This window comes from Sessilibacter corallicola (genome assembly GCF_021290925.1).
Lineage (GTDB): Bacteria > Pseudomonadota > Gammaproteobacteria > Pseudomonadales > Cellvibrionaceae > Sessilibacter > Sessilibacter corallicola.
Genome location: NZ_JAJSLX010000002.1, coordinates 1486100 through 1543770, shown reverse-complemented (window position 1 = coordinate 1543770; position 57671 = coordinate 1486100). Strand labels below are relative to the sequence as shown.

General features: G+C 42.1%; 46 protein-coding genes (2 of these 46 running past the window's edge). 18 read left to right on the top strand and 28 right to left on the bottom strand.

Annotated features, from left to right (window positions below):
* From LU361_RS13955 to LU361_RS13940, 4 genes are all read right to left on the bottom strand, one after another.
* Positions 1–392, bottom strand: the 5' portion of a protein-coding gene (locus LU361_RS13955) for an alpha-amylase family glycosyl hydrolase (RefSeq protein WP_233089446.1). The gene continues 1240 nt to the left of window position 1, outside the view; only the first 392 of its 1632 coding nucleotides appear in the window; it begins with the start codon at positions 390–392; its stop codon lies beyond the left edge, outside the window.
* A 331-nt stretch (positions 393–723) separates the two neighbouring features.
* Positions 724–1827: a Gfo/Idh/MocA family protein gene (locus LU361_RS20365; protein WP_233089445.1), complete on the bottom strand. Its 1104-nt coding sequence runs from the start codon at positions 1825–1827 to the stop codon at positions 724–726.
* Positions 1828–1832: 5 nt separating this feature from the next.
* Positions 1833–2825, bottom strand: a complete 993-nt coding sequence (locus LU361_RS13945) for a zinc-dependent alcohol dehydrogenase (protein ID WP_233089444.1) — start codon at positions 2823–2825, stop codon at positions 1833–1835.
* A gap of 326 nt (positions 2826–3151) precedes the next feature.
* Positions 3152–4018 (bottom strand): LysR family transcriptional regulator, encoded by an 867-nt coding sequence (locus tag LU361_RS13940; protein ID WP_233089443.1) that lies wholly within the window; start codon positions 4016–4018, stop codon positions 3152–3154.
* A gap of 146 nt (positions 4019–4164) precedes the next feature.
* Here LU361_RS13940 and LU361_RS13935 point away from each other — a divergent pair, with 146 nt between their 5' ends.
* On the top strand, positions 4165–5256 hold the full coding sequence (locus tag LU361_RS13935) for an alcohol dehydrogenase family protein (protein ID WP_233089442.1): 1092 nt from the start codon (positions 4165–4167) through the stop codon (positions 5254–5256).
* Positions 5257–5258: 2 nt separating this feature from the next.
* Here LU361_RS13935 and LU361_RS13930 read toward each other — a convergent pair whose 3' ends face one another.
* Positions 5259–6659 (bottom strand): aminotransferase-like domain-containing protein, encoded by a 1401-nt coding sequence (locus LU361_RS13930; RefSeq protein ID WP_233089441.1) that lies wholly within the window; start codon positions 6657–6659, stop codon positions 5259–5261.
* A 347-nt stretch (positions 6660–7006) separates the two neighbouring features.
* On the opposite strand from LU361_RS13930, the gene LU361_RS13925 reads away from it, so the two are divergent.
* The 9 genes from LU361_RS13925 (at position 7007) to scpA (ending at position 16040) form a co-directional block, all read left to right on the top strand.
* Complete coding sequence (locus LU361_RS13925; protein WP_233089440.1) at positions 7007–7489, top strand: MSMEG_0572/Sll0783 family nitrogen starvation response protein; 483 nt, start codon at positions 7007–7009, stop codon at positions 7487–7489.
* 13 nt (positions 7490–7502) lie between these two features.
* Positions 7503–8519, top strand: coding sequence for a Nit6803 family nitrilase (locus LU361_RS13920; RefSeq protein WP_233089439.1), 1017 nt, complete (start codon positions 7503–7505; stop codon positions 8517–8519).
* A complete protein-coding gene (locus LU361_RS13915; protein ID WP_233089438.1) occupies positions 8479–9621 on the top strand; it encodes an MSMEG_0568 family radical SAM protein in 1143 nt (380 codons plus the stop codon). The genes LU361_RS13920 and LU361_RS13915 overlap by 41 nt, the downstream gene beginning before the upstream one ends.
* A 66-nt stretch (positions 9622–9687) precedes the next feature.
* Entirely contained in the window at positions 9688–10293 is a 606-nt protein-coding gene (locus tag LU361_RS13910; protein WP_233089437.1) for an MSMEG_0567/Sll0786 family nitrogen starvation N-acetyltransferase, read from the top strand.
* Positions 10293–11309, top strand: coding sequence for a sll0787 family AIR synthase-like protein (locus LU361_RS13905; protein ID WP_233089436.1), 1017 nt, complete (start codon positions 10293–10295; stop codon positions 11307–11309). The genes LU361_RS13910 and LU361_RS13905 overlap by 1 nt, the downstream gene beginning before the upstream one ends.
* A 27-nt stretch (positions 11310–11336) precedes the next feature.
* Positions 11337–11627: an MSMEG_0570 family nitrogen starvation response protein gene (locus tag LU361_RS13900; protein WP_233089435.1), complete on the top strand. Its 291-nt coding sequence runs from the start codon at positions 11337–11339 to the stop codon at positions 11625–11627.
* A gap of 40 nt (positions 11628–11667) precedes the next feature.
* Positions 11668–12978 carry an MSMEG_0569 family flavin-dependent oxidoreductase gene (locus LU361_RS13895; protein ID WP_233089434.1) on the top strand — a complete coding sequence of 437 codons (1311 nt, stop codon included), beginning with the start codon at positions 11668–11670 and terminating at the stop codon, positions 12976–12978.
* 43 nt (positions 12979–13021) lie between these two features.
* On the top strand, positions 13022–13933 hold the full coding sequence (locus LU361_RS13890; RefSeq protein ID WP_233089433.1) for a Pnap_2097 family protein: 912 nt from the start codon (positions 13022–13024) through the stop codon (positions 13931–13933).
* Positions 13905–16040: a methylmalonyl-CoA mutase gene (gene scpA, locus LU361_RS13885; protein WP_233089432.1), complete on the top strand. Its 2136-nt coding sequence runs from the start codon at positions 13905–13907 to the stop codon at positions 16038–16040. Before LU361_RS13890 ends, scpA begins: the two co-directional genes overlap by 29 nt.
* 135 nt (positions 16041–16175) lie before the next feature.
* Here the strand turns inward: scpA and LU361_RS13880 are convergent, their stop codons facing one another.
* The 5 genes from LU361_RS13880 to LU361_RS13860 all read right to left on the bottom strand — a co-directional run bounded on the left by LU361_RS13880 (position 16176) and on the right by LU361_RS13860 (position 25638).
* Complete coding sequence (locus LU361_RS13880; RefSeq protein WP_233089431.1) at positions 16176–16814, bottom strand: LysE family translocator; 639 nt, start codon at positions 16812–16814, stop codon at positions 16176–16178.
* An 821-nt stretch (positions 16815–17635) separates the two neighbouring features.
* Entirely contained in the window at positions 17636–17851 is a 216-nt protein-coding gene (locus LU361_RS13875) for a hypothetical protein (protein WP_233089430.1), read from the bottom strand.
* A gap of 679 nt (positions 17852–18530) precedes the next feature.
* Complete coding sequence (locus LU361_RS13870) at positions 18531–21443, bottom strand: DEAD/DEAH box helicase (protein WP_233089429.1); 2913 nt, start codon at positions 21441–21443, stop codon at positions 18531–18533.
* Between the two features lie 455 nt (positions 21444–21898).
* Positions 21899–23959: a P-loop ATPase, Sll1717 family gene (locus LU361_RS13865; protein WP_434064670.1), complete on the bottom strand. Its 2061-nt coding sequence runs from the start codon at positions 23957–23959 to the stop codon at positions 21899–21901.
* Positions 23960–24699: 740 nt separating this feature from the next.
* Positions 24700–25638: a DUF4124 domain-containing protein gene (locus tag LU361_RS13860; protein WP_233089427.1), complete on the bottom strand. Its 939-nt coding sequence runs from the start codon at positions 25636–25638 to the stop codon at positions 24700–24702.
* A gap of 559 nt (positions 25639–26197) precedes the next feature.
* On the opposite strand from LU361_RS13860, the gene LU361_RS13855 reads away from it, so the two are divergent.
* Positions 26198–29002: a bifunctional aconitate hydratase 2/2-methylisocitrate dehydratase gene (locus tag LU361_RS13855; protein WP_233089426.1), complete on the top strand. Its 2805-nt coding sequence runs from the start codon at positions 26198–26200 to the stop codon at positions 29000–29002.
* A 619-nt stretch (positions 29003–29621) separates the two neighbouring features.
* On the top strand, positions 29622–31055 hold the full coding sequence (locus tag LU361_RS13850; RefSeq protein WP_233089425.1) for a hypothetical protein: 1434 nt from the start codon (positions 29622–29624) through the stop codon (positions 31053–31055).
* Between the two features lie 82 nt (positions 31056–31137).
* Here LU361_RS13850 and LU361_RS13845 read toward each other — a convergent pair whose 3' ends face one another.
* Both LU361_RS13845 and LU361_RS13840 read right to left on the bottom strand, forming a co-directional pair.
* The gene (locus tag LU361_RS13845; RefSeq protein ID WP_233089424.1) at positions 31138–31530 is read right to left on the bottom strand and encodes a hypothetical protein; all 393 of its coding nucleotides are present in this window, start codon (positions 31528–31530) and stop codon (positions 31138–31140) included.
* Positions 31531–31612: 82 nt separating this feature from the next.
* Entirely contained in the window at positions 31613–32107 is a 495-nt protein-coding gene (locus tag LU361_RS13840) for a GNAT family N-acetyltransferase (RefSeq protein WP_233089423.1), read from the bottom strand.
* Between the two features lie 174 nt (positions 32108–32281).
* Between LU361_RS13840 and LU361_RS13835 the strand changes: the two genes are divergently transcribed.
* Both LU361_RS13835 and LU361_RS13830 read left to right on the top strand, forming a co-directional pair.
* On the top strand, positions 32282–33205 hold the full coding sequence (locus tag LU361_RS13835; protein ID WP_233089422.1) for a LysR family transcriptional regulator: 924 nt from the start codon (positions 32282–32284) through the stop codon (positions 33203–33205).
* A gap of 453 nt (positions 33206–33658) precedes the next feature.
* Positions 33659–34060 carry a nuclear transport factor 2 family protein gene (locus LU361_RS13830; RefSeq protein ID WP_233089421.1) on the top strand — a complete coding sequence of 134 codons (402 nt, stop codon included), beginning with the start codon at positions 33659–33661 and terminating at the stop codon, positions 34058–34060.
* An 87-nt stretch (positions 34061–34147) separates the two neighbouring features.
* Here LU361_RS13830 and LU361_RS13825 read toward each other — a convergent pair whose 3' ends face one another.
* From LU361_RS13825 to gyrA, 14 genes are all read right to left on the bottom strand, one after another.
* Positions 34148–36538 carry a zinc-dependent metalloprotease gene (locus LU361_RS13825; RefSeq protein WP_233089420.1) on the bottom strand — a complete coding sequence of 797 codons (2391 nt, stop codon included), beginning with the start codon at positions 36536–36538 and terminating at the stop codon, positions 34148–34150.
* Positions 36539–37070: 532 nt separating this feature from the next.
* The gene (locus LU361_RS13820; RefSeq protein ID WP_233089419.1) at positions 37071–37547 is read right to left on the bottom strand and encodes a four-helix bundle copper-binding protein; all 477 of its coding nucleotides are present in this window, start codon (positions 37545–37547) and stop codon (positions 37071–37073) included.
* 180 nt (positions 37548–37727) lie between these two features.
* A complete protein-coding gene (locus tag LU361_RS13815; RefSeq protein WP_233089418.1) occupies positions 37728–38384 on the bottom strand; it encodes a suppressor of fused domain protein in 657 nt (218 codons plus the stop codon).
* A 394-nt stretch (positions 38385–38778) separates the two neighbouring features.
* The gene (locus tag LU361_RS13810) at positions 38779–38991 is read right to left on the bottom strand and encodes a cold-shock protein (protein ID WP_233089417.1); all 213 of its coding nucleotides are present in this window, start codon (positions 38989–38991) and stop codon (positions 38779–38781) included.
* Between the two features lie 279 nt (positions 38992–39270).
* Complete coding sequence (locus tag LU361_RS13805) at positions 39271–39666, bottom strand: hypothetical protein (protein ID WP_233089416.1); 396 nt, start codon at positions 39664–39666, stop codon at positions 39271–39273.
* Positions 39667–39914: 248 nt separating this feature from the next.
* A complete protein-coding gene (locus LU361_RS13800) occupies positions 39915–40163 on the bottom strand; it encodes a DUF2164 domain-containing protein (protein ID WP_233089415.1) in 249 nt (82 codons plus the stop codon).
* 100 nt (positions 40164–40263) lie between these two features.
* Positions 40264–40899 carry a hypothetical protein gene (locus LU361_RS13795; protein ID WP_233089414.1) on the bottom strand — a complete coding sequence of 212 codons (636 nt, stop codon included), beginning with the start codon at positions 40897–40899 and terminating at the stop codon, positions 40264–40266.
* 178 nt (positions 40900–41077) lie between these two features.
* Positions 41078–41389, bottom strand: a complete 312-nt coding sequence (locus LU361_RS13790) for a hypothetical protein (protein ID WP_233089413.1) — start codon at positions 41387–41389, stop codon at positions 41078–41080.
* Positions 41390–41654: 265 nt separating this feature from the next.
* On the bottom strand, positions 41655–43079 hold the full coding sequence (gene cysN / locus LU361_RS13785) for a sulfate adenylyltransferase subunit CysN (RefSeq protein WP_233089412.1): 1425 nt from the start codon (positions 43077–43079) through the stop codon (positions 41655–41657).
* Positions 43079–43990 (bottom strand): sulfate adenylyltransferase subunit CysD, encoded by a 912-nt coding sequence (gene cysD / locus LU361_RS13780; RefSeq protein WP_233089411.1) that lies wholly within the window; start codon positions 43988–43990, stop codon positions 43079–43081. The genes cysN and cysD overlap by 1 nt, the downstream gene beginning before the upstream one ends.
* A 95-nt stretch (positions 43991–44085) precedes the next feature.
* Entirely contained in the window at positions 44086–46353 is a 2268-nt protein-coding gene (locus tag LU361_RS13775) for a bifunctional prephenate dehydrogenase/3-phosphoshikimate 1-carboxyvinyltransferase (RefSeq protein ID WP_233089410.1), read from the bottom strand.
* 62 nt (positions 46354–46415) lie between these two features.
* On the bottom strand, positions 46416–47018 hold the full coding sequence (gene cysC, locus LU361_RS13770) for an adenylyl-sulfate kinase (protein WP_233089409.1): 603 nt from the start codon (positions 47016–47018) through the stop codon (positions 46416–46418).
* A 20-nt stretch (positions 47019–47038) separates the two neighbouring features.
* Entirely contained in the window at positions 47039–48181 is a 1143-nt protein-coding gene (gene pheA, locus LU361_RS13765; RefSeq protein WP_434064669.1) for a prephenate dehydratase, read from the bottom strand.
* Between the two features lie 143 nt (positions 48182–48324).
* Positions 48325–50922, bottom strand: a complete 2598-nt coding sequence (gene gyrA / locus LU361_RS13760) for a DNA gyrase subunit A (RefSeq protein ID WP_233089408.1) — start codon at positions 50920–50922, stop codon at positions 48325–48327.
* 425 nt (positions 50923–51347) lie between these two features.
* On the opposite strand from gyrA, the gene LU361_RS13755 reads away from it, so the two are divergent.
* The 4 genes from LU361_RS13755 to LU361_RS13740 all read left to right on the top strand — a co-directional run bounded on the left by LU361_RS13755 (position 51348) and on the right by LU361_RS13740 (position 54956).
* Positions 51348–52712: a TRZ/ATZ family hydrolase gene (locus tag LU361_RS13755; protein WP_233089407.1), complete on the top strand. Its 1365-nt coding sequence runs from the start codon at positions 51348–51350 to the stop codon at positions 52710–52712.
* 69 nt (positions 52713–52781) lie between these two features.
* Positions 52782–53483 (top strand): bifunctional 2-polyprenyl-6-hydroxyphenol methylase/3-demethylubiquinol 3-O-methyltransferase UbiG, encoded by a 702-nt coding sequence (gene ubiG, locus LU361_RS13750; protein WP_233089406.1) that lies wholly within the window; start codon positions 52782–52784, stop codon positions 53481–53483.
* A 4-nt stretch (positions 53484–53487) separates the two neighbouring features.
* Positions 53488–54168, top strand: coding sequence for an HAD family hydrolase (locus LU361_RS13745; RefSeq protein WP_233089405.1), 681 nt, complete (start codon positions 53488–53490; stop codon positions 54166–54168).
* Between the two features lie 29 nt (positions 54169–54197).
* Entirely contained in the window at positions 54198–54956 is a 759-nt protein-coding gene (locus tag LU361_RS13740) for a YciK family oxidoreductase (protein ID WP_233089404.1), read from the top strand.
* 112 nt (positions 54957–55068) lie between these two features.
* Here LU361_RS13740 and LU361_RS13735 read toward each other — a convergent pair whose 3' ends face one another.
* Together LU361_RS13735 and der are read right to left on the bottom strand one after the other, a co-directional pair.
* Positions 55069–55980, bottom strand: a complete 912-nt coding sequence (locus tag LU361_RS13735) for a DUF2167 domain-containing protein (protein WP_233089403.1) — start codon at positions 55978–55980, stop codon at positions 55069–55071.
* Positions 55981–56326: 346 nt separating this feature from the next.
* On the bottom strand, positions 56327–57671 hold the 3' portion of the coding sequence (gene der, locus LU361_RS13730) for a ribosome biogenesis GTPase Der (RefSeq protein ID WP_233089402.1). It continues 53 nt past the right edge of the window; the window shows 1345 of its 1398 coding nt (coding positions 54–1398); the start codon falls outside the window, past its right edge — the gene reads right to left on this strand; it ends in the stop codon at positions 56327–56329.

The window sequence follows — 57671 nt, the reverse complement described above, 5'->3', positions numbered from 1 at the left end:
TCGGCTTTAGGGTTTGTACGATCTTGTCGGCTTTCCGTAAACCAAGCGTGCTGATCAGAAGTGTGGCTGTATACCTGATCAATAATCACTTTTAAATTCAACGCATGAGCGGTATTTAATAATGCTCGAAAATCTTCGAGAGAACCGAAGGTAGGATCAACATCACGATAATTAGAAATATCGTAACCAAAATCTTTCATGGGTGAGGTAAAAAAGGGAGAAATCCATATTGCATCAACACCTAAACTGGCAATGTAACCAAGCTTAGAGGTAATGCCAGCCAAATCACCCATGCCATCTTGATTGGCATCGCAGTAGCTGCGTGGATAAATTTGATAAATGGTTGCACCTTTCCACCAAAGAGAATTTTGGTCTTTCGTAATAATGTCCACTGTCATACCTTCATATTTTTCGGCACGAAAATTAGAAACTGTTCGTTACAGTAATAATGTAATAACTTTCTTTTTCGCGTTAATAGCCGGAGATTTTTATAAGTTCTTAATGCATTAAGATACCGAACTTCAATTTCTTCTAGCAAGCCGAAATCTTCTTAATTTCCACTTAATTTTTAAGAAAAATCACTAATCCAGAAACTAACCAAAAGAAGTTAACAAGAATAAACCAGCAAAAAGAAACTAAAAAAACCGCTACTCTCCCGATGCATATTTTTGAATGTTTGAATAATGACTTAAGCATTTTATTAAGCCATGTGTTTATACTTTATTATTTTTTGTAACTCACAGATACAGGTTGGCGAGTATCAATGGAATATTCAATTGCCTCAACCAACGCAATCGCTTTCACAGCCGTATTGGGGCTTGCGCCCGGTTTTTTCTTATTTTTTACCGCCGTGAGAAAATCAAGAATATCCAAAGCCACATGTGCTTCGTCAATAGCGTCACTCACATCACCCAGGCCAGAGCCAAAACTGAATCGTTCTACCTCGCTTGAGTGATTATGATTTATAACGAGTTCATAGCGTGACCCAAATCCGGGAACTCGCCGAATATCCATAGCACCCATAGAACCAACAATGCTTATGTGTCCCCATTCAACCAATGCCGGCATCGAACAAAAACCAGTGACAACTTGGGCTAAAGTGCCATTGTTAAATTTGAGATTAATGCCGTAATTGTCCGGCGTATTTACTGGTATTTTAGATTCACCCCAGGTTTTCTCGGCAACAGGTGTATTTGCGTAAGCAAAAACTTCTTCAACATCACCTAACAAACTGATTAACGTGTGGAGTGCGTAAATACCCATATCGCGCAGTGGTCCACCACCGGGCTGATAGTACCAATTTGGGTTCAACGCAGAATTAGACGTATCTTGACGGCTCGGCTCATACTCGTGCCCAGGCGCCCAATTGACAGAAATTGCACTGTAGATGGTTCCTAGGTAATCGTTACAAATTAATTCCGCTGCTTTTTTCATAACAGGCAATAGAATTTGCCCAGGAGAGGCCGCGAGCGTTAGGTTTTTATTCTGAGCAATATCGATTAATTCATACGCTTGTTGACTGGTTTCGGTAAACGTTTTTTGCACGTATACGTGCTTTCCTGCCGTTAATGCCGCATGAGCCTGCTGATAATGCAATGTAATTGGCGAGGCAATAATAAGCGCATTAATATTGGAATCATCAAGTAATTTTTGATAATCCGTGTAGCGTTTTGGCACGTGGTATTGATCGGCCAAGAGTTCAACACGGGGCAAAGCAATATCGCAAAGCGCTTCCACAGCAACGCCATGCAACGCTAGGTGTGGAAGTATACCTATTTCGGTAATACTCCCACAGCCAACTATGCCGATCGATAAATTACCGTCCACGACGATTATTCGAACTCAATAAGAATTTTACGAATATTTTCTTCACCTTTTTGAATCATATGGAAAGCTTCTTCGATTTGTTCCAATTTAATTCGGTGCGTTACCATATCGTCGATATTCACGACCCCTGCTTCAATCATTTCTACCGCTTTTTCTTGAACGTATTCGGTGTAACCACGCTTGTAACCCGCCGTTACGATAGTTGCCCAATTCATGTGTAAATCGTACATATTTACGGTCGTTGGATGCGGACAAACACCGAATAATCCAATTTTTCCACCACGGCGAACACAGCTGTTCATCACCGCGAGAGATTCCGCATAACCCGAAAATTCCATCACAACATCAACCATTTTACCGTTGGTGTATTCACGAACTTTTGCGGCAACGTCTTCAGAATTCGGGTCAATTACATAATGGGCACCGTTGGCCTTGGCGTATTCTCTTTTACCTTCATGAGGTTCAACAACAATAATTTTGGTGGCACCGCCGGCTTTAACGAGTTTTAATCCCAATGAACCCGCAGCTCCCGCCCCCATCAAAACCACACTTTCGCCAATGGTAAACACTTGGTCGACGATTAAATAAACGCACGAAAGCATCTCAACCAAAGCGGCTTGTTCCGCAGGCATAGAATTGCTGACTTTAATGTAGCCGCCTGACGCCATGGTATATTCTGCGAACGAACCGGATTCAAACCAACCACACAAGGCAACACGATCACCGACATCAACATTGGTAACCGCACTGCCCTTTTTAACCACAATACCCGAGCTTTCGTGCCCTTGGGTACACGGAAGCGGCATATCCCAACCACTTGGACCGTTGGGCTCGTGCGCCCCTTCATAAATATGAGTATCGGTCATATTACAAATGATGGCGGCATCATTTTTAATTAAAATGCTGTTTTCGTTTTTCAACTCGGGAACTGGTACGTCAAAAATACCCACCTGATTTTTTCCTACAAATTGGAATGCCTTCATCTTTTCTGGGATCATTTTCAGTTCTCCTTAATAGCGCTTTATTGATCAATATTAGATCTTTGTTATATGACTAAATACTCAACGAATGAATACATGCAGTAATTCTTAATGCATTAAGTTAACGCCTAAATTTATTCATGAACAACACTTTTTTATCTTAATTTCTACTTAATTTTTTATTACTTTTAAGAGTAGAAAACAAATCGCAAATAGCTTTTCCTCATATATAAAATTGAGGCAAAGAAATGAGTAAAAAACGAGAAATAAAAAGATAGAAAAATGAAAGCAGACAAGAAATATTAAATTATTGAGTTAAAAAGCAGCAATTGAAACTCACACCATCAAACACTTAAGCTCCCGACATAAGAACGCCTAATAAGACCCGCGATGTTTTCAACGGTAGATTTGTTGATATTTTTTGAGCCGATTAATGCTATTTTTATTTCCTCGTAATTATTAAATAATTTATCAGAAAGCGGACACATAGTTTTTTCGTTCACTAAAGATTCTGGTAACAACGACACCGCAAACCCCAGACTTACCGCTGAAACAAGATTTTCCATCACAGAACTGGTTAAAACCACCTTGTAATTAGCTTTGCTTTTTTTCAGCACTCTCAAACTGATGTCTCTAAGAATGCAATTCTCGTCAAATAACGCAATCGGCAATACCCCGTTATTGTCTATTCGATGATGTTTTGGCCCACACCAAATTAACCGCTCGGAACCTATTAAGCTACTCGCGCCGAAATCTTTTTCTGACGCAATAATGGCTATCTCTAATTTATTGGTACGAATTAATTCCGATAAATTCCGGCTGCGATTACAAATAATAGTCGGATCTAAATTGGGCATTTCTTGCCGAAATAACGGCATTAATTTATGGAGAAAACTTTGCACATAATCCGTGGGAATACCAATCGTCATTTTCCCGCTAATTCCCTTGGCGTTAAGCGCTTCTAACGCAGAAGAGCTCATTTGTAACAACTGCTCACCGTAACTGAGAAGTGTCTCTCCTTCATCGGTCAATCGTATTCCGCGGTTATTCCGTATCATCAAACAATGACCAACTTGCTCTTCTAAGCGTTTAACTTTCACACTGATCGCACCTTGTGATCGACACAGAATATCCGCCGCTTTCTTAAATTCTCCAGATCGCGCAACTACAACAAAAGCGCGAAGAAGCTCCAGATCAATAACTGGCTCCATAATTTAGAATCTCTAATTTACTGATTTATAAGAATTCGATTGTCTAAATTACGTAAATAAATTAATTTCAAATGCAAGTGAATCAATCTGAATACGATAAATACACAGTGACGCTTATCAAAATACCTCACTGTTTGGAGAAAAGCGTGTCGAAAGCCAGCTCTACGGGAAAAATGTTTGCCGTCTTATTAACCAAACACGGAGGGATAGACGCCCTCGAATACAGAACCGACCTAGAAATCCCCACCCCAAACGCAAATGAAGTGCTCATCCGCGTGAGAGCCGCTGGTGTTAACAACACCGATATTAATACTCGAATTGGCTGGTATTCAAAAAGTGTTACCAAGCCAACCAACGAGTTGGAAAACCAAACACTAAATATTACCCGTGACGACGCCAGTTGGTCTGGTAAACCGATAACCTTTCCGAGAATACAAGGTGCAGATTGCTGTGGTGAAATTGTTGAAGTGGGCAAAAATATTAACCGTTCACGTATAGGAGAACGCGTTTTAGTTCGGCCGATTCAAGATGTTCAGGACGACGACGGATTTCAATGCCTGACATTTGGATCAGAGTGTAATGGCGCTTTTTCGCAATACACCACTTGCCCAAGTACAGAAGCCTATTCAATACAATCGAACATGACTGATGCCGAACTTGCCTCTTTTCCTTGCGCTTACTCGACCGCAGAAAACATGATCGATCGTGCCCAAATATCAGAGAATCAAACCGTATTGATTACCGGCGCTTCCGGGGGAGTTGGCAGCGCCGCTATTCAGTTGGCAAAACGTAGAAATGCAAAAGCAATCACGATTTGCAGTGAAAGTAAGCAAGCTCTGGTTAAATCACTTGGCGCAGACCAAGTGATTGGTAAAGGCAGTTCATTAATTAAAACCCTGGGCAAAAATTGCGTAGACACCGTTTTAGATTTAGTGGCAGGAAATCAATTTACAGAATTACCAGAAATATTACGTGTTGGCGGCCGCTACATTGTTGCAGGCGCGATTGCTGGACCCATTGTCAATTTTGATATACGTACACTCTATCTGAAAGATTTAACATTTATCGGTTGTACTTATCAGCCAAGGTTCGTTTTTGAAAATATCATTAAATACATAGAATCCCATGAAATTAAACCCATGGTCTCTAAAACTTACCCACTGCACGAAATCCAGCAAGCACAAAAAGATTTTATGGCTAAAAAATTCACCGGCAAGCTGGTATTAATTAATCATTAAAATTAATGCATTCCCGTTGCTAAATACGCAGGCTGTTCAACCGCTTCGCTTACCCGTGTTAAAGACTCGGCCCATTGTTCACGAGTAATGGGGCCGCCAAAACACAAACGAACTGCTGCCGGCGGATTATTGTCGGTAGAAAAAGCAGCACTCGATACAGCACTCACGCCCATTTCTCGTAAATGCACCGCTAATTCTGACGGATTCCACTCGGAGCTTTTCGGTAATTTTAACCAAAGATGAAAAGCGCCTTGCGCACCACAAACTGCTGTCGTTCCTAATTGCTGTTCGGCAATTTTAAGTCGCGCAATGGCTTCTCTTCGAATGGCGGACAACATGGAATCTGCGGTGCCATCAAGTATCCATTGGCTCACCATTGCGTCGGTTAATGGGCTCGACATAACATTCATTGCACGCATGGCGCCGGCAATTCTTTGGCTGTGACGTCGACCGGGCGTGTACAAAAACGCTGACCGAACTCCTGGACCAAAACATTTTGAGGTGCCGGTAATGTACCAAGTTAATTCCGGCGCGAGTTCGGCAAAAGCCGGAGGTGCTGTTTCGGCAAGCATCGAATAAGCGTCGTCTTCAATAATAGGAATGCTGTAGCGCAGGGCGACATCGGCTAAAGCTTCGCGACGCGAAAGCGGAATTGTGGTTGTGGTTGGATTATGAATGGTGGGATTAATATACAACGCCCCCACATTTCCCGCCTTACACAAATCTTCAAACGGTCGAACTAAAGGCCCGGAAGAATCGCGTTCTATCGAACTTAAACCAATTCCCATTTGCGCAGCGATGGCTTTTATTCCCGGATACACCAAACTGTCTACGCACAGTTCCTGGCCTTTATTAAATAACGACGTCATCAATCCTACCAACGCCGAATGAATACCCGGACAAATTAATACTTGATCCATGCTGGCTTTTGGAATGCTGCGATCCAACCATATTAAAGCTGCTTCTTTATTTTCCGGCGTGCCGCCAAAACTCTGGTAGCGCAATAACGAATAAATGTCTTTTTGTGCAAGTACACTGATTGCGCTGTCTTTGATTTGCTCTATTAATGTCGGAATGGAAGGCTCGACCACCAAATTCATGGTCATCTCGTAACTGCCAAGACTTGGCTGCACCGATACGGTTCGGCCTTTAACAAAGGTTCCAGAACCCGGATGCGAATCAATAAGACCGCGCTTTTTCGCTTCGGTGTACGCTCGCGCAGCGGTGGTGTAATTAATGCCGGTGGCGTTTGCTAATTCTCTTAATGTCGGCAGCCGCTCTCTGGCTTGTAAGCGCCCGGTGTCAATGCCCTCGGCAATTAGGTCTGCAATCAAACGATACGTAGGCTGGCCCTTAGCGTCTTTTAACCGACGCACCCAGCGCCGCAGTTCGGTGTTATCCATAGATTCTTATACCAATCAATTATTAGATTGATTGTACCCTTTATCGCATGGCGTGCACTACTGTAAGCAAATACCGATAAAAATTAGAAATATTATTGTGCACACAACGGGTTATTGCACAACTTGAGTGCGTATTATCAAAAAATATTGATTGCATGATGATTGCTTTTTCAACAATAAATAAAAAATTTTCTTTCTGAAAATTTCCCCGACATCTATTTGATTGCATATTGATTGCAATCTGGATAATTCCATTTGGTCTCGTAATTGCTCTAGTGTGATTGCATAAATTGATTGCATATCAATGCTTTCAATTAATCCATACCTATAACAAGGAGCAATATCAGATGCCAGCTATTACTCAACCTTTGCACAAAGACGGCGACTTTTTTGTCGATTACGAAGAGAAAGTCTTTGAAGATGTAAAAGCAGAAGAAGGCGAAAAAGCGTTAGTGACATTCCACACCGTTGCTTTCGAAGGTTCCATTGGCTTAGTCAATATGCTGCAAGCCACGCGTCTTTTGCGTAAAGGTTACGAAACCTCAATTTTATTGTATGGCCCAGGGGTTACTCTTGGTATTCAACGCGGTTTCCCAACTCTAGGTGACGAAGCGTTCGCCGGTCATCAAAACTACGCCAATCAACTTAAGAAATTTATGTCTGAAGGCGGCAAAGTGTACGCGTGCCGATTTGCCCTTCAAGCGCTGTACGGACACGGCGAACCTTCTTTAATTGAAGGCATTATTCCAATTAATCCGCTTGATGTTTTGGATTTAAAACTGCTGCACATTCGTGACAATGCAGTTGTTGTTGATACCTGGACTCTATAAGGATTGTGCGGTCATGACCAATAAAATGGTTAGGGCCGCGGCCGTTCAAATTGCACCGGATTTAGAAAGTGCGAACGGTACGCTGGCCAAAGTGTTATCTGCGATGGAAGAAGCGCACGCACGCGGTGTGGAATTAATTGTTTTTCCAGAAACGTTTGTGCCCTATTACCCTTATTTTTCGTTTGTTTACCCAGCCGTTGCCTGCGGTGCAGAACATCTTCGTTTGTATGAACAAGCGGTGGTTGTACCAGGACCAATCACTCAAGCCGTGAGCGAATGCGCGCGTCAGTACGGCATGGTCGTTGTGTTGGGAGTCAACGAACGCGATCACGGCAGTATTTATAACACGCAATTAATTTTCGATGCCGATGGCGAATTAGTATTGAAGCGTCGAAAAATTACGCCTACGTATCACGAAAGAATGATTTGGGGCCAAGGCGATGCCGCCGGATTAAAAGTCGCAGAAACTCAAATTGGTCGCGTTGGTGCTCTGGCTTGTTGGGAGCATTACAATCCCCTCGCCCGCTACGCATTAATGACGCAACACGAACAAATTCATTGCAGTCAATTTCCGGGATCTTTGGTAGGCCCTGTATTTGCCGATCAAATCGAAGCAACCATACGCCACCACGCGTTGGAATCGGGTTGTTTTGTTGTTAACTCCACCGGATGGCTCACCGATACCCAAATCGAATCCGTCACCAAAGACGAAAAATTACAACAAGCCTTAAGAGGTGGCTGTAATACCGCCATTATTTCTCCAGAAGGTAAACACCTCGCCGAGCCGTTGACATCGGGTGAAGGTTTGGTTGTTGCTGATTTGGATTTTGCTCTGATTACCAAACGTAAACGCATGATGGATTCCGTCGGTCATTACGCACGACCAGAATTACTGAGTTTATTAATTAACGACAAGCCCGCTCGTTACGCACACTCAATGCAAGCTGACAGTGATTATTCTGAATTCTCGGAAAAAGAAGGAAATAACCATGAGCCAGAAAAAAACCTCTCATCAGCAATTAATTACTGAGTTACAGACGCACGGTTTGCGTCTAACCAGTGCCGATCAACGTCACGTCAGTCGACGTGGCGGTGCGGGCCCTTCTGATCACCAAGCGGTGACGGTAAACGACACTACCATTATGGTGCCGATTTACAGCGAGTCCACATGGACTTCGCCGTTTTCCATGGAATCAACCGGTAATGGCGATCAAATTATTTATGAAAAAGACGATAATTTAATTCCATTAACCGATGTTTCATTTGCCAGTGAACCGAATTTTTATCAATTAAAAACTGCTGACGGTATTCCCTACTCGCACTTAGCAACACTGCACAGTAAAGACGTATTAGCGACGACCATATTGCAAACGTGCATTCGTTACGAAAGCCGCAAAAAAGCCTGTAAATTTTGCTCAATTGGCCAATCACTAAGAGCCGGTCGAACCATCGCTCACAAAACCCCGCAACAATTGGCCGAAGTGGCAAAAGCGGCGGTTGAGCTTGATGGTGTTAGTCACATGGTGTTAACCACGGGAACTCCAGCAACATCGGATCGCGGCGCACAGGTTTTATGCGAAAGTGCCGAGGCCATTAAAGCGGCGGTGAATTTACCCGTACAAGGCCAATGTGAACCGCCCGCCGATGCTGTTTGGTATCAACGCATGAAAGACGCCGGTATTGATTCTCTGGGAATGCACTTAGAAGTCATTACCCCGGAATTGCGCAAAGAAATTATGCCCGGCAAAGCAGAAATTACTCTTGAACAATACATGTCGGCGTTTGCTGATGCGGTTAAAGTTTTTGGCCGCGGACAAGTCAGCACCTATATTTTGGCAGGCTTGGGCGACAGCGTAGAGACTTTAATTAATACCGGATACGAATTAATCGACATTGGTGTGTATCCGTTTGTTGTGCCCTTTGTGCCAATTCGCGGTACACCATTAGAAGATCACACACCGCCAACGGCTGAATTTATGAAATCCGTATTAGCACCATTGGGTAAGCGTTTATCCGAAACGGGTTTACTGGCTGAAAACATAAAAGCCGGTTGTGGCAAGTGCGGAGCTTGCTCAACGTTATCGAGCTACGAAAACGAAGGCTCTAATAACGAAAGCTCTAACGTTGCCTAAATCGATATTTACGTACTAATACACGAGTAACGCTCATCTTATTTTTAATTATTTGGAATTAATAATATGGCAATAGCAACAGAATACTCAGATTACACCATTAAATGGGCCACGTTGCCGTGGGAAATTAATCAAGCGTTTGCGTTACGAAAAAAAGTATTCTGTGATGAGCAAAAACTGTTTAAAGGCAGTGATAAAGACGCCATTGATGACCAAGCCAAAATATTAGTAGCACTGGGCAATAACGGTGGTTGGCATCAACAGGTTGTTGGCACCGTGCGCATTCACGAAGAAGAACCCGGTCTTTGGTACGGCTCACGCTTAGCGGTAGATTCTGCATTTCGAAAGCAAGGGCAATTGGGTGCAACCTTAATTCGGTTAGCAGTATCCAGTGCTCACGCCTTAAATTGCACTCAGTTTAAGGCAACGGTGCAAAAACAAAATGAAACACTGTTTAAGCGCTTAAATTGGTCGACAACAGAATACAAAGTTATTTTTGGTCAAATTCACGCAGTTATGGAAGCGGATTTATCTGCTTACCCGCCCTGTCACCAACCTAACAGTGGATTTGTAATCAAAGCCCGAAAAAGAAAACGAATAAACGACAACTCAAGCCCGTCACCGTGGCTGCAATTACCGGTTGAGTTACCACCGTTAGCGGAGGCCATTTAATGGGGACTATGGCTCACAACTTAGATCAACGGAGTTTGGTTAGCGAAGACGATAATCTCAAATCATTGCTTGAATTTATTCGTCAATACAGCGGATTAAACAGCAAAAAAGACATCGCCCAAGTAAGCCAATTATTGCCCTCGCTACCGACAAATTGGCAACCGAATGGCGACGATACTGCGGCCATTCCCACTGATAACGGATACCAATTATTCGCCATTGAAGGCATGCAACCCAAACTCGTTGCCGAACAACCGTGGTTTGCAGGTTGGTGTTCAGTCATGGTTAATTGCAGTGATATCGCCGCTATGGGTGGGCGACCCACAGCGTTGGTGAATGCCGTTTGGAATACCAACGACAACGCCCATTTAACCGAGTTAATGCGCGGCATAACCGATGCGGCCAAACAATTAAACGTGACCATGGTTGGCGGTCATACCAGTTTAAATTCCGAAAGCCCTTATTTAGCGGTATCGATTTTAGGCCATGCCAATACCTTATTGAGCAGCTTTGCCGCTAAACCTGGCGATGTTTTGATCGCCGCCATTGATTTACGCGGTCAATTCCAAGACAACAGTTTAAATTGGAACGCGGCCACCACGGCACCCGAAGGACGGCTTCGAGACGACCTGGAAATATTGCCAACTATCGCGGAAAAAGAATTCGCCCACGCCGCCAAAGACATCAGCCAAGCCGGATTACTCGGCACTACGGTGATGATGTTAGAAAGTTCTAACGTTGGCGCAACCATAAATTTAGAACAAATACCTAAACCAGAACAGGTGGCACTGAAAGATTGGCTACGTGCTTTCCCGAGCTTTGGCTATTTACTCGCAACCTGTAAAAACAAAGTGCCTGATTTATTGCAGCAATTTCATCAACGAGAAATCAGCGCTGCAGTGATTGGCGAATTTAATTCATCTAAAAAGTTAGAAGTAACAATTGATAATCAATCCGAAATGTTTTACGACCTCAATAATGAGGCGTTAACAGGCTTTAAAGATTCAAGAAATTAGCGTTTAAAAATTAACAGGAGTAGAACAATGCCGGCTGTAAATTTTACCGTGCGATGGCCAGATGGAATCGAAGATCAGTGTTATTCACCATCAACCGTGTTGTACGAACACTTTAAATCTGGGCAAGAAATGACGTTGGCCGATTTTGTCAAAAAAGCGGATAAAGCATTAAACCTAGCCAGCGAACGTGTTGCCGCTAAATACGGTTACCACTGTTCCAGCGCCAGCGATCAGCTTTACACCATTAAAAAGAAAGCCAACTTTTTTGAAGACAAAACCCAAATGATCACGATCACATCCATCGTGCAACAAAGTTAATCCAAATCCGTTAAGAGCAAGTTTCTGAGAGAGTAACATCATGACAAATCACGAATCCTCAATTAATCATTACGATGTTATCGTCGTTGGCGGTGGTCAATCCGGCGTTACTATGAGTTACTATTTACAACAAGCCGGACTTAGCCATTTAGTCCTCGAAAAAAACACCCTCTTCCACGGTTGGAAAAACGAACGCTGGGACTCATTCACATTGGTTACACCTAACTGGCAATGTGATTTGCCAGGATTACCCTACGACGGCAACGACCCCAAAGGGTTTATGACCGGCAAACAAACCGTCGAATGGTTAGACCGCTTTGGTAAAAGTGTGGATGCACCGGTTAAAGAAGGCGTCACGGTTCAACACGTTTTTAAAACCCAAGACGATATTTACAAAGTAGAAACCAGCCAAGGGCTTTTTTCGGCCAATCAAATCGTGGTGGCTTCGGGAGGTTATCACCTACCGATTATTCCAAGAATGGCCGAAAAGATTCCTAAAAGTGTTCATCAAATTCATTCTGCCAATTACAAAAATTCAAAACAATTACCCGAAGGTAATGTATTGGTTGTAGGTTCTGGGCAATCTGGCGCACAAATCGCAGAAGACCTTCACCTAGACGGGCGAAAAGTATTTTTAGCCACCGGTAACGCACCTCGGGTTGCGCGTTTCTATCGCGGTAAAGACGTCGTGGAATGGCTCGAAGACATGGGTTATTACCAAATGTCGGTAAAAGAGCACTCACTGGGTGAGAACGTTCGTCAGAACACCAACCATTACGTTACCGGTCGTGACGGCGGCAGAGACATCGATTTAAGAAAATTCGCAACCGAAGGTATGGAGTTGTTCGGTTTAATGACGGATTACAACAATGGCAAATTGGAATTCGAATTAGATCTCAACGAAAATCTCAACAAAGCCGACGATACCTACAACAACATTAACGCTCGAATCGACGCTTGGATTGAACAGCAAGGTATTCAGGTTGACGAAGAGCCATCGCGCTACTCTCCAGTTTGGCAACCAGAAGCCGAGCGCGGTGCGTTAAATCTAGAAGAATCTGGCATTACCAGCATTATTTGGTGCATTGGTTTTAAACCAGGATTTGAATGGCTAAATGCTCCAGTTTTTAACGGTCAAGGCCATCCGCAACACGATCGTGGAATCACCTCAGAACCGGGATTGTACTTTATTGGTTTACCGTGGTTATACACCTGGGGATCGGGTCGATTCTCTGGCGTTAAAAACGACGCGCAATACCTAATTGAATTTATTGCTGATTATCAAAAACGTAAAAATTTAAAAAATATCGATCAAACACAAAAAGTAACAGAAAGCGCAGTGGTTGCGTAAACGGTTTATTATGGTTAGCAAGAAAGCAACATATCTAGCATCAATGACTAATCTTTCACTGTGTGGTTTAAGTGAAAACTGGCTGCTAAAGGAATGCGGCCATCAGCACTGGATGGCACTTGCTAACCATTTTAACCTCAACCTACCCAGTTTTTCGGGTGAATTATTTCAATCTGAAAACAACGCAACGGTTTATGCAGCGTTTATCAGTGCGACAATTTCAAACGCTAAATTACAGTGCATACAAGAAAACGACACGTTTGAAATTTCCACCGAGTTGGTAAAAGCAGGACGATCAAAATTTTACAGTGTTCAAAAAATTAAAAAAGATAACGCTCTAATTGCAGAAGTAGAGTTAATATCAACACTGGTTTCCAGAAAGGAATCTGGCAACAATCAAAGCGTTTACCGAGTTAATACGAGCGACAATAACCAAGCCATTTCAGAATCCAACCCAGCTCTAAATAATCGCATTCATGAATTACTGCAATTATCAAAGTCACTAAAAGTCAATTCGTTAACGTCTTGGTGCGAGTTATCATTTAACTCTACATCTGAAAAAAACAAAGACACGCCCTATCCTTATCGACATCAACCTTATCAACGTCAATCTTATCGTTACCAGCCTTGTCCACATTCAGACTTCAATGGGGCGGATTTTTTGTATTTTGCAAACTTTCAGAGAATTGCCGATCAAGCGGAATGGTATTACCTAAATTTACAGAATAAGCATGAAAGAAACCAACTTTGGCTCACGCACAACAGGCAAGTTTCTTATTACAAAAATATCAACCTGGGTGACACATTAACCTACGCGTTGGTAGAAGGTTTTGAAAATAGCGGAACAAAAACCACAAAAATGTCTGTTTACCGCGAATCCGACGGCGACCGTATAGCAGATATTTTAACGCAAAAACAGCAAGTGGATGCGCACCACTACCGTTGGACAAATTAAGTCTGAATTCATGAAAGATCAATACCGAAACCAACAGTCGCTTTTTACTCAATCCGATTTATCGGGACTTGAAAATTTAGACTCCAAACCCGGTGTCGCTCCTTATCTGCGCGGTGCTTATGAATCTATGTATACAGGAAAACCGTGGACGATACGGCAATACACCGGGTTTGGTAGCGCAGAAGAAACCAATCGCGCGTTTAAAAAATCCTTATCTGAAGGCGCCAGCGGTTTATCCGTCGCGTTTGATTTGCCCACGCACTTAGGGTTTGACTCAACCGACAGTCGAGCCATCGCAGAAGTGGGCAAAACAGGCGTCGCCATCGACAGCGTCGACGACATGAAGCGACTGTTTGAGGGAATCAACCTGAACGACGTTTCAGTCTCTATGACCATGAACGGCGCTATTTTACCCGTGCTTGCCGCATTTTTGGTGGCTGCACAGGAAAACGGTTTTAATATTGGTGATTTAAAAGGCACGATACAAAATGATATTTTAAAAGAATTCATGGTTCGCAATACCTGGATTCACGCCCCGACACCGTCTTTAAAAATCTCTACCGATATCATCGAATACCTGTCCCATAACGCGCCCTCATTTAATAGCCAATCTATCTCGGGCTATCATTTTCAAGAAGCAGGCGCGGAACCCTCATTAGAATTGGCGTTAACACTGGCCAACGCAAAAATTTATTTAGACAACGCACAAGCGCGTAACCTAGATTTAAATACCTTCTGCCACCGGCTCAGTTTCTTTTTTGGCGTGGGCATGAATTTCTTTGATGAAATCGCAAAACTGCGCGCAGCCAGAGTGTTATGGAGTAATGAAGTGATTCAACGTGGCGGCAACGCAAAAGCCGCGCGAATGAAAATTCATTGCCAAACCTCGGGTTGGTCACTGGCTGAGCAAGAGCCGCACAACAATTTAATTCGCACAACCATAGAAGCAATGTCCGCTATTTTTGGCGGTACTCAATCCTTGCACACCAATGCCTTCGACGAAGCGCTGTCTATTCCCACCGAAGAATCCGCGAGGCTTGCCCTCAACACGCAATTAATTCTTCAAGAAGAAACCGGCATCACCAATATAGTCGATCCGTGGGGCGGTTCTTATTTTATGGAGTCGAGAACTCAACAAATTATCAATCAAACCCAACAATGGTTAACACTGATTGAAGATAACGGCGGCGTTATTAAGGCATTAGAGTCCGGTTGGATTCATCAAATTATTCATCAACAAGCCTTGCAAACACAAGCCGACATAGACGCCAACCGCAAGCCGTTTATTGGGGTAAACCGCTATCAGTCTGATTACAAACCAACAAACATCAGAAAAATCGATAACAAAGCAATTATCCAAAATCAGCAAAAGAGCATTGAAGCACTAAAGCTAAAACGTAGTGATAAACAGGTAACGTTTGCGCTGAATGAATTAACCCAAGCTGCCCAAAGAGGAACTCGCAATTTACTTGCATTAACCATGGAAGCCATTAGAGCGCGAGCGACCATTGGTGAATGCACCAATGCATTATTGAAAGTTTGGCCAAGATACAACCCAACAGTTTCGTTCAGTGCTAATCAATACGGTGATTTCAGAAGTAACGAAAGCGAATGGCACAGAGTAAAGAAAAAAGTATCAGCCGTTAGAAAACACCACAGTAAAAAACCAAAAATACTGCTGTGCAAACTCGGCCTTGACGGGCACGACAGAGGTATAAAAACCGTCGCCGCTGGACTTTCTGATATTGGCTTTGAGGTTACCCTAACCCCGTTATTTTTAACGCCTGAAGATATCGTAGCGCTATTTTTAAAAGACAACTACTGCGCCTTAGGTATTTCTATGCTATCTGGCTCTCACGTAGAGCTTGTTAGCAACGTTGCGAACAAGCTCGTTACGAACGCAAGCTTTACCCAAGACAACCTGCCCCTATTCGTCGGAGGCATTATTCCTCACGAAGACGATCAACTACTTAAAGATGCGGGAGTTAAAAGCATTTTTCGCCCAGGGACAGTTATTGAGATAATTGCTGATAACATAATCAGTGATGTTGCGAGTTTATCTTCGTTAAGAGAGTTCCGACCCTATTCACGCTATGAAACGAACTAACGTAATTTTTACAGGCCAGTCTAGTAACAGATTAAACTACAACCTTTCGATAAAAAATCGTGCTGTGTTTCTTCATAGCTGTTTAACGGCTATAGTTTTCAATCTTTGGTGAATTCTGCACCTTATTGACCTATTTTATTTACTTTCTAAAAGCGCCAATTTAGCTCCAAACCCAATAAATACCACACCAGTAACACTGTTTAGCCACTTTTTAAAACGCGCCGTATTAGAAATACTTTTTACTTTTGAAAGCATCACAATCATCAACGAGAACCAAACTACATTTACCAGCGCATGTGACGCAACCAATAAATAAGCACTTACTGGACTTTGATCCGCAGAGATAAATTGCGGGAAAGCGGCCAAATAAAACATAGATACTTTCGGATTCAAAACATTCGTCAGGAATCCTTCAATAAACGCTCCATAAATGGATACCGTTTTCTTGCGATCATGCACGGTACAGGGTTGATTAACAGGCTCAGATTTAAAATTATTGATCAGTGTTTTAACACCAACCCAAATTAAGTACGCGGCACCGACCAACTTAAAGATAAAAAACGCTTGCGCCGATTGGACCAATAGTAAAGAGATACCAAAAATAGACAGTGTGCCGTGAACATAAAAAGCTGCGACAAACCCAGCAATATTGGCAAAGCCGGCTTTTCGGCCCAGGATAGGAACAGTTTTGGTGATGAGAAGCCCGTTTGGCCCAGGGGAAATTACGAGAAGAGTTGCTACTGCGATAAAAGCTAAAATGTTATCGATATCCAATATTGACCTCCAGTGATTAATGAGCGGAATACGCCGTTACCGCCACTGCAATTCAACAAACATCGCAGGAGACGATACGGATCAGTGTCTCTCCTTTAACATCAGTATTGTTATTATGAGAATATAATGCTCTAAGAATCCAGCGCATTATATTCTCAATTGCCACCACTTGTCCACCAAGTTTACTCTGATTACTTATCAAATCTTATGAGCTATCAAGCTATTCACACCAAGACCTGAAAACAAAAAACCAAAAACATATTAATTTACGATAAAAAAACATGAATCATTACAACCTTATATTCACGACACAATTATTTGCTAAGCAGTTTTAATTTTATATCGGTATATTATCCAAAAAGCAGTATTACATATTAACAGAGTGATTATTGAGGGCAATATCGCGGCATTACCTATACTGCCACCAAAATATATACTCCAAACCACCTTAAGCAAAGTGCCAATATTTAAAACGACAGCCCCGTAAAGTAGACTACGTTTCCAAAACGAAAGCGCCAGCAGAAAAAGAAATAATATTACTAAAAACAACAGCAATATCTTTTGCCATAATATGCCTTGAGTGAGAAATTCACGCTCCCAAGATAAATACTCAAGCACCTTCTGAGAAGGTTCTTCTGGTGCTGGAAACCAGAATAACGTCGTTGGGAAAATTATCAGCACTAGCAATAGATAGTTTAACTTTCGTTTATACGCAAAATAACAAAAGGGAAAAATAAATAACGGCCGGACATACCAACTCAAGATATTATGATGTCTATCCCAAACCCATTCTAAAAATATTTCCATGATAATTTAAGCTTTTATTTGGAACTCAAGAAGCTCTTTAGAAAATCAATTGATGTACAAATCTCAAACACAGTCATAAGAGTAAATTCAATAGAGTTTTCGGTGTATGAAATATCTCTTCCTGCCGTATTACTAGAACCAAAACCTACACTCTCGCCGGTGAACAAAGCTTGAACTGCCAGATAACCAAAAAATATTCCTAAGACCAACCAAAGATACCTATTACTCATACACTCTCTTATAAAACGTTACGAGATCAAAAACACACTGACCACTAACAACCCTTCACCAAGAGTTCAAATATTAATAGAAGCAAAGTCAATATCCAGCTAAACGGTCAAGATGAAATTGATTTTTTAACTTAAATATAGAAGAACATTTTAAAACGAGAAGCTAGGCATGCTTGGATTGGACAGCTTTTTAAAGTAAATAGGCCATTGCTCTACTCTTACCTTCTCCCACTTTACTTCCACACTTTTCATTAGCTTTAGCACATTTAACAATTGGGATTCAATTCAATAGATTTGCTAAAATCGAAGACAGATACAGCTTATCTTTTGGTCTTAAGTTATATCGGCTCACATCCGACCAATCAGACACTGTCCGAACCAATCGGCATTAGACATCGAATTTCCAAATTCAGCATCTCAATCTTATTTCAGTGACTCAGGGATAAACTCCTTCGGAGCGCTACTTACCCTTGACTCTCTGAAAGAAAAACGAAGTAAGTTAGTTAAGAATTTGATGCCAAAATTTATCCACTGCTTCAGACTTGATAGGACGTTTACTGTGAAATTAAGTCTAGGCTAATTCAATTTCAATTAAGTAGTCCGTACGCTCGTACCATATAAACTATTACAATAGAACAAACATTTAAAGAGTGCGAAACTCGTGTAACACGAACTGTATTTAATTACTATAATCCCTATATGGGATATCATCAGTTAATGCCTGACCGGGTGTAGTTAACCATTGCCACAGCTGCTCTTGCGTTAAAATTCCCACTCCTACACGAAGCAGCGCTTCACCTAAATCATGGCTTTCTACAACACTTAGTCGTTCACACGCTATTATTATCGGTGGCACGCTGGGGTCTACACCGGGATGACATAAGGTTGAGCAAAAGGATTGTCCGTAACCATGAATTTCCGATGCAGCCAACACTTCTGTAGAACTATTATAATCAACCAGTTTACCTCCTTGTTTTGACTTTAACTCCATAACAATCTCGGGAGAATTAAGCAGTTTCAAAAGATAGTCGGGCGCACCAGTCTTAGTTTTGTCGTCCAGTTTTTCAAACTGAATACCAAGAGTTGTTAACAACTCTTCGAACGCAACCTCAAACTCATCCCCCTTTTTGTCATAATAATTATGAAATAGTTGATTTAATGAATACCTGCTCGCTCTTTCAATTTGTCTTTCGGATGCCTTTTGTCTTTGACTTACCTTCCAATTACGACACGCATCTCGCAACCAATTTGCCTTATTATGTGGAATTGGCTTTACTTTTTGAAATGCCGTCAAACGAACTTGATCGGCTTCTGGCGTTCCAAGCATTAATTGCTCAGGCGAATGATAACCAAGGTTTCGTAAGGCAAGTATTTCTATACGACTTAATCTAAAATTTTGTACATTTTCAATTTTAGATAAAGATGTCATCCAAAGAATGTCGTCAGGCAGCCCTTCGCCAATTCTGTAACTTAATCGGCGAATTGCCCTTGGTAATTGACGTAGTTGTTTTAAAAGTTGTTCGTCATTCCTAAGTGCTAGCGGTCTGTTAAGAACGGGTACTCTAGAATCTGTTGCTGACATTATGATTGATGAAAGCCCTTGCATAGCCCAGACTAAATTCCTAAACATTTCGTTTAGCATTCCGGCGGTTAAACTAGGCAAACTGCCTTCTAAGGCTCTCAATTCTGTACCAGAAATCCAGTCTAGTGTTAACTTGGCACCATTTGTTGGAGACACATCGGCCTGCCAAATACTCTCATATAAATCATCAACATGAGCAGAAGGATCAATGATGGCTTGAGTTTCCAAAGGCCACGGTAAAAACCGAGTAGGCTGCTGACCATTAAAAGCCTTAAATTCCGGGCTGGCAAAACAAGAAGATACAATCAAAAACGTAAATTTATTCTCATCCCTACTTTGCTCATCATTAGATAAGCAAGTAGTGAGAACTTGAACTTTTTGAATGCAATAGTTTAATAAATTAATACCAGTGTCAGGCAATAAACCACTGAATGCTATTGCTTTTCCAAGAGGGGTCGCAATTACATTGCCGCCAGATGTTTCAAGCAAAAGTCCTTTTTGGCACAACGAACTAACCGCAACTTGCAGAGTTCCAGGCCAAGTAGAAAAGTTTGCGTTATTGTTATCTTGCTCCCTTAATCCGCTTAACGTAGAGCAGATTAAGTGGATTAAACTATCTCTAGAGGTGCAAAGCCCAGAAGCAATTAATTGTAATGATAATTGCTCAAATCTTGATGGTGTAATTCTGCTTTCTAAAGAAGGTAGCCCCCCTAAATTCAAATACTGTCTAGCGGCAAAAGTATCCCCTGGGCTTCGGGAAAAAAATATCACTCGACCCATATCATGCTCAAACCCCATCCTACCAACACGGCCAGACATATTGTGAAACTCTGCTTGGTCTATAGGAACATATTGGCGCATATTAGCGTTCCACCGTTTCCAGTCCGAAAAAACAGCTGCACCGAGAGGAAAATTAACACCTGCTGCTAATGTTGACGTAGCAAAAACAACATCTAACTTATTTTCTATTAAGCGACGTTCTACAACTTCTCTCTCTTCATCAGTTAAATCAGCACTGTGAGAGCCCACGCGGTGTTCGATAACTTGTGAAAGAAATTGGCTTGCAGATGTTTCAGGAAAGTCTTCAAATGCTAATGAAAGTTGTCCTTGAGGTGGACTCAAGTAATTATCCACAAATGACTTCGCTAAATCATATGTATCCTGTTTTTTCATACAAAAAACTATTATGGGGACAGGCGGGGAAGGTTCTTTGAGTAACGTAGCAACCGTCGATAGTGGTGATAAATCAGCCCCTACCGGTAGCGGAATGTTCTCAATTATTTCATCCGGGTTGGCTGTATTACAGACCCCTATTCCATTGGAGTCCCAACATTCGTAACTTAGGTGTTTTTCTCTTGTATGTGACACTACTAGAGATACATCTAACCAGTTGGCTAACATAGCAGAGTCTTTTTCTTCCAAAACAGCAGATAAGCCTACAAATTGCTTCCATCCCGCGTTTTTAAGTAGCGTGAGCAATACCTCAACGTTTTGTCCCCTGTGTAAGTCGCCTAATAATTGAATTTCATCGCAAACAACTACAGTGTTTGTCATATCTGTTGGAATACCAGATGCAGAAAGTAAAGCTAGATATTTTTCGTAAGTTGCAACTAATACTCGTGAACTTAAGGGGTCTCTAGGCAGGTTTCCTTCGGCATCCTCCACATAGTCCCCTGTGGCTATAACAAGTGACGATTTATCACCTTTCAGTAAAGTAGGTAGCAAGAGAGACTTAAAATCTTCAAACTTTTGTTTTGCCAGAGCCCTATGAGTTACCAAATATACAGTAAAGCACCCCGTTTCAACCCCATTAGCCAACCCCCAAAGCGCAATTTGCGTCTTTCCGGTTGATGTTGGCGATACTGTTAAAACACTTTCTCCACGCCCTACACCTGCTTCTAATGCTGCAAATTGCGCATCACTGAGTGAATGCTGTTCATCTTCTTTAAAAACCAAGTGTTCTAACGCAAGATCTGATAAACCATGCTCTTCAGGCAGTTCAAACTTCATTTTTATATTCTCTTTGTTATCTTGTACTGAAATTCAAAGAGGCGTTTTAAGGAAGTATCTAGGGTCTTTGTAAACTTTTATATAATTTACGAACTTCCGTTTAATGCACATTACCATCTTTGAATAATTAATTAAATTATACCCATTGAGTCAACAAAAAGTACTCGGATGGCGTGGTATACAAGCCTGTAGAAAAACGCAGTCCTGGAAATTAATTTATTAAACGCCTCACTTTTTTGTCTTCAACCACACGCAAGCATAACAACTTAATTATTTCATCGATTATGCAAAATCGAGCTTTTGAATGTATTTATATACACCCATCATGCTCAACATTCGTATAACTGGCTAACTTCTCAAAAATTTGAACTGAAAAAAATAATTTTTACTATCTATATACTTTTTCTTATGATGAGAATAAATTTAATCTCTGATTGCTAAAGTTTTATTAGATTCTATCTAGACTTATTTGGAAAATATCTTCTTACATATGTATCCAGAAGAGAGTTTAGCTCTTTATCCAGAGCATTGTGTTTTCGGGGATTTCTTAGCTTTTTAAGATGCTTCTCAAGGAATTTATAAGATAGGATAACTACAATTTTTTTATGTTCAGAATAGAGCTCTCTCGCCCAATTTAGCTCTCTACCCTTCTCCAAATTATTGTTAATCGCACGAGTAACTATAAAGGCAAACGCTCCATAATCATTGCATAAATACGAATTTATCTGCCGGTACTCGGCGGCGCTTAAGTCCTTATAATTTTTAATTTCAAATATTACTTGACGCGTCTTGTAGTCCTTAATAACTCTTTTCCAGAATTTACTCTCTTCGAGATTCGTTGCTACGACGTCACGTTGTTGGAGAGAGTTCTTGTTAGGATGTGCTTCAACATTACAAAGCGTTCCGGCAAATATTATTTTGATTGCATTTACACACCATGATTCGAAATCATATGCCCCGTCCTTTCCTTCTTTGATTTCGCCTAACTCTTGGATTAAAGTCTCTATTCTTTTATTTCGGATTCCTTTCGACTCAGATGTAACTTCAATCTCATATTCGTCATGAATTTCTTCAGCTTCTTCCAAACTAATTCCAGACTTACCAATCGCCAACGCTAACCAATAACATGGGTGAACCAATATTCTGGTTTCATTGGTAAATTCCTTATCAGGATCTTTTCCATCGTGACAAAAAACGAATGAAGCTGACTGCTCGTTATGTACGCCAATAAAACCAACACTATACAACCTCTGTAAAACTTGCCGAAAGTCACCAAAAAGAAATATATCTTGCTGCTTCTCTTTTTCAAATCGGTCTTGTTCAAGAATCAAACCTATAAGTGGCTCAACCTCGCTTACTGCCATTTCAGACTTCTGGCCATAAAACGACTTTGTAAACTCTTCAATAGAAGGGAATATATACTCATATTCTTTGTGGAGGTCATTTAATCTATTCATTGATATAGTTTTAGCAGTATATTCTATGTCCTCTAATACTATCTGCCGTCTATTATTCGAATTTGCTTTAAGAAATGCTTCATTCAGCAAAACCAATATGTCTCTAGGTCTATATAATGTAAGCTTCAATGCCAATCTAAAGCCTTCTTTACCCTTTAATTCTTTTGCAGCATACTGATTCCAAATTCTAATACTATTTTCATGCTCACACTTAAAAGCTGATTTCAGTCTAAAACAGACTAAGTTAAATAAATTATATTCATCCCAGTGTAGACGTAACGTTTGCCCTTCAATATTTCGAGTAAAATCTGGATCTAGTTTTGATATAGCTCGATATATATTGTCTCGAACGAAAGCAAAAGCGACTATTTTTTCATACATTTTAGATTTTATATCGATCGAAGCTTGAATAAATCCATCGATTATTCCGACCCCTAGATTATCGGGGCTGTAACCTTCATCCAAACGATCTGCAAAAACAACGAACTGAACATCTGATTTATCTAATGCCTCTAGAAGGACTTCTTCTAGAAGATCAAGCTCTAGATTATCAGAGAGATCTGCTATTCTCGACTGAGGGGAATCCGACTCATTTAAAACAGACTTTAACTTTTTTCGAATTTTCGTTGATATAGACTGCCGCCTACTCCCCCACGACGTGTAATGATCACGGACTTGGCTAAGATCCAGGTTGCTCTTAAATTTATAGTGATTTCCAAGCTCAACCAGAATTTCCATGTAAATTGCGTAACGCCAAGCCATTTTAGTACCTGCTTTAATGTGCAGGTACTTTTCTCCAAACTGATCAAAAATGTCTCGAAGCCCTATAACTTGCTCTTCTTCTGGAGAAATGGATAGCACAAGAGTCTTTGGCTTGGAATCCCAGTGCTTTGACAGTCTATATGCGAGGGCGCTTTTACCCGTACCTCTTCTTCCTACAATAATGGGACGATCGTAAGACTCCAACAGCGACTTATAGTCTGCCGACTCCCAGAATGCGGTGTCAAGCATACTTTTATCTTGTTCAGCTCGGATATCCCCAAGAACATTCCCTCTCAATGTAACTAACCTCTCTTATAAAGTAATGGATCCTTGAAAAAATAACAGTTTAATACGCACCTTAGAAACGTTTTTTCTCGTATGTACCGTCATATTAACGTATATCTCAGTTAAATTTTCCTCCAAGCTATCTTGAAATTCTTAATACGTCAACGCCTCTAGAAATCTGGCACGCAAATCATTTTTAGCTTGTACTGCTACGACAATCAGCCCCAGAAAAACTCTTTTTAGAGTTTTTTATTGTCGGCTTTTTGCAGCGGATACATACAGAAATTATTCCTTATAAATTAAGCAATAAACACCTAAATCTGCGCGTTTTAAAAACCGCAAATACCATCCCTACTAAGAGTTGGTATTTACGGTTTTTATGAGAGATCATTAAATGGATTCTCGTATTTTAAGAGCGATAAATCCGGCCTCATCGAACTGGCAGTCTTTATGCTGTATCAAATGGACGGGTAGAGTGTTGTGAAAGCGGCCGTGGGTTGGAAAGTTACCGTATAGGTAACGTTAGCTGTTTCTGGGTGTTGATAGCATTTAGATGCAGCGACTGTTTAATACTAACACTTTTATTTTTAGTTTTTAACATGAAGCAATTACAATAAAAGCTGCTCTATTTGATTTTAAAACAAGCACTCACTTTTTCTAAAAAAGCTCATCAAAATGTTACGAGCAAAAATCTTTAATAATTCTCACTCGCTCTTTGATAAGATCAACAATAAAACTTAAAAATCTTAAAGTTAAAATTGAATCAGTGGCTTATTCTGATCTTTTAAAAAATTCAGCCAATTGCGTTTAAGTGTTTCAATTCCACCAATGTAGTTATCGTCAACCAAATAATAAGAGAGTGTTCGATTACCGCGCTCAAATTCGTGCAGTATTCTTACAATAAAGCTGCGGCTTGGTGAGGTCGACAGTAAAAAATAAACCAGTTGCCCGGCGTGAACTTGCATTGGATAGTTACGAGCATTTAATTCTTTGCGCCATTGATCGGTGGGAAGTTTTAAGAAGGTTTCTATATCCATGAGTTTGTTGTCTTTATACGCTTTGTCAACGTAATAACGATTTCCTACATGAGCTTTTACATACAAGCCTTCTTCTGATTTTTCGATGGTTTCCATTTGCTCGGCCAAACCTTCGTTGAGCCAAATGGGCGTGTATGGTGTGATGGTATCAACAATGGCGTGACTTACTTCGTGTTTGATGGTTTTAAAAGTTTTTTCCCGATCTTCACGCATATACACCACGATTTGATTATCGTATGGAAAATACACACCTAAAGATGCGTGACGTTGTTTGCCTGTTCGTTTGCTAAGAAAGCTGTTGTACATGGCTTTGTCTTTAAGCACCAATATTTTTACGGGTACGGTTTTGTAGATGTCGAAATACATTACCCGATCATAAAACTCGTAAACGTAGTTAACACCGTCAACAATATCGTTGTGTTCTTTTTCTGTTAACACTACACCTCGCGCCTCTACTTGAATATCAAAACGCTGCCATTCACTCGGCGCAATATCCAACTCTACGGTTTGCTGGTTTACAGAATTCAGTTTGCGGTCACCAAAATGCACTTTGCCGTTTTCGTCGACCCATTTATAAATTTCGGAAGCCGAAGAAAAAAATGATGCAAATAATAACAATGTACTAACGATGATTAAGGATACGGGTGTTTTCATTATTGTGTGAATTCCGAGTTACAGAAAGCCAAATATCAAGTGTTGATTTACCATCAAAATTTTAATACGCACCGATTAAAGCTAAGTACGTAATTAAGTAAGTAAGCCATTCGGTAAGCAATTTTAATGTTGTTATTCATTGAACGACGTTAATAGTTTTAATGCGAAAGCACTCATCTTTCTATTTATTTATGACTTAGTGAGCGTAGTTATACGATTAACTCATACTTGCCAAAATTTATACAAAAATGGCTATTTTTACGAAATTGCGCCCTATTTCTGTAAATGGCCTAAACTGATTCAGGCTCCCATTGCTATTGAATTAACACGCATTTAATAAGCACCTATATGAATAAGAATTGTTATCGTTAAAAGTGATACATAAACCTGTCACTTAATCGTCAATTTGTCGAAAATTGATCAAATTAGAATGAATTTAAGGTGAAACACCAGTTAAAAAAACGTTGATTTAGTCGAATGAATACTAAATTGGCACAAAATCGAGTAAAATAGACTGAGTTTATTAACTATTGCCTGTAATTTGCCCTGAGAGATTTGTATGAGTTTGTATACAGAATACATGGATGAAATCCAGACCCGTAAAGAAGATCTAGGATTAAACCCAAAGCCAATCGATAGCGCCGAGTTGCTGTCAGAAATCATCGCCCAAATCAAAGATACCGGCCATGAGTATCGCGCTGATTCTCTAAAATTCTTTATTTACAATACCCTTCCTGGAACCACCAGCGCAGCTGGCGTTAAGGCAAAATTCCTCAAAGAAATTATTCTCGGAGAAGAATCAGTAGAGGAAATTACCCCTGAGTTCGCCTTTGAATTGCTGTCTCACATGAAAGGTGGCCCATCTGTTGAGGTTCTTCTTGACCTTGCATTGAGCGATGACGAATCTGTTGCAAAACCTGCAGCTGAAGTCCTAAAAACACAAGTATTCTTGTATGAAGCGGACACCGATCGCCTTGAAGCTGCTTACAAAGCGGGCAATGCAATCGTTAAAGATATCCTAGAAAGCTACGCGAACGCTGAGTTCTTCACTAAGCTTCCAGACATCCAAGAAAAAATTGACGTTGTTACCTACATTGCAGCGGAAGGCGATATCTCTACCGACCTTCTTTCTCCAGGTAATCAATCTCACTCCCGTGCTGACCGTGAACTCCACGGCCTTTGCATGATCACACCTGAAGCTCAACAAGAAATCGTTGAACTGGGTAAAAAGCACCCTAACGCTAAAGTGATGCTGATCGCTGAGAAAGGCACCATGGGTGTGGGTTCTTCTCGTATGTCTGGTGTGAACAACGTTGCACTATGGGCCGGTGAAGAGTCATCTCCATACATTCCATTCGTTAACAACAAGCCAGTTGTTGCGGGCACCAACGGTATTGCACCGATCTTCTTGACCACCGTAGGCGTAACCGGCGGTATCGGTCTTGACCTTAAAAACTGGGTTAAGAAAACCGACGAAAACGGTGAAATCGTCCGTGATGAAAACGGCGATCCTGTACTAGAAGAAGCTTACTCTGTAGCTACTGGTACTGTGTTGACCATCGATACTAAAGCCAAGAAGCTCTACAACGGCGACCAAGAGTTGGTTGACGTAGCCGATTCTTTCACACCACAGAAAGTGGAATTCATGAAAGCGGGCGGTTCTTACGCGGTTGTATTCGGTAAGAAGCTACAGACATTCGCGGCTGAAACTCTAGGCGTTGAAGCACCGGTTGTTTACGCACCATCTAAAGAAATCTCTAACGACGGCCAAGGTTTGACTGCTGTTGAGAAAATCTTTAACCGCAACGCGGTTGGTGTAACCTCTAAAACCCCACTACACGCAGGTTCTGACGTTCGCGTTAAAGTGAACATCGTAGGTTCTCAGGACACCACTGGTCCTATGACTTGTCAGGAACTTGAAGCTATGGCGGCTTCTACCATTTCTACCAGTGTTGACGGTGCGTTCCAGTCTGGTTGCCACACTGCATCGGTATGGGACAACAAAGCCAAAGCAAATACTCCTAAATTGATGGCGTTCATGAACGCGTTCGGCGTAATCACTGCTCGTGACCCGAAAGGCGTTTACCACTCAATGACGGACGTAATCCACAAGGTATTGAACGACATTACTGTTGATGATCGTGCAATCATTATCGGTGGTGACTCTCACACCCGTATGTCTAAAGGTGTTGCGTTCGGTGCAGACTCCGGTACCGTTGGTCTTGCGTTGGCCACTGGTGAAGCAACTATGCCAGTGCCTGAGTCTGTTAAAGTGACCTTCAAAGGCAACATGAAGAGCCACATGGACTTCCGCGACGTGGTTCACGCAACTCAAGCGCAAATGTTGAAACAATTCAGCGGCGAGAACGTGTTCCAAGGCCGTGTGATTGAAGTACACATCGGTACTTTGCTTGCAGACCAAGCCTTTACCTTCACCGACTGGACTGCAGAGATGAAAGCGAAAGCGTCTATCTGTATTTCTAACGATGAAACCCTTGTTAAGTCGATCGAACTTGCGAAGAGCCGCATCCAGATCATGATTGACAAAGGTATGGAAAACGAAGCGAAAACTCTTGCTGGCCTAATTGCCTTGGCTGATGAGCGTATCGCAGGCATCAAGTCTGGCGAGCAACCAGCGCTAGCGCCAGACAACACTGCTAAGTACTACGCAGAAGTTGTTGTTGATCTTGACGAAATCGATCAGCCAATGATTGCTGACCCAGACGTGAACAACGAAGACGTTTCTAAGCGTTACACCCACGACGTTATCCGTCCGGTTTCATACTACAACGATAAGCCAGTAGATCTCGGTTTCGTTGGTTCTTGTATGGTTCACAAAGGCGACATGCAAATCATTGCGCAAATGTTGCGTAACATGGAAGCTCAAAACGGTACCATTGAGTTCAAAGCACCGTTGGTTGTTGCTCCACCAACTTACAACATTGTTGATGAGCTTAAAGCCGAAGGCGATTGGGACATTTTGGCGAAATACGCTGGCTTCCAATTCGACGACGACAATCCAAAAGAAGCAGCACGTACCAAGTACGAAAACATTCTGTACCTAGAACGCCCAGGATGTAACTTGTGTATGGGTAACCAAGAAAAAGCTGAGCCAGGTGACACCGTAATTGCTACCTCTACTCGTCTTTTCCAAGGCCGCGTAGTTGCTGACTCTGATGAGAAGAAAGGCGAATCTCTACTAGGTTCTACACCACTTGTTGTGCTTTCTACCGTTCTTGGTCGTTTCCCAACGATCGAAGAGTACAAAGCCTCTGTTGAAGGTATTAACCTAACTGACTTCGCTCCTCCAACTGAAGAGCTAACCACTGAAGCAGTACCTTTGAAGATTGTTGATCCAAGCTAAGCATTGCTTAGATCTTCAACTTAAAAAGCAGGCACCTTAGGGTGCCTGTTTTTGTTTCTGGTGTTGTATTTTGTTAGTGTTACTTTATAGCTCTCTGCTTTAGCCCTCTGCTGACTAATCGTCTGTTTTTCCGTTTGCATTTGAGCTTTTTCTGTAATCGTCTTTTTCTATCAATTTTATTTGGTATCAATTATTTTCACTAACACACCCCGCCCCATCAACTTCTTTTTCTATCAACCTCTTTTTCCATTAGATTTTTATTTGGGAACTCTCGATTTACAAGCTTATATTTTTCATCGTTTATTTTTGAAATAAAAATTAGATTCTGAAATTTGTTTATGGAAATATACGGATATTCATTAAAACAATACAAAATTTAAATTCATAAAATAGCCATTTGTAAATTAACCCTTCATAACGATCAAATGAGAATTAAATCAATTTTGTTAAGCTGAGCCTTTTGTACGCTTCCTATGTGGTCATGGAAAAATAAAATTCGTGTTTTTCTGATATTTCTAACACGTATAAATCCTCTACAAATGTATTACCACAATGGAGTTTTACCAATAATTTTCATTTAACTCGCCCGCTTATTGTCACAATAAGCAAAGGAATCACCATGAAATTTATAAAAAGCTTAACTACCTATCTTATTCTTTGCTGTATTGCATTGTTCTCGGCATCTAGCTACGCAGTCAAAGTTATCGATATCGACGCAAGCGATACTGGCAAACAAATTCCCTCTAGCATGTTTGGCGCTAACTTTGTATTTACCTGGAATAACTTCGATCAATTGGAAAATACCCTGCCGCATTTAAGACAACACCTGATTCGGTATCCCGGTGGCTCTATTACGGAAAATCAATTTGACCCCACCAATCCCAACGTTTATTTAGATGGCAGTCGCGTCTCGCAAAACCGCAGCATCAGCCGTTACATCGAATTGGTGAATCAACACAACTGGCGCGCAGTTTTTGTTCTTCCAAGCATTCGCTACAAAAACAACATTAATCGCGGTAGAAACGAAATCAGAAGCTTTGTTAATGCATTACTGCAAGGTAATTATGGCACGATTGAATCTGGGAGAACGGTTCATTTTGAAATTGGCAATGAGCAGTACGCCAATGATATTACTCCCAGTGAATATGGTGATGTTGCCAATGCGCTGGTGACGGCCATTCATCAGGGAGTCGATGACTCAACTCGCGGTGGAAATTACACGATTGAAGTCTCGGTACAATCAGGGCAAACCGTCTCTCAAGCACGCACCATTGCCTCAAAATTAAGATCGCACAGAAACCGAATAAATCACCTAACATTCCACTGGTATCCCGGCGTAACCGAAATACAATTAGGGTTTCGTCGATTTGACGGCACCACTGAAAAATTCAGCCGTCGATTGCAAAATATTACCAACACTTGGCAGCAGCGCGCAGGCTATTCAAAGCCGTTTTTCTTATCGGAATTTAATATCCGCAACCGAAACAACAACACGTTTGATCTTGGTTTAAGAAACCCGATGGGATTAATGTCGATTTTTGCCGAAGGTGTGCGTGGTAACACCAAACTTGCAACGGTTTGGCCGCTTATGTCTCGCGATAATTTAAGAACACGGCTTTTTACCAGCTTAAACGGTCGCGATGTTACTCCTACCACCAACGGAATTTTTTATCGATGGCTTGAGGGTGATTTAAAAAATTCACGTTTAATAGAAGGCATTAATAATCAGTCTTACAGCAATGAAAGTAATTTTCGGCAAGGCGTGTACACTGAAGCATTCCGCAAAGGTAACGATACATTAATCGTGTACGCCTTTGGAACCGCATTTAACCAAGATCAAGTTCGCCTATCGTTCAGTAACTTTACGATTAACAGCGTTTCTGCTCAGCGCCTGTACACTGCCGCTGGTGAAGAAAGCAATCCCAACGTGGTCGCACAAACAGCAAATCTAAAACCCAGAATTTGGGGAAATGACAGAAGAGCAACATTTACCATCAATCGATTCAGCCAATATGAAGTAGTAAGACTTGTATTTAAAGGAAACTTTCAATAAGCAGTATTTACGTTATGAAAAACGTTAAATCAATAGATTCGATATTACCCACCTTCTTAGCCCGCAGTGATGCGGGCTTTTTTTAGAACAACACAAATCTAAACTGAGTAGAACCGAAGCTTTTAGAGTATTCTTTGCAACTAATAACAAAGTTAATGGATTCATATTCTTGAGTATTATTAAAAACAGAGGTGTAACGCTCATCGTATTTTTTTAAATAACGTTTTCGCTCACCAACTACCATAAAACGCTCAACTAACAGTACTTTATCAATCGGGCATAAAATTACTTCATTTATCTTCAAAAATACAACACTCTGCTCGTCACCTATATTTCTACTTACTTCAATACCATACTTATCTGCCTCATTAAAAAGAACAGTTTTTGGTGAAACAATGGAAGTTGCCAATCCGCAATTAGACAGTACCAATAATAGAAAAGAAATTATATATCTCATAAAGTTTTTAAAATACATAGAAGACAAAAATCCAAAATGACATACATTTATTATTGATAACTTCCAAAATTAGGTTATCACGGTATTCATTTAAAAAAGGTCATCCTGAAAACTTCAGCACATATTGAAAAGCATGCAGGGATTGGCCATCGTGATAACAATAATTGGGTAAACACAAATTCAAAACAAAGTCGGATTTAGTTAAGACCCGCTCAGAGGCTTTGTTGTTATCTAATACGTACGCCAATAAGCTTTTAATATCGATATTTTTGCTTTTTTCAATCAAAAATTTGACGCACAGTGAACCAACACCCTTACCTATCGTATTTTGTGCAACTCGATAGCCAATCTCAGCACTGCCATTTTTGTGTATATTTTTTAAATTGGCTCGCGCGATAATCTGACTGTTATCCATTAATACAAAGGGTAAGTTTGAGTCTTCGTTGGTTAGCTGCTGGATATGATCTTCTACACCCGCCTTCGTGTAGAAAGCGTTTTCACGTGGAGCGATAAAACTCTCAAAGTAGTCTTTATTCTTAATTTCAAAATCAAGAAGCTTATTTGTATGTGATAACGTTAACGGCTCGAATTTCATACCTTTTGCAATAATTCTCGGCAAAACGTTGATTTTACAACGAGGATTATTATCCGCTCAATAGACGCCAAGTTAGATAATCCGGTTTTCCAGGTCGGAATTTTTCGTCCATAATATAAGAATTCAACTAATTAAAATGCATAGAAGCTCCACACGTTCGAGAGAGTACAATCCTTGAAACACCTTTTAGCGAACAATGTCCGTATTTTCTTATCCATTGTCGAATCTGGCTCTATTACGGCTGCCGCTAATCATTTGTCTATGGGCAAATCAGGGGTAAGTGATGCACTCAAGCAGTTAGAATCTTCGTTGGGTGTGCAGCTTTTGATTCGAACTACACGCAGACAGAGCTTAACAACAGTTGGTAAACAATTTTATCGTCAGTGCCGTGCGTTAAATGACATTTCTACGATGGCGCTAGAGGAAATTAGCGGTCACCTTACAGAACCCGTTGGCGCACTTCGTATCACTGCACCCAATGCCACCATTGAAGATTGCGTTGCTCCGGCGCTTGCTAAGCTGATCAGTCAATATCCGCGCATTGAACCCGAGTTAATCATCGACGACAAAAGAATCGACCTGATTGAACACAATATTGATTTGGCGTTAACGGTGGGTGAGCTGCCAGACAGCGAATTTAGGGCCCAACGTGTTGGTGTATTAAAAGATGTATTGTGTGCATCGCCCGCTTTTCTGAAAGCTCACAAGCTTAAGCCGAAAACTGAAATTTCGTTAGACGACATACAAAAGCTGCCCTACGTTGCCAATCACTGGCAAGGCGCGAAAAGCACATATACTCTGGCAACTAACAGCAAGAAAAACAGTAAGAACACAACCACTCTTCACTTCAAACGCGTCGCTACTGTGAATTCGGTTAACGCTATTGTGGCCCTAATAAAACAAGGCGTTGGAATAAGCGCTCTGCCACACTTTTTAGTTCAGAAGAGCCTTGATTCTGGGGAGCTAATAGAGCTCTTACCGCACCACTCGCCTTGCTCTACCAATATTTATGCTATCCACCCATACAGCAGCACGCCACCCTTGGGAGTAAGGGCAATGATCGAGGAAATCAGGCAGCAATTAGACGCTGGTTTATAGGAGCCTCTGATTGACCTCAAAATTACTCAGCGTGATCTCAAGCGTGCAGTTGCAAGGCGCCGTTTGTAATTAATGGCCTTAGTCCTTAATAAAAACGGCAACGCCGCAAATGTGCGCTTGAGATCGCGCCTTTCAGGGCCTGCCAGTTTTTTCCTGCTTCGCGTTGTGCTTTTTCGATTTAACCCGTTAGACCTTCAAAAGCACGCCTTAATCAGAAAAAAACTCCTTGGCCTGAGTGATCTTGAGGTCAATCAGAGACTCCTATAGTTTTTATTGTACGATTTTTTCGTACCCACTTTTCTATTTTTGGCTGTTTTTAAGAACAATAGGATGTTGTACTTTAACGTCACTGGCAACTGAATCCATGTAACCTTTTTCACTGAACTCTCGGGTTACGTTGAGCCAGAGCTGAATAACATTCAAATTTAAACATAAGTAAGAAAGGTTACGACTATGACAGACGCACATGCACGGGCAAAAAAAGAATGCGCGTTAAGTACCGCAGTTGCAAAATCAAGCTTGGCATGGCGGCAAGCGTTTAATGCCGGTAATGCCGATGCAGCCGCCGCCTTGTACGAAGAAAACGCGGTAATGGTGGCGAAGCCTTTTGGTACATTTAACGGGCGAGAAGCGATTCGAGCATTTTGGGCGGATCTTATCAAAAAAGGATTTAATGACATTGTTTATTACAATACGCAAACAAGAGTTTTTAGCGATACTTTAACCTCGGCAAGTGTCTCTGCACATTGGAAAATGAATAACGCTAAAGGCATCATCACAAACGAGTTGTGGGTTCTACAAGCAGATGGCACCGCTTTATTACGTGAAGATCATTTTGAAGTAACGGGCGAATAAAAAACATTTAGTTATTCGCCCGGTAGAACCACAGTAAATCTGTATGATTGCAAAATACCGACTAAAGGTACTGATTAAAGGTACCGATTAAATAGGTGAGCCCGGCGGTAACGGTTTTACCTCAAAATGAAAGGGCCAATTACCGGTCTTAAGATAGACCTCCAATTGCGAAGTAAGTACAGCTGCATTCGAATTTCTTTTTTGTTTAGCCGCCCAGGATTTTAACGCGATAATTTCATGCTGAATTGCTTGTTTTACTTCGGGCGCTAATTCCTGGCTGGTAACAGTACTCATTAACGCATTAATTACCAAAGCATCAACACGAGGCTTAATAAGCGAACTGTTATCGTTTGTTTTTGCTTTAACGGTTTTATTGAGCAATTGCTTTATAAGGTCAGTAACGCTGGGTTTACTGTTATCCAACACGCTCTGCTGCGATACTCGATTGAGGCGCTCAGGCGTTAACATTAACGATAATGTAAAACCGGCTGAAGCTTCCGCTGCGCTGATTGGATCAAAAGTATAACCGGTTCTGCCTTTAAAACTTTCTCGGTTTCTTGAGTAGCCAATGGGCTTGGGTGTAATTAACGCATTTAAAGACTCAGGAATTCGCAAAAAACCTTCCGACAGAGTGTCCAGCATCAAATCGAAAGCGTTCAGTTGAGTTTCTGCATTCACCGAGACAACGCCTTTGGGCGATGAGTAATCACCTTTGGATTCGTATTCGTAACTCACCCCACCGATTAACTTAGCGGCCGCTTCAATTTGGTAGCGATGGAATAAATAAATCGGAACAAACGCCTCTTCCAACGACGATAACACTTCGCCGTGGGCAATTGAGTTAATTCCAAAATTGGCAATGGCTAATTTTCTAACATTAATCACTCGCGCTAATTCATCAATCGCATTTTCGCCATTGTCCCACAAGTGCCCAGCTTCACTGGCGGCATGCCCTGGTCTGGCATCGGCGTCTGAAATGTATTTAAGCCCTGCGCTACGGCCTTGCTTAATTAATTTTACCAGACCCGCTTTTTCGTCAGATTCTGAACTGTAATCTTGATAACCGTACGCAATGACGTGGGAATCCCATTCACCGATACCAACATCGTAAGCGTTCTCAAGAGAGATTTTACCGTGCTGAATCGTGACATAAGGATGCGGATAATCCATCACCGACGCTCGATTGTTTTCACTGGCGGCAAAATTATGCGCAATGCCCAAAGTGTGGCCTACCTCGTGCGCCGATAACTGCCGAATACGCGCCAAGGCCATTTGTTTTTGATAGTCCGTAGACACCTGCTCACCATCAAACGGGCTGGTTAAGCCCAAAGCGATTAAATAATCCTGTCGAACCCTTAAAGAACCCAGGGTTACATGGCCTTTGATGATTTCTCCGGTGCGAGGATCAATCACGGAAGCACCGTAAGACCAACCTCGAGTTGCCCGATGCACCCATTGAATGACGTTGTATCTCACGTCCATTGGATCAGCATCTATAGGCATTTCCTTCACTTGAAACGCATTGATGTAACCAATGGCTTCAAATGCATCGTTCCACCACTTTGCGCCCTCTATCAATGCACTTTTGACGGGCTCGGGTGTGCCTGGATCAAGATAATAAACAATAGGTTCTACGGGCTCACTGCGTTGCGCGGTTGGATTTTTTTTCTTTAACCGATGACGCGGAATAAAACGCTGAGTCAGCCCTTGCTCAATTGGAACGGCGTAGTCTTGATAACCCACACTCCAGAACCCAGAGTACGGATGAAATCTGCGCGGCTGATAATCGTCATCTGGGAGTCGAATGAACGAATGATGCAAATGCACACTGATACTGATGGGATCAGGCGTTACCTGACGGACAAACTCACCGGGCTTCGATCCGGCAAACGTAACCAGCGATTCAAGCTCTGTATTATCGACAAAAGATTTAGAACGAGGAAGGTAAACGCCGCTGCGTTTTTTATCGGCTTTATAACTGCCTTGCTTACGTTGGCTTAATCGCGCACTGATCCGGTGAATATCGGACAATAAAAAATCCGTGTAATCGACCAAAACACGGCCGTTTTCCTCAGCAACGATCGTAAGCCCGGCAATGACAGAATCGGCAAATGCTTCATCAATACTGCGAACCTCTGCGGGATTTTGAGAATTGGCTCGATATTGAGTATTGAGCTGATTTAACAACACTTGTTTGCCGAATCGCTCAAACTGCACCAATCGCGTCGCGCCTAGCTGGCCTCGATCTAAACCAATGTCATTCGAACCAACGCCTTGCGGCAAGCTGCTTTGAAACAAAAAAGGCTCGTTAAACGCAGAAACTTCTAAATAGAGTTTTCCGTCGGATTCGTTGTAATAGAAATCATAAAATCCTGACTTTTTTTCCATATTCTGAGTAAATGCCAGAATAGTTTCCGCCTGAACAACCAGGGTTCCCGTAAAAAACAATACAATTGCGATAAGCAGTCGAGGTAGCATATTTATAACACTTCTTCGTTAAAATTCCGGTTAAAGCGCGCTGCAAAAACCTGTTAAACATCCAGAGTAAAAACCGCTGAATAACTAAAACAGGCAAAAGCAATACCTACTGCGCCTGCGTTAAACGTTATCAATATACTGACGCGCTAACCGCAGCAACCTTCAAAGATTACCTAACACTTACCTCGCTCGATGTACGTTTTTCAGAACAAGCTTATATCGATTAAAAAGTCATCAGCTCAACGCAAACACAACATGAGAACGATTTAAGGGCCCTGACTTCAAGTGCAAACTGCGACAAAGTCTGGTCCAGGTTAATGAACACTTTTCGATACGCAAACTAAATTCGATATTAGAGTTCAAAACTTATTGGGAAGACAATGGATTGGCTATTTCCGATGGATTATAGAAAAAGAGAAATTATTGTATTCGGAAAATTTACACCTGAAAAAGCCCTGAACTGAATGATATCCAGGACTTTATCGAGCAAAAAAGAGATCGTTTAATTTGACAATAAAATACGAGTTTTGAATTAAGCCATGTATTTTTCGATCGCATCAATGCAACGCGAGCAAGATTCCATACAATCTTTACAAGCTTGATGCTTGTCTTTGTGTCGTCGACATTCTTTTTCACAATCCTGACAAACCGCCAAACTGACTTTTGCGAACGCCATAAGGTGATCGGAATTGGAAGAGCTTAGTTGCGTTAATGTGTTACACATGGCAATGGTATCGTTAGATATATCCAAACATTCCGTAAGCGTAGTATCGCCAGTTTTCAGTAATTCAATGCAGTGATCTCGACAAACAATGGTATTTTTAACGCAATCAATAGCGGCATCAACCAATTGCGCTTTGTCATCAGAAACATGGTGATGATGGTGGTGATCATCTTTAGACTTGGCAAACGCCGAGCTAACACTGGTGGCTAAACCCAATGCAAGCGCTCCCACTAAGAAATTTCGTTTTGATTCCGATTCGATGGTCATATTTTTAGAGGTTTTCATAATTTTAATCTTCTCGGCGGTTTTACGTATGCTAGCGCTTTAGCGCTAAATTCTGAGGATCTCAGCCAATATGATAGTTTAATCTTATTAAAGTGAAGGTGATTTTAATCAGTTTTTCGCCAATTTTCGCCTCAGCGTATTTCATCTCAGAAAAATACACCGTCTCTTTAAAACACTGCGTTATTCACTCTTTCTAGAAAGATCAGTCACAAAATAGGGATTGGTTTTACGATGACTTTCAACAACCTCTTTACAAGTTCTTTTGCTATTCATAATGTCATCCAGCTCGACTTGCGTAATACCAAACATCTGAAGAAATTCAACTTTTCCGTGAGGTGAGGCAACCGTTTTTAGCTCTGGGTCCTTAACAAAGACAAGCCCGACAATATCAGTGTCGTAATCCGCTCGAATAGGTCCGTTGGCAGGAATCCAATGATATTCTTCGAACCATTTCCCAGACTCAAACACGTATCGGGCTAGATTCTGTAAGAGGCTACACACCCAAATAGGTTCTTCAGCCGGCGGCAAAGCCGATGCTAGACGAAACGTCAGCTCAAACCCAAACCGACTGAACTCCCCTCCTACGGCTTCTTCATCGTAATAAAGCGACGTAAATCCGTAGCTGCAAAAATGCAGATGCGCAGCGCCTCCGGACTCACTTTCATAGGCACTGATGCCATCAAGCGGATCAGGGCCGCCAAGCTGATAGCCAATCACCGTTCCCCAATGTTTCGGTTTTTGCTCTTGATACAAAAGCCCAAGTTGAGAATCAATAACGTCCCAGCCGGGCGTAGAATCGTCTTTATTGTAACGCTGCTTATATTCTGACAAGTTCATGAGGTTGTCCCGATCTAAACGTCGAGTAAGTGAATGTCTATCAGCACGGTAACATAGGTTGGTGCATTGGAAGAAGCTGAGAGATTTACTGGAGCCGTTGTCGTAGAGATCCCCGAATGCTACGCCATGGGTATTGGCTTAGAAGAGAACAACCGTTCTACTCTTTTCTCCAATACAGGACATAAGGAGAAATATAAAAGGTATGGATACTAAGGCTTCGCTACTTGCTCAAGCTGAAACCCTTTCTGACGAGCAAGTTACACTGCATTGAACTTGAACTAAGGATCAACGGGAGAATGAATGATTTCTTACAATATTAGAGATGGAGAAGAAGATGGTATAACCGGGAGCGCCGCTAGGCCTGACAAGTACAAACCTAGCGCTTTGGAAAAGATTACAGCGGTTTTACGTTATTTGCGCAAGGACCTTTTTGACCTTGGCCTACCACGTAACTAATCTTTTGGCCTTCATCGAGTGATTTATAGCCACTCATTTGAATTTCTGAATGGTGAACGAATAAATCTTTACCACCGTCGTCTGGAGTAACAAAGCCAAAGCCCTTATCTGCGTTAAACCATTTAACTGTTCCAGTCATTTCATTAGACATAGCGTTTTTCCTGCGTATAAATTAAAAGTTAGCCCTATTAGGGCATCGATAGCGTCAAAAGGAATCAAAATATTAAGAAACTACACGACGAGGAACAACAAGGAACACAACGAAATGAAGATTTTAAAATAGGCCACTTTCTGCTGTTCGGCATACTATACAAGTAGCACACCCTCGTCAACAGGAATTCACCGCTCAATTAATAAATGCTGCTACACATAATTGCCCTAACTACGACGGACGTAGCGAGTATGCCCAAAGGGTAGCTATTTTTAAGTTTTAAGTCCTGGAAACAAAGTACGCAGCAGCTGACTTATTACAAAAAAGATACCAACAAATAATACCGGTAATAATTAAGTTATAAATAATGGCATTTGGTTGATCGTAGAATAAATACGGAACTGACAAACTCGAAAAGAGCATAGAAATATAAATATGTCTAGAATACTTTGTTTTGTTCAAAATATGCCACGCAGCAAACGGCATAAATAAACCCATTATAAATGCACTGAAACCAGCACCACTAAACCACCACTCAGAATAAGTAATAGATTGGCCATTAACAGAAAAATTATCATGAGGCACCACAGAACCCACCAGAAACATAAAACAAGCAACTGCATGAATTGTGATACATTTTAAAATTATTGGCATTGAGATAAAATTTTCTTTCATTCATTAAAACCTATAACCAATTAAGCTGATGAATTAAAGCATGACCAATCTCAGCGTGACGGCAGTATGAGTTAAGTATTTTTTATATATGTATTTAATAGATGCTACAAGCCCAAAGCATGGATTCCAATTCTTTAACAACTACTCGAGTATTTATCGTAGCGCCAGCAACAGAAATGAAAGAGCATACACTTCTGTTGCCACGGAATGGCCCGGTTCGACAGGGATGACGTTTATTTTTACTGAAATTATCTAGCAGTAGACTTTTCTAACTCTTGAATTGAATAACTAATTTCATCCGCTTTTTCAGAAAACAGCGTATGAGCATCAGATAGCCCCTGGTTGTAAAAATATGGACCTATTTCTTTAGCAAAAAAATCAATCAAAAATTCAGCCTCGAAAGCCCCAATCTCTTGATCAAGTTCAGAGTTAAAATATTTTTTTATCTTATCTACTATTAGATCGGTTTCTTGTTTGGGAAATCTTATCTCATTCATAATTTCACTTTAACCTTACACATGTAACACCCCCGTAGAGAAAGAAAAACCACCGTGGATTTATAACGCCACCCCTACAATTTTGTATATTCAATATATTTTAATCTCTATGTTTGAAGTATTGTTTTTCTGAAAAATACCAACCCAAAGCTCCAAACACTCCCCCTGCAGCCACCCACAATACCGCTTGCCATAAAAGTGAAAAGCCTATTGGCTCCGAACTACGGAGAGCTGGCAAAATAGCCATGACAATAAACATTGTAGAGCCCCAGCCCATTACACCAATTTTAAGTATATATTTAAATTTCCCTTGCTCTCTTACTTTAGACCACTGCTTTAGCTTATCTTGTTTAGCTTCACGATGATTTTCTGCAGCGCCATCTTTCAACCAATGACTAGGCACATCAGAACTGAGAAAAACAGCAAAAACTTTTTCAAAGCTCCACCCGAAAATAATCAAAGCCAATAACGCATTTAGTAGCCAACCAAAAACATAGCCAAGCAACATAAGCACGACCATTGCGGACAATAATAAACTCAACCAAAGCCAACCATGTTCGGCATCTTTAACTGGCACACCTTCTTGTATTCCGAAGGACTCTCCTAAATATTCAGCAACTAACCACGTGGGGAAAAAAGAAAGAAACATAAACCCAATAGGAAATATAGCTAAAAAAATTGAATACTTAGCCTTGAGTAAAGTATTGATTTGAACATTAAATGCAATATTATTCATGTATAACTAATGCCTCAATCGCTGCTTTTAGCGTGTAACTTCCCTCTGGCAAACTGAAATTCCGTATTTTCAAACGTGATATTACTGGTATCCAACCAGAGACCTGTAATTGAGAAATGGGTGTAACTTCAATCTACTGCAGAATTCATTAATATAGATTGCAGACTCAAATACCCCCTTAAGATTCCTCAGGGTTTTTAGGTTTGCCAATATCGCACACGATTTTTTTCTCGCCTAAATAATAAATATTATTCACGGCTACATAGGCTCCTGAAACAATTCCTGTCGTTAGCACAGTAATAGGAGTTAAAAGATAGCTCTCAATCGTATAATAACTGTTGGTTTCGTCGGCGAGATCAACAATTCTGAGCGTTTTTCGATCACTGGATATTTCACATCGCTCTCGCGACGTAGAGACAGGTTCTGGAACTACTATGCAACCCGATAAAAGAACGCTAAATACTAGCGCAATAAAACCCGAAGTTTTCATAAATTATTCTCTAAAAATAAACTTGACGATGAATGACTGACAAACCCCATCATTTAAGATACTTAAATCGCATTGCATTCACAACAATAACGCTGGAATGATAAGTTTTCATATTCATCACTGGGCTTAATTGATTTTCATCACATACTTTAGTGCCAATTTCTACCTTAAGGATAAACTCTTCAATTTAAATGATTCAGGCATAAAAAAAGGCTTTGAATAACTCAAAGCCTTTTTAATACTTGGTTTATCTTACTTAAAATTTTTATTTTTTAAGTTGTGATAAATCCAACGCTTTCCAATGCGGGAAGTGTTTGCGAACCAATGCATTTAGTTCAAGTTCGAATTCTGAGAAGTCGTTTTTCACCAATGCGGATTCATCTTCAGATAACGCTTCTGCCACCATGCCAGCACCAACGGTAATGTTACTGATACGATCGATGATAATAAAAGCACCGGAGGCACGATTAATATTATAAGGATCGATGGCAACGTCTGAATTTAACGATACTTCAGCAAGTGCGATGTCGTTTAATTCGAGTTGGTCTGCTTGGGTTTGCTCTTGCGTGTTTACATCAATTAAATGTTTGACGTCATTAACTTGGCCAAGAACGGCGTTGCTGGCGAATTTAAATTCGTATTGCTTGTTGGCGGTCAATGCATTTTCTGACATCCAAACAATGTGCGCGGTTAAATGATTGGTATTAGCAACGTTATCGTCAGCTAACACAATCATATCGCCACGACTGATGTCGATCTCATCATCTAGAGTGATGGTAACGGCTTGGCCAACAAATGCGTGTTCTAGTTCGCCTTCGAACGTGACAATGCTTTTTACTGTGCTGGTTTTTCCAGACGGTAAGGTTTTGATTTTATCACCAACCTTTACTACGCCAGAAGCAACAGTTCCGCAGAAACCACGAAAATCAAGATTTGGGCGGTTAACGTACTGTACTGGGAAGCGGAAATCTTTGGTGTTTTTGTCGGCTGCAATTTCTACTGTTTCAAGAATTTGCATTAAGGTTTGGCCTTTGTACCAAGGGGTATGCTCACTTGGATTAACGACGTTATCACCTTCTAAAGCCGACATTGGCACGCAATGGATATCTTCGAGGCCGAGCTCTTGAGCAAACGGCAGGTATTCAGCTTGAATTTCGTTGAAGCGATCTTCGCTAAATTCCACGAGATCCATTTTGTTGATGGCAACAACAATGTGCTTAATACCTAACAATGACGCGATGTAACTGTGACGACGAGTTTGTGTCATTACACCGTGACGCGCATCAATCAAGATGATTGCAAGGTCACAAGTAGAAGCGCCCGTTGCCATGTTGCGGGTGTATTGTTCATGCCCTGGAGTATCGGCGATGATGAACTTACGTTTTTCAGTGGAGAAATAACGATAAGCAACATCAATAGTAATACCCTGTTCGCGTTCGGCTGCAAGGCCGTCAACTAACAACGCTAAATCAATTTTGCCACCTGTGGTGCCGTGCTTTTGTGTATCAGATTGCACCGCAGCTAGCTGATCTTCATAAATCATTTTAGAGTCATGAAGCAAACGACCAATTAAGGTACTTTTACCGTCATCAACACTGCCGCAAGTTAAGAAACGAAGCAGTTCTTTGCGCTCGTGTTGCTCTAAATACGCGTTGATATCGGTTGCGATTAAATCGGACTGATGTGACATTAGAAATACCCCTCTTGCTTTTTCTTCTCCATCGACGCAGAGCTATCGTGATCGATAACACGACCTTGACGCTCAGAGGTGGTGGTAAGGAGCATTTCTTGAATGATTTCTGGCAAAGTCGTGGCTTCTGATTCCACGGCACCCGTTAATGGGTAACAACCTAAGGTACGGAAGCGCACCATTTTTTCTTGAATTTCGCTTTTGTCTTCGATTGGCATACGGTCGTCGTCAACCATAATCAAGGTGCCATCGCGCTCAACGACTGGACGTTTTGCTGCAAAATAAAGAGGCACAATAGGAATACTCTCTAAATGGATGTACTGCCAGATATCGAGTTCAGTCCAGTTAGACAGTGGGAAAACACGAATGCTTTCACCTTTGTTAACGCGGCCATTGTAGATGTTCCAAAGCTCTGGACGTTGATTTTTAGGGTCCCAACGATGATTTTTGTCACGGAACGAGTAAACACGCTCTTTTGCGCGAGATTTTTCTTCATCGCGGCGCGCACCACCAAAGGCTGCATCAAAACCGTATTTATCGAGCGCTTGTTTTAACGCTGCGGTTTTCATAACGTCGGTATGCTTTGCACTGCCGTGAGTGAAAGGACCGATGCCCATATCAAGGCCTTCTTGGTTGGTGTGTACGATCAGATCCCAACCGAGTTTTTCTGCCATTTGATCACGAAATTGGATCATTTCTTTGAATTTCCACGTGGTGTCTACGTGCATCAAAGGGAATGGTGGCTTGCCTGGGTGGAAAGCTTTTTGCGCTAAGTGCAGCATTACCGCAGAATCTTTACCAACGGAGTAAAGCATTACTGGGTTGTCGAATTCAGCCGCAACTTCGCGAATGATGTGAATACTCTCAGCTTCCAACTGTTTAAGATGGGTGAGGTTAAAATCTATGGTCATCGGTTAAAGCGCCCTAGTCTATCTCTATTGGCTATCTTGAATGGATTTTTATCGTAAAAACGGCGGCATTATAATCATTTATTACTGATACGTGCCTAACTTTGTACTTCTAACGATATTCCTACGAGTTTGGCGAGATCAGCAAACCCAGGAAATGAGGTCGCGACCGTCGCACAATCGTGAATTCGAATCTCTTCGGTTGCGATGAGTGAGGCAACGGCAAAGGACATGGCGATGCGGTGATCGTGATGTGTTTGAATATCGCCACCTTTTAACGGTGTACCACCATTGATTACCATGCCATCTGGCGTGGGAGTAGCATCAGCGCCAATGGCATTTAGGCCATCAGCCATCACTTGAATACGATCACTTTCTTTTACACGAAGCTCTTCAGCGCCTGTCAAAACGGTTGTGCCTTCGGCAGCCGCTGCGGCAACAAACAGCACCGGGAATTCATCAATCGCCAGAGGCACTTGATCTTCTGGAATGTGAATACCTTTCAATGGGCTGTATTGGATACGAACGTCGGCGACGGGCTCGCCCCCAACTTCGGCTTCGTTGCCAAGCTGAATATTGGCGCCCATTTCACGAAGGATATTAATAATACCCACGCGAGTTGGGTTCATTCCTACGTGTTTGATAGTTAAATCAGAATTTGGAGTAATGGCTGCAGCAACCATAAAGAACGCTGACGATGAAATATCAGAAGGCACGTCAATATTGGTTGCAGTTAATTTACCACCACCTTGAAGTGTGACTTTGCTACCTTCGGTTTTCACGTCATAACCAAAACCGCGCAACATACGCTCGGTGTGATCACGCGTAGGTGCCGGCTCTACAACACTGGTAGTGCCCTCAGCGTATAAACCCGCCAACAATACACAAGATTTAACTTGGGCACTAGCCATTGGCATTTCGTAATCAAGTGCTTGCGGTTGGGTAGAACCAAGAATTTTCAGCGGCGGACGACCGCCTTCTTCGGTTTCAATGGTAACGCCCATTTCTGCAAGTGGTTTGGCGATACGACCCATGGGGCGCTTAGACAAAGATACATCACCAACGAGCGTGGCATCAAAATTTTGCCCGGCAAGTAAACCAGACATCAAACGCATGGCGGTACCAGAGTTGCCCATATCAAGGGGCTTTTCAGGCTTTTGTAAACCGTTCAAACCAACACCGTGAATGGTGACTTTACCGTCGACTGGGCCTTCAATATTAACGCCCATATCGCGAAACGCTTGTAACGTTGCTAAGGCGTCTTCGCCTTCTAGAAATCCGGTTACTTCAGTAATACCTTCTGCCAATGAGCCCAACATGATTGAGCGGTGCGAGATGGACTTATCTCCAGGAACTCGAATCGTGCCATTAACCGTGCCACCAGGGCTTAATACATAGTTGATCAGATTACTACTCATGGAAGGTATTTGCTCTTTTGTGTTTTGACTGGCTGTTTGAAGCTTTAAAAAATCATCGCGGGCGTATTTTGCCCGAGTAAATAAGTCGAGTATTGTATCACCATCGTTCGCTTGAATTGCATTTCTAAGAAATTTTAAATTCTCAGAGAACAAATCCAGAGACCGAACCACCGCATCTTTATTAGCGCACATAATGTCGTGCCACATGGTGGGATTGCTGGAGGCAATTCGGGTGAAATCACGAAAACCGCCGGCGGCATAGGTGAAAATATCTTCGTGGTCGGGATCGTGAGCCAAGGTATCAACCAGTGAAAATGCCAAGGCATGTGGTAAGTGACTGGTAGCTGCGAGCACCTGATCATGGGCAACAACATCCATAATGGAAATTTTCGCACCTATCGCTTCCCACAGTCGAGTCACTTTGGACAAGTGTAATTCGGCGGTGTGTTCAGAAGGTGTAAGAACCACACGGTGATTTTCAAAAAGGTTATTGCGCCCAGCGTTAATACCACTTTGCTCAGAACCCGCAATGGGATGACCGAGTACCAGTTGCTGCGGTATCTCGCCGTAAATTTTCTCGGCGGCAGTAAGGATCGAACCTTTAACACTGGCGCCGTCGGTAATGGTTACCTCAGCAGGTAGACAATTTGCGCATTGTTTAAGTACGCTGGGTACAGAAAGCGTAGGAACGGCAATAAAAACCAGGTCGTCAGCACACAGTTCGTGTGAAATGTCGCGAATTGAGGCAGCAACTCGATCGATATAATCTAATTGTTGTGCGGCAGATTGAAGGCTTTCGTTAGCCTCGATACCAATAATTTCTTCACAAACTTGCGCACGCTTAACCGATGCCGCAAAACTACCGCCAATAAGTCCAACCCCAATAACAACCAGTTTATTAACGATAACGGTATCCATGATTATTATTAGGTTTTCCTTGCTGGACATTCTCGGTGAAACCCCAACGTTAAGGGAAATTTCACCGATAATATTGGTTTAAGAACTGTGAATTAAATTTTGGGGATATACCCATTCGCTTCTAAGTATTCGATAACAATTCCACCGGCTTCCTCTATCGAATACAAAGAGGTATCAACAACAATTTCTGGGTTTTCTGGCTCCTGATAAGGAGAATCGATCCCAGTAAAGTGTTTAATTTCACCTTTGCGGGCTTTTTTGTAGAGCCCTTTAGGGTCACGATCTTCGCAAACAGACAGAGGCGTTGATACGAACACTTCAATAAAATCGCCGTCTTCAACCAGTTTGCGAACCATATTTCGGTCTTCGCGAAACGGAGAAATAAAAGCACTCAGAACAATTAAGCCCGCATCTAAAAATAATTTTGATGCTTCGCCAATGCGTCGAATATTCTCGATTCTATCTTCGTCGGTAAAGCCGAGATCTTTGTTCAAACCGTGGCGGACGTTATCACCGTCAAGAACGTAGGTATGCTGTCCGCGTCGATAGAGTTCGTAATCAACAGTATTAGCCAAAGTCGATTTACCGGCACCGCTTAAGCCGGTAAACCACAAAATACAGGGCTTTTGTTGTTTCAGTTCTACGCGTTGAGCGTGACTAACTTTATGGTCAAACCACCGAATATTAGAACTCATCGGACTCCTAAAAACCTACATCAAAGAACAGCTCGCGGATAAGAACCCAGCACTTTCACGTCTGCAGCGTGAAGGTCGATAACTTTCAATGCTTCTTTTACTGAGTAGTCAGAGATATGACCATTGAAATCAATAAAGAACACATAATTCCAAGCGCCAGTTTTGGATGGGCGCGTCTCGATTCTGGTTAAATCGATATTGTGCTGGTGGAATGGTTGCAACAAGCTATGAAGAGCACCTGGCTGATTTTTCATCGCGACCATAATTGACGTTTTGTCGTCGCCCGAAATAGGAACCGGCTCGCTGCCAATAATTAAGAAACGCGTCGAATTATCGGGCTGGTCTTCAATCTTTTCATTCAGAATGTGCAATCCATACTGATGGGCTGCCAACTCTCCAGCAATCGCCGCTGAATTCCATTCACCTTTGATTCGTCTTGCCGCCTCGGAATTACTGTTCACAGCAACACGCTCTACGTGCGGATAGTACGCGTCTAACCATTTACGGCACTGGGCCAACGATTGGGCATGGGAATATACACGGGTGATGGAATCAATTTTAGTGACATCGGATACCATCAAATTTTGGTGAATTCTAAGCTCAACTTCACCGCAAATTTTCAATCCCGAAGTCATGAAATTATCGAGGGTATGATTGATAACACCTTCGGTGGAATTCTCAACAGGAACCACACCGTAATTAACGCTGCCAGATTCAACTTCACGGAAGACATCGTCAATCGCGGGCATGCTTGAGGTTCTTGCAGAATGACCAAAGTGTTTTAAAGCAGCTTGCTGAGTAAAGGTCCCTTCTGGGCCGAGATAAGCAACAGAAACTGGACGCTCCAGCGCCAAACAAGCGGACATAATTTCACGGAATAAACGCGCCATTTCTTCATCGTTAAGCGGGCCTTCGTTTAAATCCATAATTTTGCGCAATACTTGAGCTTCGCGTTCAGGGCGATAAAAAACAACAGGCTCATCATCTGATTTAAATTGATGTTTAACCGCAGCGACTTCTTGCGCAAGTTGTGCTCGATTATTTATCAACAGCGCGATTTTTTTGTCGATATCATCGATACCGTCGCGCAACACTGTAAGTTTTGCCTCTTCTTCACTCGACATACCACTAACAGTGCTATTTTTTGAGTTATCAGATGTCATTGCTCGTAAACCTTAATTAAAAATCCATTCCGTTCGGTATGTACAACTACACATTCATAATTTTCTGAAAATCCGCCGGCCAGGCAAGTGAATCTATGAACGCCCTTCGCTCTGACCAGTGGACATTAAATGGAAACAGAAATTTATGAATTTTCCTCTTCATTCGTCGATGAATCTGAACTTTCTTGCTCGTCTTCACTGTCAGAATCGCTGGAAGATTCTTCAATGCGCTGTACACCTACCAAGTGCTCAGCTTCTTTAAGCTTAATTAATCGTACACCTTGAGTGTTACGACCTGACAAAGATACTTCATCTGCGCGAGTGCGCACCAGTGTACCTTGGTCACTGATTAACATCAGCTCATCGCCTGAGAAGACCTGGACACCGCCAACGACTGAGCCATTACGCTCAGAATCCGCCATCGCGATTACACCTTGAGCGCCACGTCCTTTCGTTGGGAATTCAGAAGTCAGTGTGCGTTTGCCGTAGCCATTTTCACTGACGGTAAGCACCATTCCGTCTTCTTTTGGAATTACCATAGAAATGACGCGCTGGTTTTCATGCAGCTTAATGCCTCGCACACCGCGAGAACTTCTGCCCATGGGTCGTACATCAGACTCTTTAAAACGAGCCGCCTTACCGGCAGAGCTCAACAAAAGAACATCGCAATCGCCGTCAGTCAATGCGGTCTCAACTAGGTGATCACCTTCGTCAAGCACGATAGCAATCAAACCAACACTTCTTGGGCGGGAGAATTGAGAAAGCGGAGTTTTCTTAACGGTGCCGTTTTCGGTCGCCATAAAGATAAAGTGATCTTCATCGTATTCGCGAACCGGAAGAATAGAAGTGATGCGTTCATCTTCTTCAAGCGGCAACAAGTTCACCATTGGGCGGCCGCGAGACTGACGGCCTGCCACAGGAATTTGGTACACCTTTAACCAGTACACTTTACCAGCACTGGTAAAGCAAAGAAGTGTGTCGTGAGTGCTGGCGACTAACAAGTGCTCAACGAAATCTTCGTCTTTCACTGCCGTTGCCGCTTTACCCATTCCACCCCGACGCTGCGCTTGATAAGCGTCGAGCGGTTGAGTTTTCGCATAGCCACCGTGGGAGATGGTAACCACTCGATCTTCTTCGCTGATAAGATCTTCAACGTTGAGGTCGGATTGAGAGTTTTGGATTTCAGTTCGACGCTCGTCACCAAAGTTCTCTTTGATTTCGGTTAATTCTTCACGAATAACGGCCATCAAACGCATTGGATCGTTGAGAATTTCGAGAAACTCACTGATTTGTTTCAGCTTTTCTTCGTATTCGGCAAGCAGCTTATCGTGCTCCATGCCGGTCAAACGATGCAAACGCAATTCTAAAATAGCATTGGCTTGTTCTGGCGAAAGGAAATACTCGCCGTTTACAACGCCGTACTGAGCTGGCAAACCTTCTGGACGACAGGCATCGGCACCAGCACGTTCTAAGAATTGGGAAACGTTGCCGATAGGCCAACCACGAGCCATCAATCCGGCTTTAGCATCGGCAGGCGTCGCAGAACTTTTGATCAGCTCAATAAGAGGATCAATATTCGCAATCGCAATTGCTTGACCTTCAAGAATGTGGCCTCGGTCGCGAGCCTTACGCAGCAAGTAAACGGTGCGTCGGGTAACGACAGTGCGACGATGTAGAATGAAGTGATCGAGTAATTCACGCAGGCTTAATATTTTTGGTTGACCATCAACCAGCGCGACAATATTGATACCAAACACAGTTTGCATTTGGGTTTGGGCGAATAAATTATTGAGAACAACTTCACCGGATTCGCCGCGTTTCAATTCGATAACAACGCGTAATCCGTCTTTATCGGACTCGTCTCGTAATTCAGAAATACCCTCTAATTTTTTATCTTTTACCAGTTCTGCGATCTTCTCAATAAGACGCGCTTTATTGAGCTGGTAAGGAATTTCCGTGACGATAATGGTTTCTTTGTTGGTCTTTTCATCGCGCTCGATTTCAGTTTTAGCACGAACATAAATACGACCACGACCGGTGCGGTAAGCCTGCACAATTCCCGCGCGACCGTTAATGATGGCGCCGGTAGGGAAATCAGGGCCGGGAATAATTTCCATCAAACGATCGATTTCAATAGAGGAATCGTCAATAACCGCCAAGCAGGCGTTGATCACTTCTCTGATATTGTGTGGTGGAATGTTTGTCGCCATCCCCACCGCAATACCAGACGAGCCGTTCACCAATAAGTTAGGAACACGAGTAGGCAAAACTTCTGGAATGAGTTCATTGCCGTCGTAGTTTTCAACGAAATTAACGGTTTCTTTATCGAGGTCAGATAAAAGCTCATGGGAAATCTTCGCCATGCGAATTTCGGTATAACGCATAGCAGCGGCACTATCGCCGTCAATGGAACCGAAGTTTCCCTGTCCATCAACCAAGGTGTAACGCATGGAAAACGGCTGAGCCAAACGAACGATGGTGTCGTAAACAGCAGAATCCCCGTGCGGGTGATATTTACCGATTACATCACCAACAACACGTGCGGATTTTTTGTAGGGTTTGTTCCAGTCGTTTTTAAGTTCATTCATCGCGAACAAAACACGGCGATGAACAGGCTTGAGCCCGTCACGAACATCGGGTAGCGCCCGCCCTACGATTACGCTCATGGCGTAGTCGAGATAAGACTGCTTGAGTTCGTCTTCAATGTTTACTGGATGAATTTCTTTTGCGATTTCGGCCATATAGTTTTATTTGCCTGAATTGCGTTAAATCGTTTGCAATATTCCGGTGTGAATTTATCTGCTTTGTTCGCGAACTAAAGGCAATGAAGTGCCGTTATCGAACAACTTAAGCTTTGATGAGTAAATGCCCATAAATTTGCCGATACCCTACGCATTACTTTTCGAAAAACTCAAACGCCTCACATTTGGCGCTCAAAAATTAATCGTTATGCGTAACTACAATATCGCAAATATGACACCTACACCCAATCGAATGCAGAACGCACTTTTCATATCCCTTGAATGGCGCAGTAAAGCGGGATTCTACCATAAAATCAGTAAGATACGTACTATTGTTGATGCTTGAAGTGGGCCGAGACAGTTATACTCAAAAGGACTTGATCTAAACACACAATTAGCAATCAAAAAGGTTGGTTTTCAAACAAATGAGTATAGAAAATTCCAGCGATAAGCCATCACCCACCGCAAAACTTGAAGTTGACCTTTTAATCTCTGCCAAATGGCTGGCGACCGTCGATTCTGACAACACATTATTGAAAGATCACACTGTTGTTGTTAATCAAGGAATCATCGTCGATATTTCGCCGACAATAAGCGTTGCAGAAAAATTCATTGCAAAAAACGCCGTTGAGTTGCCTAACCAACTGTTAATTCCGGGATTAATCAACGCGCACGGGCACGCAGGAATGGCATTGTTTCGAGGCTACGCCGACGACTTGCCATTAATGACTTGGCTCAATGATCACATGTGGCCAGCAGAAAGTGCGCACGTTAGCCATGAATTTGTTCACGACGGCAGCCAGCTGGCAATTGCCGAAATGATTAAATCTGGAACAACCTGTTTTGCCGACATGTATTTTTTTCCCAAAGCAACCATTGAAGCCGCGAAAAAAGCAGGAATGCGCGCTTATATTGCGCCACCGGTTTTTGATTTTCCGAGCAACTGGAAAAACGGATCGCAAGCGTACATAGACGCTATAACAGAACTGGCATTAGAGCAGCAAAATCCAGGTTCGAACGAGCTAATTACCATCGCCTTTGGTCCGCACGCGCCATACACTGTCGGTGACAACACGTTTGAAGCCATACTCACCGCCAACCAAAACTTACAGCTGGGCGTTCATATTCACGTTCACGAAACCGAAGCTGAAGTTGAACAGAGCATCAAGCAACACGGCCTACGACCGCTACAACGGTTGAAAAATCTCGGCGTTTTATCCCCGAAAACACAGTGTGTTCACATGACGCAAATCTGTGGCGAAGACATTGAAATCCTCAAAGAGACTGGCGCATCGGTGATCCACTGCCCTCGCTCAAACATGAAACTCGCCAGCGGACAAACCCCCATTCAGCTAATGCGAGAAAACGGTATTCCAACCGGATTAGGCACTGACAGCGCGGCGAGTAATAACAGTCTCAACATGATCAGTGAAATGACTCAAGCGGCACTGCTGGCAAAAGTCACCGCAAACAATGCCGAGGCATTATCCGCAGAACAAGCGCTACAACTTGCAACCATTGATTCAGCAAAAGCACTTGGCCTGGATCATAAAATCGGCAGTATCGAAATCGGAAAACAAGCGGATATAACCGCGGTAGATCTGAGTAAAATCGCTCAACAACCGGTATACTCACCGTTGAGCTCGCTGGTGTATTCCGAATCCAGTCAATCGGTCAGTAATGTCTGGATCAATGGCAAACAGCTTCTTGAAAACGGTTGTTTAACCACGATTGATGAAAGCGCGGTATTATCAAAGACTCAACAATGGCGCGAAAAGCTTGAGCACTAATGCCTGTGATATTAAAACCGGGCAATATAATTTTATATAGATATTCAAACGTACAGATAAGACATTCTTATGGCAAATGTAGACCCTTCAGAATTGGCTAAATTTGAAGCTAGCGCCGAGCGCTGGTGGGATAAAAACAGCGAATACAAAGCGCTTCATGACATCAACCCAATTCGGTGTAATTACATTGAAGAGACTCAGCCAGTGGCTGAGAAAAAAGTTCTAGATGTTGGTTGTGGTGGTGGAATTTTAAGTGAAGCACTAGCACTAAGAGGCGCCAGCGTTACAGGAATTGATTTGAGTACGGCGCCACTTGAAGTTGCCAAATTACACGCACTTGAAACAGGCGTCGATATAGATTATCAAAAAGTCAGCGCAGAAGATTTTGCTCAAGACCACAAAGAAGCATTTGATATCGTCACCTGCATGGAAATGCTTGAGCACGTTCCCGATCCCGCTTCAATTGTTAGAGCCTGTGCAAGCATGGTTAAACCTGGCGGATATCTGTTTCTTTCTACGATTAATCGCAATCCCAAAAGCTACGGCGCCATGATTGTAGGTGCAGAATATTTACTAAAAATAGTACCTAAAGGCACTCACGACTACAGTAAATTTATCAAACCTTCAGAATTAAGCACGATGGTTCGGCACGCCGATTTATCCATTCGTGACATCACAGGCTTGGTCTACAATCCATTAACAAAAGATTTTAAATTAAGCCCGAACGATGTCGATATCAATTATTTTATAACCGCACAAAAGCCGGAATAAATTTGTGACACAAGCCGTGGTGATAAACGCTGTGAAAGTGGATTGCATTTTATTTGATTTGGACGGAACACTTCTGGATACCGCGCCAGATTTCGTCCACATATTAAATAGCATGCGCAAAGAGCAACACTTGCCCGCGCTAGACCCACAAATTATTCGCGATACCGTCTCTGGCGGTGCACGTAAAATGGTGGGATTAGCGTTCGGTGGCCAGCAAGGTGAACCTAAATTCGATAAAAATTTAGCAACCTTTCTGGAACGATACCACGAGCAAATCATTAACCTTACCAGTCATTCACAATTGTTTGACGGAATGGATACGCTGCTCCACACCTTAGAAAATAAAAATATTGCTTGGGGAATTGTTACCAACAAGCCGGAACGTTTTTCTACACCGTTAATGACTCAATTAAATCTTAAACCACAGGTTTTGATTTGTCCCGATCACGTTAACGAAGCCAAACCCAGTCCTGAACCACTGCTGCTGGCGTGCGAAAAATTAAATAAAAAACCGGCAACCAGCATTTATGTTGGCGATCACAAACGCGACATCGACTCAGCCATCGCAGCCAATATGAAATCAGTCGTTGCCAATTGGGGATACTTTTCTGAAGAAAACCCAAAAGAAGCTTGGCAAGCAGACTGGCTGGCTCAGACTCCCAGCGATATTTTAAATTTTATTTAGCATAAGCAACTATTTAATTAACGATTATTATGTTTTTACCTGATACCTTTACAATCTCCGATAATTTACTCAAAGACAAAGTGATTGTTGTCACCGGCGCAGGAGATGGCATTGGAAAAGAAGCCGCCCTCACCTTTGCTAAGCTTGGGGCAACCGTCATCTTAATGGGCCGAACCATCGCTAAGCTAGAAATGGTTTACGACGAAATTGAAGCGGCCGGTAATCACGAAGCAGCGATCTACCCAATTAACTTTGAGGGCGCTGTTGAGAAAGATTACGAAGATATGTATCTGAAACTCAATGAAGAATACCAACGCTTAGACGGCCTATTAATTAACGCCGCCGAGCTTGGCGCCAGAACACCCATCAGTAATTACGATACCGAAGCCTGGTACAAATTAATGCAGGTGAATCTACATTCTCCATTTATGATGATCAAAGCGTTAACGCCACTGCTCGAAGCTGCAGAGAATGCCAGCGTTGTAACGACAACGTCTTCAGTTGCGGAAAAAGGTCGTGCTTATTGGGGTGCGTATTCAGTTTCAAAATCAGCGCTTAGAAACTTAACCGAAATTCTTGCCGATGAATGGGAAGGAACCAATAACGTAAGAATTAACTCGATAAATCCTGGCGCAACAAGAACCAGCATGCGCGCCATGGCTTATCCAGCTGAAAACCCAGAAACTGTCGTACCAGCACAAAAACATATGCCGTTGTACACTTACTTAATGAGCGACGAAAGCACCGATGTTAACGGCGTTCATTTTGATGCGAAAAAACTGGCTTAAACAAATATTGATTTATACTAGAGTTTTTCAAAACTTACTTGCACTTGTCACTTTTTTCATAAGGTAATGATTAAGTGCAAGTAAGCTAAAAATGATTAGAACCTGCGATGCATTAGGATGCCTTCAGTTTTCTATAAAAAACTTTGAAAAGAGCACCAACACCAAACAACAGAAACACCCAAAACTTTTTCAGCAAAACCACCAATATCGCCAGAGCACCGGTTTTAGCAATCACCTTTCCAGCCACTAACGCTCCTAAACCGTAAGCCGCCACCTGATCAATATCGGGATCAAAATCCGCATAACGCGAGCCTTGCTCAAAGTTGGCAAGTGCCAGTACGGTATCCAACTGGCTTTCTATTTCGGGTAATTGATTAATATCGGCAATAAAATTCAGCACCAATACGCCTTTGCGCCCCAAAACACGAATATTGTAATTCAGTGTATTAGTCGCACTTGAACCGAACTTATATTCTTTTGCCCAGTGCAGCTTATTCTCAGCTTGATCATAAAATGGATGCGCAGCCCAGCCTACTAACTCAATCGCGTCATAACCTTGCTCAACTCGTGCCTTACTTTCTTCGCGAGCATCACGCTGCAATTGCAACAAGAGTTCAGCATAATCAATCTCTTCAGCGTCTTTATCAGAGACATAGCCGTCTTCTTCATACTCAATAGTAACCGCCCATGAATCAGAATCAAACGGAGTACTTCCAGCGGGAAGTAACATACCTAACGGTTTATTGCCTTCTGGATTACCCCACACATCCACTAATACTTTTTGGGAATCGCTGCTATTTAAAAAATAAAAAGAGTCAGGAATATTCAATGTGGCGTTGGCCTTATTCAACTCGACCATTCCGGTTTGCAGCTCAAACGAATCCCACAACTGCTGAGCCCATTCAATATAAGCTTGATCCTGCTCAGATACCGCTTGCTCATCCGAAGCTTCTTGCGCATAAATTCGTGGCGTAAACACACCGGCCATTACCACTAACATCAGCACTGCAAAAACAATTTTCATCTTAAAAATATTCCTAGTAGCCGCCAAAATTCAGGCACATCATCCGTTCATCCATATACCACTAGTACTTCTTAGCCATAAATTGTCTCACGCGGGAACTTTTTATTTTCAATTAGGCACTTTCAACAAACGCTCGAAAAGTTGACGATTGAAATTAAAGACATCGAAGTGATGCATATGAACAGAAAGTTGACCAAGAAGTAAAAGTGCAACTCTTTGAAAGGAACTGATTAGAGCGAAGGGAGATGCAGTTTGAAAAAACAATAATAGAGTTTTAAGAGAAAATAAATTTGAGGCCAAAAAAAGGCCTCAAATTACGTCAGAGATGTTATACGAAAAAGTATTTTTATTTCTTTTTCTGTTTCTGAGTTCGTTTTTGTAGCAACGCCTTTTTGTCGGTACGCTTAAAAGTTTTTTTCTTATTTTTGTTAGCGTAAGGATTGTCTGTTGTCTTAAATTCGATTCTCACCGGCGTGCCATGCAAATCCAAAACGCGTCGGAACGTTTTTTCTAAGTAACGGCGATAATGGCTAGGTACAGAATCAGTTTGATTACCGTGAATAACAATAATCGGCGGATTATGCCCGCCCGCATGCGCGTATCGCAATTTAATTCGACGACCATTAACCAACGGAGGTTGATGAACGCTAACCGCATCTTCAAGAATTCGGGTTAACTGGTTGGTCGATAACTTATCCGTTGCTGATGAATACGCTTTTTCAACGGATTCATAAAGATGGCCAACGTTAGTACCGTGCAACGCGGAAATAAAATGCATATCGGCAAAGTCGACAAACTGCAATCGACGCAGCAATTCATTTTTAATGTAATCTTTGTGTTCGCTGTCGAGGCCGTCCCATTTATTAAGTGCTAATACCACACCTCTTCCCGCTTCAATAACTTGCCCTAACAAATGCAAATCTTGCTCAACAATACCTTCTTGGGCATCCATCAATAAAATAACTACGTTTGCATCCGAAATTGCCTGCAGCGTTTTTACGATGGAAAATTTCTCTACCGCTAGAGAAATATTTTTTCGACGGCGTACTCCGGCGGTATCAATAATGGTGTAATTTTTTTCATTACGCTGATAATGAATATAAATGCTGTCGCGCGTTGTACCTGGCATGTCATAAACAACCACCCGGTCCTCACCCAACATGCGATTTACCAACGTGGATTTACCCACGTTAGGACGACCAACAACCGCAATTTTTAAACTGTCGATATCATCGTCGTCGGCTTCAACCGGTTCAGGCAACACATCCAATATGGCTTGCATCAATGAACGTACACCACGACCATGAGTTGCAGTCGTAGGATGCAATTCTCCAAGCGCTAACTCATAAAACGGCGCTACCACAACATCGTGATTGTTACCGTCAATTTTATTAGCAACAACAAGTACTTTTTTACTTTGCTTGCGCAAGTGATTGGCAATCATCTGATCTGTGGAAGTAAGACCCGCCCTACAATCAACCACAAATAAAACCAAATCGGCTTCATCAATTGCCGCTAATGATTGACTCGCCATCACCGAATCGATGCCTTCATCTTCGCCGCTCAAACCGCCGGTATCAACAATCATGCATTTACGGCCCAGCAAATTAGCTTCACCGTATTTTCGGTCGCGAGTCAGACCTGAAAAGTCGGCAACTAATGCATCCCTGGAGCGAGTAAACTGATTAAAA

Bases quoted from the DNA above. Each gene is read 5' to 3' on its own strand.
- LU361_RS13815 (WP_233089418.1), bottom strand. From the start codon at position 38,384: ATGAACTTGTCAGAATATAAGCAGCGTTACAATAAAGACGATTCTACG.
- LU361_RS13800 (WP_233089415.1), bottom strand. From the start codon at position 40,163: ATGAATGAGATAAGATTTCCCAAACAAGAAACCGATCTAATAGTAGAT.
- LU361_RS13775 (WP_233089410.1), bottom strand. From the start codon at position 46,353: ATGTCCAGCAAGGAAAACCTAATAATAATCATGGATACCGTTATCGTT.
- LU361_RS13755 (WP_233089407.1), top strand. From the start codon at position 51,348: ATGAGTATAGAAAATTCCAGCGATAAGCCATCACCCACCGCAAAACTT.
- scpA (WP_233089432.1), top strand. From the start codon at position 13,905: ATGCGCACCACTACCGTTGGACAAATTAAGTCTGAATTCATGAAAGAT.
- LU361_RS13890 (WP_233089433.1), top strand. From the start codon at position 13,022: ATGACTAATCTTTCACTGTGTGGTTTAAGTGAAAACTGGCTGCTAAAG.
- LU361_RS13910 (WP_233089437.1), top strand. From the start codon at position 9,688: ATGGCAATAGCAACAGAATACTCAGATTACACCATTAAATGGGCCACG.
- LU361_RS13790 (WP_233089413.1), bottom strand. From the start codon at position 41,389: ATGAAAACTTCGGGTTTTATTGCGCTAGTATTTAGCGTTCTTTTATCG.
- LU361_RS13945 (WP_233089444.1), bottom strand. From the start codon at position 2,825: ATGATCCCAGAAAAGATGAAGGCATTCCAATTTGTAGGAAAAAATCAG.
- LU361_RS13840 (WP_233089423.1), bottom strand. From the start codon at position 32,107: ATGAAATTCGAGCCGTTAACGTTATCACATACAAATAAGCTTCTTGAT.
- LU361_RS13740 (WP_233089404.1), top strand. From the start codon at position 54,198: ATGTTTTTACCTGATACCTTTACAATCTCCGATAATTTACTCAAAGAC.
- cysC (WP_233089409.1), bottom strand. From the start codon at position 47,018: ATGAGTTCTAATATTCGGTGGTTTGACCATAAAGTTAGTCACGCTCAA.
- LU361_RS13895 (WP_233089434.1), top strand. From the start codon at position 11,668: ATGACAAATCACGAATCCTCAATTAATCATTACGATGTTATCGTCGTT.
- LU361_RS13905 (WP_233089436.1), top strand. From the start codon at position 10,293: ATGGGGACTATGGCTCACAACTTAGATCAACGGAGTTTGGTTAGCGAA.
- LU361_RS13940 (WP_233089443.1), bottom strand. From the start codon at position 4,018: ATGGAGCCAGTTATTGATCTGGAGCTTCTTCGCGCTTTTGTTGTAGTT.
- LU361_RS13915 (WP_233089438.1), top strand. From the start codon at position 8,479: ATGAGCCAGAAAAAAACCTCTCATCAGCAATTAATTACTGAGTTACAG.
- LU361_RS13850 (WP_233089425.1), top strand. From the start codon at position 29,622: ATGAAATTTATAAAAAGCTTAACTACCTATCTTATTCTTTGCTGTATT.
- LU361_RS13810 (WP_233089417.1), bottom strand. From the start codon at position 38,991: ATGTCTAATGAAATGACTGGAACAGTTAAATGGTTTAACGCAGATAAG.
- LU361_RS13805 (WP_233089416.1), bottom strand. From the start codon at position 39,666: ATGAAAGAAAATTTTATCTCAATGCCAATAATTTTAAAATGTATCACA.
- LU361_RS13830 (WP_233089421.1), top strand. From the start codon at position 33,659: ATGACAGACGCACATGCACGGGCAAAAAAAGAATGCGCGTTAAGTACC.
- cysD (WP_233089411.1), bottom strand. From the start codon at position 43,990: ATGACCATAGATTTTAACCTCACCCATCTTAAACAGTTGGAAGCTGAG.
- LU361_RS13820 (WP_233089419.1), bottom strand. From the start codon at position 37,547: ATGAAAACCTCTAAAAATATGACCATCGAATCGGAATCAAAACGAAAT.
- ubiG (WP_233089406.1), top strand. From the start codon at position 52,782: ATGGCAAATGTAGACCCTTCAGAATTGGCTAAATTTGAAGCTAGCGCC.
- LU361_RS13875 (WP_233089430.1), bottom strand. From the start codon at position 17,851: ATGAGTAATAGGTATCTTTGGTTGGTCTTAGGAATATTTTTTGGTTAT.
- LU361_RS13870 (WP_233089429.1), bottom strand. From the start codon at position 21,443: ATGAAGTTTGAACTGCCTGAAGAGCATGGTTTATCAGATCTTGCGTTA.
- LU361_RS13735 (WP_233089403.1), bottom strand. From the start codon at position 55,980: ATGAAAATTGTTTTTGCAGTGCTGATGTTAGTGGTAATGGCCGGTGTG.
- LU361_RS13825 (WP_233089420.1), bottom strand. From the start codon at position 36,538: ATGCTACCTCGACTGCTTATCGCAATTGTATTGTTTTTTACGGGAACC.
- LU361_RS13855 (WP_233089426.1), top strand. From the start codon at position 26,198: ATGAGTTTGTATACAGAATACATGGATGAAATCCAGACCCGTAAAGAA.
- pheA (WP_434064669.1), bottom strand. From the start codon at position 48,181: ATGACATCTGATAACTCAAAAAATAGCACTGTTAGTGGTATGTCGAGT.
- LU361_RS13920 (WP_233089439.1), top strand. From the start codon at position 7,503: ATGACCAATAAAATGGTTAGGGCCGCGGCCGTTCAAATTGCACCGGAT.
- LU361_RS13860 (WP_233089427.1), bottom strand. From the start codon at position 25,638: ATGAAAACACCCGTATCCTTAATCATCGTTAGTACATTGTTATTATTT.
- LU361_RS13795 (WP_233089414.1), bottom strand. From the start codon at position 40,899: ATGAATAATATTGCATTTAATGTTCAAATCAATACTTTACTCAAGGCT.
- LU361_RS13900 (WP_233089435.1), top strand. From the start codon at position 11,337: ATGCCGGCTGTAAATTTTACCGTGCGATGGCCAGATGGAATCGAAGAT.
- LU361_RS13930 (WP_233089441.1), bottom strand. From the start codon at position 6,659: ATGGATAACACCGAACTGCGGCGCTGGGTGCGTCGGTTAAAAGACGCT.
- LU361_RS13925 (WP_233089440.1), top strand. From the start codon at position 7,007: ATGCCAGCTATTACTCAACCTTTGCACAAAGACGGCGACTTTTTTGTC.
- LU361_RS13845 (WP_233089424.1), bottom strand. From the start codon at position 31,530: ATGTATTTTAAAAACTTTATGAGATATATAATTTCTTTTCTATTATTG.
- gyrA (WP_233089408.1), bottom strand. From the start codon at position 50,922: ATGGCCGAAATCGCAAAAGAAATTCATCCAGTAAACATTGAAGACGAA.
- cysN (WP_233089412.1), bottom strand. From the start codon at position 43,079: ATGTCACATCAGTCCGATTTAATCGCAACCGATATCAACGCGTATTTA.